This window comes from Chryseobacterium sp. KCF3-3, from assembly GCF_045865955.1.
Classification (GTDB): domain Bacteria; phylum Bacteroidota; class Bacteroidia; order Flavobacteriales; family Weeksellaceae; genus Chryseobacterium.
The window spans coordinates 3,745,452-3,802,890 of the sequence record NZ_AP035792.1 but is presented as its reverse complement, the minus strand read 5'-3'; the positions used below and the strand labels follow the sequence as shown (position 1 = coordinate 3,802,890).

The 57,439-nt window shown below is 36.4% G+C and carries 58 protein-coding genes and 1 tRNA gene (2 of these 59 only partly in view); 28 read left to right on the top strand and 31 right to left on the bottom strand.

What is annotated here, in order from left to right:
• The 6 genes from ACKTTZ_RS17085 to ACKTTZ_RS17060 form a co-directional block, all read right to left on the bottom strand.
• A protein-coding gene (locus tag ACKTTZ_RS17085) for a DUF2723 domain-containing protein (protein WP_407846097.1) crosses the window boundary here: on the bottom strand, positions 1-1,623 show its beginning. 1,863 nt of this gene lie to the left of the window's left edge; the window shows 1,623 of its 3,486 coding nt (coding positions 1-1,623); the start codon lies at positions 1,621-1,623; its stop codon lies beyond the left edge, outside the window.
• A 275-nt stretch (positions 1,624-1,898) separates the two neighbouring features.
• Positions 1,899-2,687, bottom strand: a complete 789-nt coding sequence (locus tag ACKTTZ_RS17080; RefSeq protein ID WP_407846096.1) for an SDR family oxidoreductase — start codon at positions 2,685-2,687, stop codon at positions 1,899-1,901.
• A 95-nt stretch (positions 2,688-2,782) separates the two neighbouring features.
• Entirely contained in the window at positions 2,783-3,172 is a 390-nt protein-coding gene (locus tag ACKTTZ_RS17075) for a RidA family protein (RefSeq protein ID WP_034698794.1), read from the bottom strand.
• Positions 3,173-3,267: 95 nt separating this feature from the next.
• Positions 3,268-3,831 (bottom strand): Crp/Fnr family transcriptional regulator, encoded by a 564-nt coding sequence (locus ACKTTZ_RS17070; protein ID WP_407846095.1) that lies wholly within the window; start codon positions 3,829-3,831, stop codon positions 3,268-3,270.
• A 38-nt stretch (positions 3,832-3,869) separates the two neighbouring features.
• Positions 3,870-4,472, bottom strand: a complete 603-nt coding sequence (locus ACKTTZ_RS17065; RefSeq protein ID WP_407846094.1) for a TlpA family protein disulfide reductase — start codon at positions 4,470-4,472, stop codon at positions 3,870-3,872.
• A 156-nt stretch (positions 4,473-4,628) separates the two neighbouring features.
• Positions 4,629-5,348 (bottom strand): DUF6796 family protein, encoded by a 720-nt coding sequence (locus ACKTTZ_RS17060; RefSeq protein ID WP_253317718.1) that lies wholly within the window; start codon positions 5,346-5,348, stop codon positions 4,629-4,631.
• Positions 5,349-5,549: 201 nt separating this feature from the next.
• Here ACKTTZ_RS17060 and ACKTTZ_RS17055 point away from each other — a divergent pair, with 201 nt between their 5' ends.
• From ACKTTZ_RS17055 to ACKTTZ_RS17045, 3 genes are all read left to right on the top strand, one after another.
• Positions 5,550-6,533, top strand: coding sequence for a helix-turn-helix transcriptional regulator (locus ACKTTZ_RS17055; protein ID WP_407846093.1), 984 nt, complete (start codon positions 5,550-5,552; stop codon positions 6,531-6,533).
• A 322-nt stretch (positions 6,534-6,855) separates the two neighbouring features.
• Entirely contained in the window at positions 6,856-9,186 is a 2,331-nt protein-coding gene (locus ACKTTZ_RS17050) for a TonB-dependent receptor (RefSeq protein WP_034698807.1), read from the top strand.
• Positions 9,187-9,189: 3 nt separating this feature from the next.
• Positions 9,190-10,008 (top strand): DUF4249 domain-containing protein, encoded by an 819-nt coding sequence (locus ACKTTZ_RS17045; RefSeq protein WP_034698809.1) that lies wholly within the window; start codon positions 9,190-9,192, stop codon positions 10,006-10,008.
• A 51-nt stretch (positions 10,009-10,059) separates the two neighbouring features.
• On the opposite strand, the gene ACKTTZ_RS17040 is transcribed toward ACKTTZ_RS17045, so the two are convergent.
• The gene (locus tag ACKTTZ_RS17040) at positions 10,060-10,785 is read right to left on the bottom strand and encodes a YoaK family protein (RefSeq protein ID WP_253317912.1); all 726 of its coding nucleotides are present in this window, start codon (positions 10,783-10,785) and stop codon (positions 10,060-10,062) included.
• Between the two features lie 399 nt (positions 10,786-11,184).
• On the opposite strand from ACKTTZ_RS17040, the gene ACKTTZ_RS17035 reads away from it, so the two are divergent.
• The 3 genes from ACKTTZ_RS17035 (at position 11,185) to ACKTTZ_RS17025 (ending at position 13,689) form a co-directional block, all read left to right on the top strand.
• Positions 11,185-11,871, top strand: coding sequence for a Crp/Fnr family transcriptional regulator (locus ACKTTZ_RS17035; protein ID WP_407846092.1), 687 nt, complete (start codon positions 11,185-11,187; stop codon positions 11,869-11,871).
• A 100-nt stretch (positions 11,872-11,971) separates the two neighbouring features.
• Complete coding sequence (locus tag ACKTTZ_RS17030; protein ID WP_034698817.1) at positions 11,972-12,367, top strand: VOC family protein; 396 nt, start codon at positions 11,972-11,974, stop codon at positions 12,365-12,367.
• A 290-nt stretch (positions 12,368-12,657) separates the two neighbouring features.
• Positions 12,658-13,689 (top strand): IS110 family transposase, encoded by a 1,032-nt coding sequence (locus ACKTTZ_RS17025; protein WP_407846091.1) that lies wholly within the window; start codon positions 12,658-12,660, stop codon positions 13,687-13,689.
• A gap of 248 nt (positions 13,690-13,937) precedes the next feature.
• Here ACKTTZ_RS17025 and ACKTTZ_RS17020 read toward each other — a convergent pair whose 3' ends face one another.
• The 4 genes from ACKTTZ_RS17020 to ACKTTZ_RS17005 all read right to left on the bottom strand — a co-directional run bounded on the left by ACKTTZ_RS17020 (position 13,938) and on the right by ACKTTZ_RS17005 (position 18,284).
• Positions 13,938-14,885 carry an alpha/beta fold hydrolase gene (locus ACKTTZ_RS17020; protein ID WP_407846090.1) on the bottom strand — a complete coding sequence of 316 codons (948 nt, stop codon included), beginning with the start codon at positions 14,883-14,885 and terminating at the stop codon, positions 13,938-13,940.
• Positions 14,886-15,033: 148 nt separating this feature from the next.
• Positions 15,034-15,441: an ACT domain-containing protein gene (locus ACKTTZ_RS17015; protein ID WP_034698821.1), complete on the bottom strand. Its 408-nt coding sequence runs from the start codon at positions 15,439-15,441 to the stop codon at positions 15,034-15,036.
• A 478-nt stretch (positions 15,442-15,919) separates the two neighbouring features.
• Positions 15,920-16,573: a response regulator transcription factor gene (locus ACKTTZ_RS17010; protein WP_185103752.1), complete on the bottom strand. Its 654-nt coding sequence runs from the start codon at positions 16,571-16,573 to the stop codon at positions 15,920-15,922.
• Positions 16,551-18,284 (bottom strand): HAMP domain-containing sensor histidine kinase, encoded by a 1,734-nt coding sequence (locus ACKTTZ_RS17005; RefSeq protein WP_034698823.1) that lies wholly within the window; start codon positions 18,282-18,284, stop codon positions 16,551-16,553. The genes ACKTTZ_RS17010 and ACKTTZ_RS17005 overlap by 23 nt, the downstream gene beginning before the upstream one ends.
• A 686-nt stretch (positions 18,285-18,970) precedes the next feature.
• On the opposite strand from ACKTTZ_RS17005, the gene ACKTTZ_RS17000 reads away from it, so the two are divergent.
• The 7 genes from ACKTTZ_RS17000 (at position 18,971) to ACKTTZ_RS16970 (ending at position 26,873) form a co-directional block, all read left to right on the top strand.
• The gene (locus ACKTTZ_RS17000; protein ID WP_407846089.1) at positions 18,971-20,158 is read left to right on the top strand and encodes an FAD-dependent oxidoreductase; all 1,188 of its coding nucleotides are present in this window, start codon (positions 18,971-18,973) and stop codon (positions 20,156-20,158) included.
• A 13-nt stretch (positions 20,159-20,171) separates the two neighbouring features.
• Entirely contained in the window at positions 20,172-21,947 is a 1,776-nt protein-coding gene (locus ACKTTZ_RS16995; RefSeq protein ID WP_407846088.1) for a flavin monoamine oxidase family protein, read from the top strand.
• A 202-nt stretch (positions 21,948-22,149) separates the two neighbouring features.
• Positions 22,150-23,106, top strand: a complete 957-nt coding sequence (locus tag ACKTTZ_RS16990; protein WP_034698829.1) for a helix-turn-helix domain-containing GNAT family N-acetyltransferase — start codon at positions 22,150-22,152, stop codon at positions 23,104-23,106.
• A 3-nt stretch (positions 23,107-23,109) separates the two neighbouring features.
• On the top strand, positions 23,110-23,520 hold the full coding sequence (locus tag ACKTTZ_RS16985; protein WP_034698832.1) for a DUF2000 domain-containing protein: 411 nt from the start codon (positions 23,110-23,112) through the stop codon (positions 23,518-23,520).
• 12 nt (positions 23,521-23,532) lie between these two features.
• On the top strand, positions 23,533-23,934 hold the full coding sequence (locus ACKTTZ_RS16980; RefSeq protein ID WP_407846087.1) for a PaaI family thioesterase: 402 nt from the start codon (positions 23,533-23,535) through the stop codon (positions 23,932-23,934).
• A gap of 284 nt (positions 23,935-24,218) precedes the next feature.
• Positions 24,219-25,358 carry a vWA domain-containing protein gene (locus ACKTTZ_RS16975; protein ID WP_407846086.1) on the top strand — a complete coding sequence of 380 codons (1,140 nt, stop codon included), beginning with the start codon at positions 24,219-24,221 and terminating at the stop codon, positions 25,356-25,358.
• A 60-nt stretch (positions 25,359-25,418) separates the two neighbouring features.
• Positions 25,419-26,873, top strand: a complete 1,455-nt coding sequence (locus ACKTTZ_RS16970; RefSeq protein ID WP_407846085.1) for a sigma 54-interacting transcriptional regulator — start codon at positions 25,419-25,421, stop codon at positions 26,871-26,873.
• Positions 26,874-26,949: 76 nt separating this feature from the next.
• Here ACKTTZ_RS16970 and ACKTTZ_RS16965 read toward each other — a convergent pair whose 3' ends face one another.
• Positions 26,950-27,357, bottom strand: a complete 408-nt coding sequence (locus ACKTTZ_RS16965) for a YybH family protein (RefSeq protein WP_407846084.1) — start codon at positions 27,355-27,357, stop codon at positions 26,950-26,952.
• Positions 27,357-27,605 carry a hypothetical protein gene (locus ACKTTZ_RS16960; RefSeq protein ID WP_034698843.1) on the bottom strand — a complete coding sequence of 83 codons (249 nt, stop codon included), beginning with the start codon at positions 27,603-27,605 and terminating at the stop codon, positions 27,357-27,359. The genes ACKTTZ_RS16965 and ACKTTZ_RS16960 overlap by 1 nt, the downstream gene beginning before the upstream one ends.
• A gap of 165 nt (positions 27,606-27,770) precedes the next feature.
• Here ACKTTZ_RS16960 and ACKTTZ_RS16955 point away from each other — a divergent pair, with 165 nt between their 5' ends.
• From ACKTTZ_RS16955 to arsB, 7 genes are all read left to right on the top strand, one after another.
• Positions 27,771-28,595, top strand: a complete 825-nt coding sequence (locus ACKTTZ_RS16955) for a GyrI-like domain-containing protein (protein WP_407846083.1) — start codon at positions 27,771-27,773, stop codon at positions 28,593-28,595.
• Positions 28,596-28,664: 69 nt separating this feature from the next.
• Positions 28,665-29,786, top strand: a complete 1,122-nt coding sequence (locus tag ACKTTZ_RS16950; protein ID WP_407846082.1) for an agmatine/peptidylarginine deiminase — start codon at positions 28,665-28,667, stop codon at positions 29,784-29,786.
• A 126-nt stretch (positions 29,787-29,912) separates the two neighbouring features.
• Positions 29,913-30,854, top strand: coding sequence for a 3',5'-cyclic-nucleotide phosphodiesterase (locus tag ACKTTZ_RS16945; RefSeq protein WP_034698848.1), 942 nt, complete (start codon positions 29,913-29,915; stop codon positions 30,852-30,854).
• Positions 30,855-31,036: 182 nt separating this feature from the next.
• Positions 31,037-31,366, top strand: coding sequence for a helix-turn-helix transcriptional regulator (locus ACKTTZ_RS16940; RefSeq protein ID WP_034698850.1), 330 nt, complete (start codon positions 31,037-31,039; stop codon positions 31,364-31,366).
• Between the two features lie 77 nt (positions 31,367-31,443).
• A complete protein-coding gene (locus ACKTTZ_RS16935) occupies positions 31,444-31,917 on the top strand; it encodes a DUF6428 family protein (protein ID WP_034698852.1) in 474 nt (157 codons plus the stop codon).
• A gap of 19 nt (positions 31,918-31,936) precedes the next feature.
• A complete protein-coding gene (locus ACKTTZ_RS16930; protein WP_034698854.1) occupies positions 31,937-32,548 on the top strand; it encodes a low molecular weight phosphatase family protein in 612 nt (203 codons plus the stop codon).
• A 2-nt stretch (positions 32,549-32,550) separates the two neighbouring features.
• Positions 32,551-33,585: an ACR3 family arsenite efflux transporter gene (gene arsB, locus ACKTTZ_RS16925; RefSeq protein ID WP_407846080.1), complete on the top strand. Its 1,035-nt coding sequence runs from the start codon at positions 32,551-32,553 to the stop codon at positions 33,583-33,585.
• A gap of 224 nt (positions 33,586-33,809) precedes the next feature.
• Here the strand turns inward: arsB and ACKTTZ_RS16920 are convergent, their stop codons facing one another.
• Positions 33,810-35,405 carry a tail fiber domain-containing protein gene (locus ACKTTZ_RS16920; RefSeq protein WP_407846079.1) on the bottom strand — a complete coding sequence of 532 codons (1,596 nt, stop codon included), beginning with the start codon at positions 35,403-35,405 and terminating at the stop codon, positions 33,810-33,812.
• A gap of 375 nt (positions 35,406-35,780) precedes the next feature.
• Here ACKTTZ_RS16920 and ACKTTZ_RS16915 point away from each other — a divergent pair, with 375 nt between their 5' ends.
• A complete protein-coding gene (locus ACKTTZ_RS16915) occupies positions 35,781-36,569 on the top strand; it encodes a PhzF family phenazine biosynthesis protein (protein WP_034697567.1) in 789 nt (262 codons plus the stop codon).
• A 52-nt stretch (positions 36,570-36,621) separates the two neighbouring features.
• Here ACKTTZ_RS16915 and ACKTTZ_RS16910 read toward each other — a convergent pair whose 3' ends face one another.
• Entirely contained in the window at positions 36,622-37,074 is a 453-nt protein-coding gene (locus ACKTTZ_RS16910) for an Hsp20/alpha crystallin family protein (RefSeq protein ID WP_034697570.1), read from the bottom strand.
• A gap of 489 nt (positions 37,075-37,563) precedes the next feature.
• On the opposite strand from ACKTTZ_RS16910, the gene ACKTTZ_RS16905 reads away from it, so the two are divergent.
• Both ACKTTZ_RS16905 and ACKTTZ_RS16900 read left to right on the top strand, forming a co-directional pair.
• Positions 37,564-38,211 (top strand): lysoplasmalogenase, encoded by a 648-nt coding sequence (locus ACKTTZ_RS16905; protein WP_407846078.1) that lies wholly within the window; start codon positions 37,564-37,566, stop codon positions 38,209-38,211.
• Positions 38,212-38,225: 14 nt separating this feature from the next.
• Complete coding sequence (locus ACKTTZ_RS16900) at positions 38,226-39,206, top strand: sterol desaturase family protein (RefSeq protein ID WP_407846077.1); 981 nt, start codon at positions 38,226-38,228, stop codon at positions 39,204-39,206.
• Positions 39,207-39,490: 284 nt separating this feature from the next.
• On the opposite strand, the gene ACKTTZ_RS16895 is transcribed toward ACKTTZ_RS16900, so the two are convergent.
• From ACKTTZ_RS16895 to holA, 5 genes are all read right to left on the bottom strand, one after another.
• Positions 39,491-39,575: transfer RNA gene (locus tag ACKTTZ_RS16895), tRNA-Ser, on the bottom strand.
• Between the two features lie 141 nt (positions 39,576-39,716).
• A complete protein-coding gene (locus ACKTTZ_RS16890) occupies positions 39,717-39,929 on the bottom strand; it encodes a hypothetical protein (RefSeq protein ID WP_034697565.1) in 213 nt (70 codons plus the stop codon).
• 453 nt (positions 39,930-40,382) lie between these two features.
• Entirely contained in the window at positions 40,383-40,760 is a 378-nt protein-coding gene (locus ACKTTZ_RS16885) for a VOC family protein (RefSeq protein ID WP_034697564.1), read from the bottom strand.
• 1,347 nt (positions 40,761-42,107) lie between these two features.
• Complete coding sequence (trxB, locus tag ACKTTZ_RS16880) at positions 42,108-43,049, bottom strand: thioredoxin-disulfide reductase (RefSeq protein ID WP_034696214.1); 942 nt, start codon at positions 43,047-43,049, stop codon at positions 42,108-42,110.
• A gap of 322 nt (positions 43,050-43,371) precedes the next feature.
• On the bottom strand, positions 43,372-44,409 hold the full coding sequence (gene holA, locus ACKTTZ_RS16875; protein WP_407846076.1) for a DNA polymerase III subunit delta: 1,038 nt from the start codon (positions 44,407-44,409) through the stop codon (positions 43,372-43,374).
• A gap of 7 nt (positions 44,410-44,416) precedes the next feature.
• On the opposite strand from holA, the gene ACKTTZ_RS16870 reads away from it, so the two are divergent.
• The 3 genes from ACKTTZ_RS16870 (at position 44,417) to ACKTTZ_RS16860 (ending at position 46,300) form a co-directional block, all read left to right on the top strand.
• Positions 44,417-44,848, top strand: coding sequence for a type I restriction enzyme HsdR N-terminal domain-containing protein (locus ACKTTZ_RS16870; protein ID WP_034696216.1), 432 nt, complete (start codon positions 44,417-44,419; stop codon positions 44,846-44,848).
• A 33-nt stretch (positions 44,849-44,881) separates the two neighbouring features.
• Entirely contained in the window at positions 44,882-45,493 is a 612-nt protein-coding gene (locus tag ACKTTZ_RS16865) for an HAD family phosphatase (protein ID WP_253317835.1), read from the top strand.
• 63 nt (positions 45,494-45,556) lie between these two features.
• Entirely contained in the window at positions 45,557-46,300 is a 744-nt protein-coding gene (locus ACKTTZ_RS16860; RefSeq protein ID WP_407846075.1) for a dienelactone hydrolase family protein, read from the top strand.
• A gap of 65 nt (positions 46,301-46,365) precedes the next feature.
• Here ACKTTZ_RS16860 and ACKTTZ_RS16855 read toward each other — a convergent pair whose 3' ends face one another.
• Positions 46,366-46,746 (bottom strand): PEGA domain-containing protein, encoded by a 381-nt coding sequence (locus tag ACKTTZ_RS16855; protein WP_034696218.1) that lies wholly within the window; start codon positions 46,744-46,746, stop codon positions 46,366-46,368.
• A gap of 176 nt (positions 46,747-46,922) precedes the next feature.
• On the bottom strand, positions 46,923-47,804 hold the full coding sequence (locus tag ACKTTZ_RS16850; RefSeq protein WP_407846074.1) for a T9SS type A sorting domain-containing protein: 882 nt from the start codon (positions 47,802-47,804) through the stop codon (positions 46,923-46,925).
• 226 nt (positions 47,805-48,030) lie between these two features.
• On the opposite strand from ACKTTZ_RS16850, the gene ACKTTZ_RS16845 reads away from it, so the two are divergent.
• Together ACKTTZ_RS16845 and ACKTTZ_RS16840 are read left to right on the top strand one after the other, a co-directional pair.
• Positions 48,031-50,910 (top strand): histidine kinase, encoded by a 2,880-nt coding sequence (locus ACKTTZ_RS16845; RefSeq protein WP_407846073.1) that lies wholly within the window; start codon positions 48,031-48,033, stop codon positions 50,908-50,910.
• Complete coding sequence (locus ACKTTZ_RS16840; RefSeq protein ID WP_034696223.1) at positions 50,907-51,662, top strand: LytTR family DNA-binding domain-containing protein; 756 nt, start codon at positions 50,907-50,909, stop codon at positions 51,660-51,662. Before ACKTTZ_RS16845 ends, ACKTTZ_RS16840 begins: the two co-directional genes overlap by 4 nt.
• A 70-nt stretch (positions 51,663-51,732) precedes the next feature.
• Here ACKTTZ_RS16840 and ACKTTZ_RS16835 read toward each other — a convergent pair whose 3' ends face one another.
• The 9 genes from ACKTTZ_RS16835 to ACKTTZ_RS16795 form a co-directional block, all read right to left on the bottom strand.
• Positions 51,733-52,104, bottom strand: coding sequence for a cupin domain-containing protein (locus tag ACKTTZ_RS16835; RefSeq protein ID WP_034696224.1), 372 nt, complete (start codon positions 52,102-52,104; stop codon positions 51,733-51,735).
• Positions 52,101-52,628 (bottom strand): GNAT family N-acetyltransferase, encoded by a 528-nt coding sequence (locus ACKTTZ_RS16830; RefSeq protein WP_034696225.1) that lies wholly within the window; start codon positions 52,626-52,628, stop codon positions 52,101-52,103. The genes ACKTTZ_RS16835 and ACKTTZ_RS16830 overlap by 4 nt, the downstream gene beginning before the upstream one ends.
• A gap of 3 nt (positions 52,629-52,631) precedes the next feature.
• Positions 52,632-53,234 (bottom strand): DUF2911 domain-containing protein, encoded by a 603-nt coding sequence (locus ACKTTZ_RS16825; RefSeq protein ID WP_079241242.1) that lies wholly within the window; start codon positions 53,232-53,234, stop codon positions 52,632-52,634.
• Between the two features lie 128 nt (positions 53,235-53,362).
• Positions 53,363-53,968, bottom strand: a complete 606-nt coding sequence (locus ACKTTZ_RS16820) for a CDP-alcohol phosphatidyltransferase family protein (RefSeq protein WP_407846072.1) — start codon at positions 53,966-53,968, stop codon at positions 53,363-53,365.
• Between the two features lie 61 nt (positions 53,969-54,029).
• Positions 54,030-55,076: a trifunctional transcriptional activator/DNA repair protein Ada/methylated-DNA--[protein]-cysteine S-methyltransferase gene (locus ACKTTZ_RS16815; RefSeq protein ID WP_081906458.1), complete on the bottom strand. Its 1,047-nt coding sequence runs from the start codon at positions 55,074-55,076 to the stop codon at positions 54,030-54,032.
• Complete coding sequence (locus ACKTTZ_RS16810) at positions 55,073-55,840, bottom strand: isocitrate lyase/phosphoenolpyruvate mutase family protein (protein WP_407846071.1); 768 nt, start codon at positions 55,838-55,840, stop codon at positions 55,073-55,075. Before ACKTTZ_RS16810 ends, ACKTTZ_RS16815 begins: the two co-directional genes overlap by 4 nt.
• Before the next feature lie 95 nt (positions 55,841-55,935).
• Positions 55,936-56,448 carry a methylated-DNA--[protein]-cysteine S-methyltransferase gene (locus tag ACKTTZ_RS16805; RefSeq protein ID WP_407846070.1) on the bottom strand — a complete coding sequence of 171 codons (513 nt, stop codon included), beginning with the start codon at positions 56,446-56,448 and terminating at the stop codon, positions 55,936-55,938.
• A 39-nt stretch (positions 56,449-56,487) separates the two neighbouring features.
• Entirely contained in the window at positions 56,488-57,033 is a 546-nt protein-coding gene (locus tag ACKTTZ_RS16800) for a DinB family protein (protein ID WP_407846069.1), read from the bottom strand.
• A gap of 53 nt (positions 57,034-57,086) precedes the next feature.
• Positions 57,087-57,439, bottom strand: the 3' portion of a protein-coding gene (locus tag ACKTTZ_RS16795) for a Crp/Fnr family transcriptional regulator (RefSeq protein ID WP_407846068.1). It continues 166 nt past the right edge of the window; 353 of the gene's 519 nt are visible here — the last part of the coding sequence; the start codon falls outside the window, past its right edge; its stop codon occupies positions 57,087-57,089.

The window sequence follows — 57,439 nt, the reverse complement described above, 5'->3', positions numbered from 1 at the left end:
CATATGATCCTGATTCCCAAGTAAAGCATTATCAATAAAAGAAAATCCCGAAATCCAGTTTCCATTGGTATTTTCCATATGTCCCTGAAGATCATTCTGTCTTCCTACAAAGTTCCACATCAGATATCTTACAAAGTAGTATCCATTCTGAAATGATATAAAATAATCCATATTCTGAGCGAAGGATGGACGTTGCACTTTAATAAGATCATAAGGCTTCACTTTCAGATAATCTTCTGCCGTGATAGAATCTCCTTCATATTTTGCTCTCAATTCTTCAAAAATCCTTTTCGCTTCCGGATTGTCTGCAACGTCTTCATTATCAAAGTTAAAAGTAAAGTCAGGAGCTCCATATAAAGAAATATAGTTTGCCATCACTTCATTATCCTGATTGAACATTCTTGGCATGAAGCTTATATGGGATTTGTTAAACACATAGTTGAATCTCTCCCCTGTTTTTCTGTAGGTTCCGGTTTTTTCATCTTTTTCGTAAATATCTCCGGTGATGTCTCTTTTATAGCTTCCGTCTTCATCTTTTTCCATTCCGTTTTTATCAAGAAATGCAGTGTAATTCTGTCCGTAAATGGTAGGCCAGTCACCGTATTGTTCTCTGTTATAATAATCTCTCATCCCGATAGCAGTATCAGGATCATTAAGATTCATCGGAGGATTGGCATTCGCTCTTATCGGAATTACCAGCCAGCATGAAAATCCGATGATCATATAGACCAGAGATAAAACGACAGTCTGGTATAGTTTTCTTTTTGTTTTTCGGGCATATTTAATCAGAAGATAACTTATGATCGTCATGAGAACAAACGCCACAATGGTCCCTGAATGGAAAGGAAGTCCCAGTCCGTTCACAAAGAAAATTTCAAGCTTTCCAAACAGAGTCATTATCAAAGGGAAAATCATCTTGAATACAAAGGCAAGAATTCCCAGTGTAACCAAATTGGCCATTATAAAATTCTTCCACGAAAAAGTATAATTTCTGGAATAATACACCAGGCATATGGCCGGAATAGCCAGCATACACATCATATGAACCCCTACAGAAAGTCCTATGATAAAGAAAATAAGAATGATCCATCTCTCGCTGTCTGCTGTTTTATATTCATTTTCCCATTTGGTGATAAGCCAAACCAGCAAAGCAATAAACATGGAAGCCATGGAATACACCTCTCCTTCTACTGCTGAAAACCAGAATGTATCTGAAAATGTAAAACATAAAGCTCCAATCATTCCGGCAAACAGGATTGAGATTTCCTGATGCTTTGTAATTTTTTCAACATCTTTATGTAAAAGTCTCCTTAAAAAATGGGTAATCGTCCAGAACAGAAGCAGGATTGTAAATGCACTGAACAATGCTGACATAGCATTGATTACAATAGAATAATGTTCTGCATTCCCCAATGCAAAAATACTTGCTACAGCTCCCATAATCTGGAATAAAGCCGCTCCCGGAGCATGGGTTACCTCCAGTTTCACAGCTGAAGAGATATATTCTCCGCAGTCCCAAAAACTCAGGGAATGTTCTATCGTTGAAAGATAAGTAATAAGCGCAACAGCGAAAAGGAACCATCCCAGTACGGTGTTCCATTTTTTAAAAGACCAGTTTTTCATATCATATTTTCCAATATGTATATGACAATTGAGAGAAAGGGTTTATTACATTTACCTTATTTTATTCTCAAACCACAAAAGCCACAAAAGTCTTAGCGTAGTTTAATAAATTTAAAAACAATGCTGCAAAAAGTTCATATAAGAAGAAGTAAATCAAAGATTTCAAACAACTTACGTGTACTTTAACACTCAAAATAGAAAGATTAGAAACAAATTCAAAAACTTTTGTGGCTTTTGCGGTTTAAAAGAATTTATGTTTCCTAAATGGTAAAGTTTTAATACGTATTATTCAATCCTCCATCCAAAGGAATACTTGTTCCGGTAAGATAATTTGAATATTCCGAAGCCAGAAACGCCACCAGATGTCCATATTCCTCAGGCTGTCCGAATCTTTTCATAGGAATCTTATTTTCCCTCTCCTTTTTTATTTCTTCTTCTTTTGAACCAGTTTGCTGAGCCTCATGAGCTACCAGTTTTTGAATTCTTTCAGTATCGAAATACCCTGTTAACACATTATTTACCGTGATATTATGCTGTGCAATCTCATTAGAAAGGGTTTTTGCCCAAGCAATCACTGCAGAACGGATAGAATTGGACAAGGCCAGATTTCCAATCGGTTCTTTTACTGATAAAGAGGAAACATTAATGATACGCCCTTTTTTCTGTTGAATCATATGCGGTAAAGCCAGTAATGTTGTTTCGCAAACAGTTTTAAAGAGAAGATCAAATGCTTTCTGATAGTCATCGGTATTTTTATCCACTGCCAACCCCGGTTCCGGACCATTGGTATTATTCACCAGAATATCTACTGAATGATTACTAAAGTATCCTGCAATAATTTTTCTATAACTTTCAAAATCTGAAAAGTCTGCTACAAGATAGCTATGTTTCTGATCAGCATTGATGACAGGCAGTGCAGCAACGAAATCTTTAAGTTTTGTTTCATTGCGGGACATAACGGTAACATTGGCTCCGCATTTTGCCAGTTCAGTGGCAATTCCGGCACCGATTCCCTGCGTAGCTCCTCCTACTAAAGCATTTTTTGAAAAAAGTTGAATATTCATAAGATCTTTGGATATCGTAATTGGTATAGGATAAATGTAAGAAAAAACCTCCAAATTATATTTTGAAGTTTTTTTTTTTAAGGCTTATTTCTCATTTATTTTACGACTGTAGCTTCAAGTTCCACCTTTAAAGTTTCAAACAAACCATTCACCTCAAGCATGGTTACAGCCTGCTGAATCTGATGTCTGGCAATCCACTCCTGAAGAATAGGAAAATGAGGCCAGAGTTCTTCAGTAGAAGTTGTGTAGATATTTAATCTTACAATACCATTGCATTCATATCCTGCTGAACGGATTACCTCTTCCAGATTGGCAATAGCCTGTTCCAGTTGTGATTTCATATCCTTATCACTGGATGTTCCATCGGGATCAATAGCTGCCTGCCCTGAGCAGTATAAAGTACTTTCAACATTTTTTACTTCTACAGCCTGAGAATAACTTCTCTCATCCTGCCATTTCCATGGATTAACTGTTCTTTTTTCCATTGTATTGAATTTAGAATTACTATGCAAAATTGCAGAACAGATGCTTCAAATCTATGTGATCCGGCTCACGATTATCCTGTGATCATCATCACATTTTATAGTGGCAATCGGCTCAGTGTCTCCCTCGAAACTCCTAAATAAGCTGCCAGAAGAGATTTTGGAACCCTCTGAACCAACGAAGGATATTTTTTCAAAAGCTGATTATAGCGTTCTTTTATTCCGGTTGTCATCATGGAAACGGTACGTTGTTGAGCGGTAATAAAACCCATATAGGCTTTTTCAAGGAAGAAATGTTCCAGTTTCGGAAGCTGTGCACATAGTTTTTTATAATCATCAAGCTTAATGCATAATACTTCTGTCTCTTCAATGCATTCCAAAGACATAGTAGCTGCAGTTTGCTGGTAATAAGCCGGAAAATCGGTTTCCCACCAGTCTTCCATGGCAAATCCTACAATATGTTCTTTTCCGGTTTCGTCTGTATAAACCAACTTTAACAAACCTTTCAATACAAAATAGTTGTAAGGGACAGCTTCTCCTTCCTGTACTAAAAACTGATGCTTCTTATATTTTTTATAGGTAAAACAGGACGATATGAATTCAAATTCATCATCATTAAGAGGAACTATTTTTTCAATGTGGGTTCTTAGCTGTTGTACCATATTCTATTTCTTATGATATAAAAATACGATTTAAATAGCTAAGGATTTTGTTTCAAAAGCTCGTCAATCTGTTTATAAAATGAATCTTTACTATAATCTGCCAGCCCTTTATGATGCAGACGGATCTCTCCTTTTTTATCTAATACAACAGTCGTTGGCAGTGAACCACTATACAATACATCAGGAATATTTCCAGCTGGTACCAGAAAAGGAACGGTAAAGCCGTTTTCCTTTAAGTAAGATTTTCCAAGAGCAATATTATCATCCAGGTTTACCGTAAGAAATACCATATCCGGATTGTCTTTGTATCGATCATATAGTTTCTGAACAGACGGAAACTCTGCACGACACGGAGGACACCAGGAGGCCCAAAAGTTAATGAAGACCACTTTATTCTGTAATGCAGAAATATCTGTAATCTTTCCATCTTCATTTTTCAGCATAAATCCGGCATAGGAAAATTTAGCTGAACTATTTTTCGTTTCTTTTGGTTCTGATATACTGGCATTGAGAATTCCTGTGGAAGCCACCTGTCTCATCAGCCATGCCTTCGCATCTTTATTTACCAAAATGATAATAAACAATATCATAAGGACTACAGTAGAGCCATTTTTTCTTACCCAGATTTTCAGATTTTCCATATTCTCCCGCTTAATTCCCAGCCAATATAGGATTAATATTTTGATCAAAAGAAAAGCAGGACTGTTTTTAAAATAAAAAAGCCTTCAAATACTAAGATTCAAAGGCCTTTCTCTGTGTTTTATTTCAAGTTATCATCATGGTAAGATTCTTTAAAACTATATTTTATTCAACAGTTTCTTTCTGAAAAGAAAAAGCAGAGAACTGAAAAATGTCAGATACGCAATATTGAATATCGCTCCACCTACCCATCCTGAAAAAGGAAGAGGTAAAAGATTTTTTATAGGAATAATAAACAAAGTAAGCGCAAATGGTGTCAGCAAAGCCATCCATCTCGGCAGCAGGGTTTTATTGAAAAGAATACAAACAGCAAAGGAAATCCATCCTACAGCCAGTACACCAATAGCAGTTCCCCAGGCGATATTCAGCATTTTCATAAAGCCTCTTCCTGTTTCCAGAAGATAAGGATGAGAAGCAGAATCTGTATGATAAACTGCTTTATAAATCTCTCCCACATAGAAGAATCCGGCATGTCCTAAAGGTGATAAAACAGCTCCTGCCAGTAAGATCCAATACACAAATACGGCATACCATTTTTGAGTGTCTTTAAAAAACTGATACACCAGCCACGTGACGGGAAGCAGTAAAGGTCCTGTAAGAGCACCAATCAAAGCACCAAACATCAACCTTGGAGTGGAACCTTCCAGCATCAAAGTTGCAAATTCTACATCTACCTGATCGGCATAAGTCTTTGAAAACAACGGATAATCCGAAGGGTTCGGATCAAATCCGGCAACGTAAATATCACCAATAATCCAACATATTGAGACTGCTATTGCTGCCGCAAAAGACCAGTTTATTTTACCTGAATATTTCATAATTTTTCAACAATTAATTTTATATAAGATGTACATCATTTCATTATTTCTTTCTCTTATTTAAAAGCAAATTTTAATTATTAAGAATCATTCTAAATAATCATTATCTTTGTGCAAACTTACTCTAAACATTCAACAGAAAGGGTCTGTAAAACGGAATAAAAAGTCCGTAAAAAGGAAATTCTAACCAAAGAAAAGGAAATGACAGTACGGCTATATGATGAAAACCTTGGGAACATGCTTATGGAGCGAAATTATCCTTCCTCTTATTTCTTACATGATGGAGACATCCAGGAATGCATTACCCAGCTCATTCCTCCTTATGGAAATGGTTTTTATCACGAAATAAGCTTCACCCATGTCCACATCAGTTTTGGGAATGTTGTATTGAATAAACCGCTTGAAATATATCTTGAAAGTGATTTTGATTCAGTAGAAATGCATTTTACCCTGAAAGGAAAAAGCAAAGCAGTTTCGGGCAACTTCCAGAAAACAGTAGTGTTTGACAGCTATCAGCACAACATTATTTATGCCCATCATATGGAAGGCAGAATGGAATTTAAAGGCCCGGAAATGTATATATTCGAAATCAATCTTGCTCCTGAGTTTTTTAAAAAATTTCTGCCAGAAGATTCAGGATTGTTTGAAATATTCAGAAGTTCGATTGACAAGAAAAATTCATCCCTCATTCAGACTGAGCATAACCGCATTACCCATGAAATGTATCAGATTCTGAACGATATCATTCATTGTAACAGAAAAGGGATATTCAAACGAATTTATCTTGAAGCTAAAGTAAATGAACTTCTGCTGTTACAGCTTGAACAGTTTCTTGACAGTGAATCCTTACCTTCTTCTCTTCAGAAAAAAGATATAGAAAAAATGTACGCTGTGAGAGATTATATTGTAAAGAACCTGAATGCAGACAGCTCTCTAAATGATCTTGCGCATCTGGTGGGAACTAATGAATTTACTTTAAAGAAAGGCTTCAAAGAGCTCTTCGGCACTACCGTTTTCGGATACTGGAACGATCTCAAAATGGAACAAGCCAAAAGAATGCTTCTCGACAGTGATCTTAATATCAGTGAAATTTCTGATCATATCGGCTATAAAAATCCGAGACATTTTTCCTCAGCGTTTAAAAGAAAATTCAATATCCTGCCAAGCCAACTCAGAAAAAGATAACATCATACAGACTTTTAAAAGCTCATTTGTCTATTTTTTATACCGGGCAATAATAAAAACTAGATAACACCCGTTAATAATTTGTTTTTCAACAAAATCAACAGAAAAACAACAATAAATCAATATACAATGCATAATATTATTGTTTGTGTAAACATCTTATTTTATCCTTGCTTTTACTATTTCCGGAAAACTGTTTTTTCACCGGATTTATTTCATAATTAAATTGTTACGTGTAACAAATCCCCTATTCATCTAACTAATCATACATCAATTAAACATTAATTCCTATACAAGAGATCTACTACTTTAAAATAAACTAATGCAAACATCCTTTTTAAAAATCACCGCAGCCACCGCTGCGCTCTGTTTCAGTACCCTGGCAATCGCCCAGCAAACGTATTCCGTAAGTGGAACCGTGAAAGACAAAAAAAACGGTGAATTGCTCATCGGAGTATCTGTAAAAGTAAGTGAAGATCCTGCTATCAATGTTGTTGCCAATGAGTATGGATTTTACTCACTTTCCTTACCTGAGGGAAATTACACCCTGATTATTTCCTACCCGGGATATCAGGATTTTGAACAGCAGATCAAAGTAGATCAGAATATAAAAGTTGACCTTCCCCTAGTTCCTGCAGAAGCTGTAGCAAAAGCAATTGATGAGGTGGTGATAACCGGCATTAAAAAGGATAAAAATCTGACTTCGGCTCAAATGGGAGCAGAAACATTAAGCATTAAAAATATAGAAAAGCTTCCTGTCCTGTTCGGAGAAAAGGATGTGATGAAAACTATTCAACTTTTACCAGGTATTAAAAGCAGTGGTGAAGGAAGCAGCGGGTTCAGTGTACGTGGTGGTGCTACCGACCAGAACCTGATATTACTGGATGAAGCTCCGGTTTATAATGCTTCTCACCTTCTTGGTTTTTTCAGTACATTCAACAGTGATGCTCTGAAAGATGCCAGCATCATTAAAGGAAACAGCCCCGCACAATACGGAGGTCGCCTTTCTTCTGTATTAGATGTTAAAATGAAAGACGGAAACAATAAAGACTATAATATCAATGGAGGAATTGGTCTTATCAGCAGCAGATTAAGTGTGGAAGGCCCTATTCAGAAGGAAAAATCTTCATTCATTGTTTCAGGAAGAAGAACGTATGCCGATTTGTTCCTTAAAACCAATAAAGATTATAAAGACAACAAATTATATTTCTATGATCTGAACCTTAAAGCCAACTATCAGATCAATGAAAACAACCGTATTTACCTGTCCGGATATTTTGGAAGAGATGTTCTGGGATTGGGAGATACTTTCAATACAGACTGGGGAAATACTACGGCAACCTTGAGATGGAACAGCATTATCAGCAGTAAACTATTCTCCAATACGTCATTCATTTACAGTAATTATGATTATAAAATCAGTCTGAAAAATGATGATACCGTATTTGATTTAAATTCAAAAATCCGTGACTGGAATCTTAAGCAGGACTTTACCTGGTTTGCAGGAAACAAACATTCTGTACGCTTCGGTCTTCAGTCTATTTATCATACTCTTACTCCGAGCAGTGCTTCAGGGACTACTGTGAGCAGCTTTACGAGAAATCCGAGATATTCATGGGAGAATGCTGTTTATATCAATGATGATTATAAAGCAACGGAAAAGCTAACGATTAATTATGGGGCAAGGCTCTCCATGTTTAGTGTACTGGGAGGAGACACATTCAATACCTATGAGAATGGTGTGTTAACCGACAGTAAATTCTTAGAAAAAGGAAAATTCGGGAAAACCTATACGAATATTGAGCCACGTATTAGTGCTAACTACCGTATTAACGAAGTCAGCAGTGTAAAAGGAGGTTATTCCAGAAATACCCAGAATCTTCACCTTCTGAGCAACAGCAACAGTGGAAACCCTACCGACCAGTGGATAGGAAGCAGCTATACGGTAAAACCGGAAATTGCAGATCAGATCAGCCTTGGTTACAGCAGAAATTTCAATAACAATAATTATGAATTGAACGCTGAGATTTACTACAAAGACATGAAAAACCAAATCGACTTCAAAAACGGGGCTCAAATTGGTTTTGATACAGGAGCAGATGTAGAAAGTGAATTGCTATTCGGAAAAGGAAGAGCTTACGGATTGGAACTTATTGCCAAAAAGAAAAGCGGAAAACTGACAGGATGGATTTCCTATACTCTTTCCAAAACAGAAAGAAAGATTGACGGAATCAACAATAACGAATGGTACAACGCCAGAATGGATAAAACCCATGACCTTTCTATCGTTGCCACGTATCAGCTTAATCCAAAGTGGAGTTTTTCAGGGCTGTTCGTCTATAGCACAGGAAATGCTGTTACCTTCCCTACCGGAAAATATGAACTCAACGGACAAACCATATTCCAATACAGCAACAGAAATGCAGACAGAATGCCGGCCTATCACAGAATGGATCTGAGTGCAACTTATGAACCAAGTACCAATAAACGATTCCGTGGTTCATGGACATTTGGTATTTACAACCTATATGGTAGAGAAAACGCCTACACCATCAACTTTGAAGACAATCCTGACCGTCCCGGAACAACCCGTGCGATGCAGACCTCTTTATTCCGTTGGGTACCCAACATCACTTATAATTTCAAATTCTAAATCATGAAAAATATATTTTATATCATAGTATCTCTCTTTGCATTAACCTCTTGTGAAAAAGAGATCGACCTGGATCTGAATGATCAAAGCGGAAATATTGTTATTGAAGGAAATGTAACCAATCAATCAGGACCTTATACCGTAAAAATCACAAAGTCAGTAAGTTTTTCATCACCTAATCAATATCCGGCGGTCACTGGCGCTGAGGTTATTTTAAGTGACGATATGGGACAAACAGAGACCCTTCATTATGTAGGAAACGGAATCTATCAAACGACTACGTTCACCGGAGAGCCTGGCAGAACTTATACTTTAAAAGTTCAGGCCGAAGGAAAACAATATACAGCTCAGAGCAGAATGCCTGAAGTAGTTTATTTTGACGGATTACAGCAGAGTTCTTTCAAATTTGGAGATAAAACCACGTATACCCTCTTACCATTATTTACAGATCCATTACCATTAGGAAACCGTTACCTTTTTAGTTTTACCATCAATGATCTTACTAAAAAGTATATGAATACTTTTTCAGATAATGTGAATAACGGATTACCCAATCAACAGCCTTTAATTCTTCCTAATGATGATAATAAAGGCAGAGATCATGAAGTGGTAGTGGGAGATAAAATTCATGTAGAAATGCAATGTATTGATAACAATATATTCACCTATTACAGTTCTTTGCTTCAGATTTCAGGAGGCAATGGCGGAACAGCTACTCCTGCCAATCCACCAAGCAATATAAGCAACGGAGCTTTGGGGTATTTTTCAGCTCATACAACAGATACGGAAACTTTTGTCATTGAACAGATGACTACTCCATAAATTTAAAAAAGGATATTTCAATGATTGGAATATCCTTTTTTATTTTCTGTTTTATCTTAATCTCCTTTTTAAGGCATAATATCTGTACAGAAGCTTATCATACCTGATCACAAAAAACAGTAATCCTGCTGTCACCATCAATGTTTTTAGACGGATTGTACTGTAACCCAAACCACCAATAATGCATCCTGAAAAAAAGCAGGCAATAATCACCAGTTTAAGAGTGATATTCTTTTTAAGCTGTCTCTTTTCATTTTCCCGTTCTTTAAAGAAAAGTTTGGAAAGTTCTATTCCCAGATCAGTAAATAATCCCGTAAGATGAGTCGTTCTCACCACAGACTGGGATACTCTTGTTACTAATGAATTCTGGGCTCCCATTGCAAAAAGCAAAAGGCCGGCAATGGTATAAGGAGATATTGATAGTTTCAGTGTCTCATCATCTGATATTCCCACAAAACCTAATATCAGAATTTCAGTAATCAAAGGAATAAGATGGGGGCGAAACATGCTACGTCCGGAAGAAAATTCAACCATAAAGCTTGAACAGAATGCTCCTCCCAGAAAACACATAATAAAGACGAGATAAGTAAGAGCTTCACTATAATGACTGAGTAGAATTTCTTCGGAAAAGAAAGCAAAGTGCCCCGTTATATTGGTGGTAAGCACTTTAACGGACATTACTCCTACAATATTCACTATTCCGGCAACAAACGAAAGTGCGGATGCAAGCTTAAGATTGTGAAAATAAGTTCTGTATTTCCCTCTATGCCTGAACATTATAAATCTCTATAAGGGTTGTGTATTTTTCTTTTTTAAGATTTTACTCAAAAAAAACAGCTGGATAAAATAAATAAGCAAAAAAAATAAATTAGAAATGTCAGCATAAAGCCGTGAAAAACATGTCCACTTAAATATTTATCCAGTGTTCTTTATAGACTTACTATGTCCCCTAACGTAAAATCCTACTTTTTCCCGTAACAAATGACAGATCGGTATATGAAGTGAAAACACTTTTCAAAAACCTCTCTGAAATGTTCTGTTTCTTATTTCAGCACCAATTTTATTACTTTTGTAAAAGTAATTCGTTCAGAAAAAAAACCTTGTGACATACATGGGTTTAAAATGTGATTTAAGTTAAAAACTGAGTACGGATTCAATAGCCTGTATAGAAAAATTATGATCTCAAAATTTATTTTTAACAATCAATATCTTTTTGATGAACTCCCAGAGTATGATAAAAATCTGCTTACAGGAGCTATGAAAACCAAAAACTACCGTAAAAATGAACCCATATTTACTGACGGAACAAAACCTAATGGCGTTTATTACCTTAATGAGGGTAAAATAAAGAAATACAAAGTTGATAATGATGGAAGGGAGCAGATTATTTACATCTACAGCTCCGGTGAATTTTTCGGGTATTCTGCGATCCTGAGCAACGAATCTTATGGAGATACAACCTCAACACTGGAGAATTCTGCCATTTCCTTTATTTCAAAAGACAGCTTTCTGGAGATTCTAAGCCAGTCATCAGTGCTTTCAAGGCTTCTTCTAAAGTCTTTAAGCCATGAATTCAGTGTGATGGCCAACCTTATTGCTGTTCTATCCCATCGCACCGTAAGAGAAAGAGCTGCTCTCAGCTTGCTGATTCTCCATGATAAATATAAATCAAATGATGCCCCTGATGAAGAAGTATTTATTACTCTTTCCCGTGTGGATCTTGCCAATATGGTAGGAACTGCCAGAGAAACTTTAGCCCGCATCATCAATGATTTCAAACAGGAAAAACTCATCAGATCCGAAGGAAGGAAGATACAGATCATCAACTTTAAGCGGTTAATTCATATTGCTAATTTTTATTAATAAGCCATTCAGATTAAAATCCCACACTTCTACTGACAGTCTGTTGTCATAAGTACCTATTACCTTTGTTTAAAATTAGTTTAAACAAATAAGTATCCTTATGAAACTTACCTCATTAAGAATGATCAGCAAAGACATTAAAGCAGCCGTAGCATTTTATGAACAGATTGTGGGTATAACTGCCACATGGTATACGGAAGATTTTGCAGAACTTGCTACAGATTCTATCACTATCGCTATCGGAAGTACACGAACAATGCAACTATTTTCGGAAGGTCTGACAGACTTCGCAGGAACAAAATCAACCATCATCGAGTTTTTGGTTAAAAATGTAGATGAAGAATATGAAAGAATCAAAAATATTGCTTCCAAAATTATTCAGGAGCCCACAACGATGCCATGGGGAAACAGATCTCTCCTGTTCTGTGATCCGGATGGCAATATGATTAACTTTTTTACTCCTGTGAGTGAAGAGGCTGTGAAAAAATTCAGTTAGATCTTTTCATCCATCAACACAAAAGAGGCTGTCTCCTATGTTTGCAAAGTCAGATGTAGGAGTTTTTAATTTATACATTTGCTAGAATAATAGTGAAGATCAGAAGAGCTAAAGGCTGTCTTAGTAACTTAAAGTATAGTATACTGATTTTGAGAAATAGCCTTCTGTTCTTTCGCTTCCTAAGACAGAACAGAATGTAAGGCGGTGATTTAACCAGCTTCAATATCCATTAGGAGACAAGTCTACGGGAAGCTATACTATATACTTAAATTTTAATAAATACAGTTAGTATGCAAACACTTAAACAAGTAGTAGGTATTGATGTAGGTAGTAAAGAACTCGTAGTATGTTTTGGGAAACTCTTTAGTAATCTTGAAAAACAACTTTATCTTTATGGCAATTTTCGTAATACCTCCCAAGGATTAGCAAAATTATATCAATGGGTTGAAAAACACAAGGATACTGATGTGAGCGTTCATTATATTATGGAAGCTACGGGCGTTTATCACGAAAAATTGGCTTATTTTTTAGAAGGAAAATATTGTAACATCAGCATTATCCTTCCCAATAAAATCAGCAACTACTTTAGAAGTCTGGAGGTAAAAACCATCACTGACAGAACATCCTCAGAGGCTATCACTTTATTTGGTTTAGAGCGTAATACAGAACTATGGAAGAGCCCTGATCCGGTTTATAAAACGCTAAAGCAACTTACCAGAGAAAGAGACCAGTTAGTACAAGAGCGTACAATGATCAAAAGTCAACTTCATGCCGAGCAAACTGAATCAACTCCCAATAGTCACTCTATCAAAAGAATGCAATATCGTATTACCATATTGAATGATCAGGAAGTAGAAATACAAAAAGAAATAAGGGAAGTTATAAAATCTAATTCTAAGCTTATTGATGCCGTAAATACAATAAAATCTATTCCTGGAATAGGTTTACTTACTGCAGCAATAATATTAGCTGAAACCAATGGTTTTGAAACAATTAGAAACAAAAAACAATTAGTAAGTTATGCAGGATTAGACATCAAAGAAAAACAATCAGGTATATCAATCAATGGTAAACCGGTAATCTCCAAACGAGGCAACAGGTATCTGCGTAAAGCCATACATTTACCTGCACTCGCAGCAATAAGACATGAGCAGCATTATAAAAATATTTTCGTTAGGTTGGTCAATAAACATGGAATCAAAATGAAAGCTGCGGTAGCTGTACAAAGAAAATTATTGGAACTGGCATTTATACTCTACAAAACTCAACAACAATACAATCCCAAATACCATCTAAATCTTACTCCAATAAAAGAAAGTTAGGGTAACCCCTGAAGATTACCCTAAGCAGGCTTGTATAAAACAGCCTTAAAGTACAAATTTATAAAAAATATTTTTTTTTCTTGGATATTAACACAGAATCTCAAAATTCAAATAATTGGGTCTATGTCATTCGGAATGAAATGTAGTGAAGAATCTCATGTATTTGGTTATTAATGAAAATCTTCCTTCGTCAGAATGACACCTTTGAAACAGCCTCTTTTTTATAAATATATTGATTTTGTTTTAATTTATTTCCCAAGGAATTCAATGGCTTTTCCAACAAATGTATCATGATATTGATAGAAAGAAGCATGCCCTGAATCCGGGAAAATTACCAGTTCTGCATGGTCTAAATGCTGAGCCATATTTTTCGCATTCTGAACAGATACCGGAAGATCGTTTTCACCATGAACAATCAGTACCGGGTTTTTGATTTTTTGTATTTCCGTAAGCGCATCAGCATTAGGCTGAGCCCAACTCAATACAGCGGTAAACTGCGAGTTTGAAGTGGCATCACTTAAAGGAAGATCCCTATCTGTAGTTCTAAGCTGAACTCTTGCAAAAGAAGCTTTTCCCTCCGCAATGCTTTGAGCAGATTCTGTAAAACCAAATTTCAGGAAGGAAGCTTCCGGGCTTAATCCCGCTGTTCCTGCAATAATATTGGGAAGATTAGATAATCCTATGGCTCCCTGTGGACCAGTACCTGTCAAAATCACTTTATTGATCAGGGATGGATTGGTCAGTACAATTCTCTGTGCAATAAATCCTCCCATAGAAAATCCCATGATATTCACTTTGGTATAATGTAAAGCTTTAATAAAATCTATAGCATCATCTGCCATCGCCTGAACCGTATTGGGCGTTGTTCCTTTTGAAGAAGCGACACCTTTATTGTCAAAGATAATTACCTTATACTTCTTGGCCAGTCCATCAGTCACTGCAGGATCCCAATCATCCATTGAACCTCCTAATCCCGGAAGAAGAACCAAAGGAACTCCGTCTTCTTTTCCTAAAACACGGTATGCAATGGCATTTCCTTTAACGGTTACGAATTGGGTTTTGGCAGTTTGGTGGCTGTTATTTTGTATCTCCTGCGTCGTGGGAGGCTCATTTTCTTCAGTGCAGGATACAGTCACTACCGTAAAAAGAGTTAAACATAATAAGCTTACGGCTGAGATTTTTCTGATTGTTTTCATTGTTGTTTATTTTTGTATGATTATGGTGCAAACATAAAACACAAAAACTCGCAGAACACTCAAAAGCTTTATCAACAGGACATTTTAGCAGCCCAATTAGACATTTTAAAAGGTGAAAATAAAAAAGTAAAAAATTCAAAAACAATTTTTAAAGTTCCTGAGCCAATCTCAATGCATAAAGGGCTTCCATCGCTTTTTCAGCATCTTTTTCGGCTACAAAAATATGATCGTGAAAATAAGCAGCCACTACATTACAGCTTATATTCTCCTTTTTCAAGGCATTGGCAAAAGCTGCAGTAAGTCCTACCGCTTCCAGAGAAGAGTGAATGTTCAAGGTAATCCAGGAAGAAATATAACTATAGTCTAAAGACCATTCGTCTGCAATATTTTTTTCTAGAACAATAGTAACCGCTTCAGTTTCCCGAAAGAAAAACAGAACTCTTTCAATATCCGGTATTCCACTTAAGGTTTCTACAGTACAAAACACATATTTCCCGGTATTCAATACTGGTTCCATATTCTGAATCAATACTGCTAAGTTTTTTTCTCCTGACATCTTTTTTTGATACAAAACTAAGGCATTGATGACAGCATTTGTTTATCATTTGATAAAAAATACAAAAGGAGGCATACAGCCTCCTTTTGTGTTTGTAATGTAACCTATCACTGAACCTCACTATATGTGTTTGTGTTTTTTTTCTGATCATTTGGCTTTTTTAAGAAGTCCGGTTAAGGTTATTCATACACTTCGTTTAATTTCATCAGTGTTTATTAATTTTTCATCATTTGCGTTTCTATAACTACCGTTTATTATTTGTATAGTTATAATCATTTGTTGTTTTGTGTTTGAAACTTCAGAAGTTAAAAAGCATTTCTCAGTTGCTTTTTCATTACTTAAATTTCACAGTACAAAGGAACAACATTCCCAAATAAAATTCCCTATAAACCCCATCGATACATATCGACCGACTTATAGATATTTATCGATGAAATATAATATTCTGACTCTTTGAAGTGATGATTACCATGAAACACTATAGTTTATGATGGGTTTTGACAAGGTCAACAAGCTCAACCATATTTTCGATCTTTAGTTTTTCAAAGATATTTTTTTTGATTGTGCTTACTGTATTTTGTTTGATATTCAGACTGTTTGAAATTTCCAGGTTTCCATATCCATCAGCATAAAGTTCCGCAATCTCCATTTCTCTTTTGGTTAAAATGTTGAGTGGACTTATCAGACCCGGGTTGTATACAAACTGTACCAATAGATTTCGTAAAAGAGCAGAGAAGTATTCTCCCTTCTCGATAAAGGTTGTGATCGCTTCCCTTACCTCTTCCTCTTCACTCAATTTACTCAGATAACCGTCAGCACCTGCTTTGATGAATTTAAGGCCATGAAGTTCTTCTTCAAGTCCTGTAAAAATCAAAATTTTAAGATCAGGATTTACACTTTTCATCTGCGGTAAAATATGAAGACTGTTTCCATCCGGGAAATGGGCATCAATGACGGCCATCTCTATTCCTTTTGATTCTATAAGCTCCAATACCTGATGTAGAGATGAAGTCTGATACACTTTAGCGTTAGGAACAATATCACTGATCACAATTTCCATTCCCTGGCGTACAATGCTGTGATCGTCTGCCAGAAGGAATATAATTTCTTTATTTTGAATTGGTGTTTCCATTATTATTACTATTTAAATTGATCCTGAATGTCACTTTCGTTCCTTTATGCAATTTGCTTTCCACAGATATATCACCATCGAAAAGTTCTACAATTTCTTTTACCAGATTAAGCCCAAGTCCCGCTCCCAGATTATCTACTTCATCAGACACCATTCCCTGATAATAAGGATCAAAAATTTTACCAAGATCCGATTCTGATATTCCTACTCCGGTATCTCCTACCGTTGTAATCAGAGAAATTTTATTGTCTCCCAGAGACTCTGTTGACATTACGAGATCAATCTGTCCGTTTTCTGTGAATTTGTTGGCATTTCCCAGAATATTCATAAAAATCTGATTGATTCTGATATTATCCGAATACACCACTACATTTTCAGGAATTCTGTCTGTCACCACAAACCTGTTATTTCTTGTTTCCAGATAGGGCGTAATCACCTTTACAATAGAACTTATTTCATCTTTAAGATTGAAAACTGACTGTATAAGCTCTTTTTCAGCATTTTCGTTTTTAGTATATTCCAGAATCTGGTTAGACTGCAGAAGCAAAGTGCTGTTGGTAAACTTGATGGATTTAAGATAATCCTTTATCGTTTCATCTTCAGTCGTTCTGTGGATTTTATCAATAAAGATATTGATGATTTTCAAAGGAGATCTCAGATCATGGCTTAACATTCCCAGAATCCTGTTTTTGAAATTAAGGTTCTTTTTTATCTCCTTATTGGCAGCATCCAGTTTTTGTTCATAAACAAAAGCCATTCTTGTAAAATACATAATCAGAATAGAAACAATGAACATCAGAATCATCAGTCCCAATACCAGATACGTTCTGATTTTGTTATTGTTGGAGCTCTGTTCGTTGTATTCTCGTTCCAGTTCAGATTTAAAATCTTTGATGGCATTTTCATACACTTCTATTAAGTTATTACTGTACACCAAAAGCTTACTGAAATTACTGTAAAACTGTAAATTATTTTTCTGACTAAGGGCTGCAAGGAGTTGAACCTTCTTTACTTCAGCTGCATAATGCTTGTCAATAGACTTTATCGTATTGTCCATTTTGGATTTTACCTGGGAAAGATCTATGGTTTTGTTGTTGGTCATCGTAATCACCGTACTCTCCTTCTGAACATCTACTTTCCCTGTTACGGCATCTTTCAAGCGTCCAAAAAAACCTTTCTTTTTAACTGTATCCGCATACGTACGGGTCTGAATCTTGAAATCCTCAAAATCATTTTTATACTTGGCAGGCTCATACTGTTTATCCCCAATTTTTGCCGGTGGATTCAGGGAAGTCTGGTAAACAGAATCTATTAATGTTTTCAGTTTTGCCGTCTTCAAAGTATCCTGGCTGTGAAGTGCCAGATTTTTTTTCAATCTTGGGCTTGTATTTTCGTATTCACCAATTTTATCAAAATTAGTCTTAAGTTTTCTCAACGACTGGAAATATAGCTGCAGATCATTATTATCCTGGGTAGCCATATATTTTTGAAGATGATCCTGTGCATCCATGAAATCTTTCCTGGAATTATCAGTCAATCCTCCCAATGCACGGCTTTCCTCAAGCTGATCTTTAATAAACTTCAGCTTCTTCCCGTTGACAAATTCATTGTAGAAAAATATGGCAATAATGACCTGTATCAATAAAATACAAAGGATCAAAGAGTAATGAACAAGTTTTCTCAATTTAAAATTTAAGAATTTATTTTTCATATTTGTTTATCAGTTAAATTAATTTCCTGATGACATAAGTCCATTAGATATTAGCCATTAACAATATAGCATTATTTTCAATAATTTCATAATATGCATATATCATTCAATTGACAAAGTTAAAGTAATTTTTGTCTTCTTATAATAATGAATATTTGATTAAACTCACAGAATTTATTTTTTTTTACTATTAAAACGCTTTCTAAACACTCAGTTTTATGTATGTAAATCTATTTTTTTAGATCAATTGCAAAAAGTTGAGGCTCAGTAAAATATTATTTTTCTGCTCATTTTATTACAAATAGTAAACAATAAGTCAAAAACAATGATCAGATAATTCATATACCACTTATTCCATACCCTCTTTATAATTGCTGAAACAGCCTTCCGGACATGGATTTCCTGGCATTCCGTATTTCTACTCAATGCAATATTTGGTTATTTACACTCTAAGAACTTATTCCCTCTTCTTTGTTACTTTGAAATGCTTATTAACAGTGACCATATTCAATGGAAAAACCAGAATATTCACATGTACCGGAAGATTCGTCTCTACACTTAATCTATCGTAGCAAATAAGGTTCGGAGAGTATTAATAATCAGTAATGATGGTACATTCCTTCATATTGATGTCTTTACTTTTCTATACCTCTTCTTACGATTATAAAACATAAAACAAATAACCTATGATTACAGAAAACTATGACGTAATTGTCATTGGCGGAGGAGCAATAGGACTTGCTACGGCCTATCATCTCGGCCAGCGTCAGGCTAAGACTTTAGTATTGGAACAATATACTTTTGTGAATCAGTTGGGCAGCTCTGCTGGAGTATCACGTCAGTTCCGGATTCCTTATCCTGATGAATATATGGTACAAATGGCTTTAGATGCACAGCCTTATTGGGATGAACTGCAGAAAAAGACAGATACTCAATTGCTTGATAAGGTAGGAACCCTCTGGTTTGGAGATCCTGAAGTACACTCCACCGAAGGAAATATTGCTGAAGCAGAAAAAGCATTACAAGCTTTAGGAGTTCCTTATACTACTTTAACATCAAAGGAGATTGAAGAGCAGTATCATTTCAAAAACCTGCCGGATAATTATACAGGACTGTTTCAACCCGATGGTGCCAGTATCAATTTTAAAGCAACTATTGAAACACTTTTAGATCTTTGTCAGAAGGAAGAAACCGTAGAACTAAGAGAAGATTCTCCGGTACTTGAGATCAAACAAAACGGTGATCTTTTCGAGCTTACCACTCCTAATGGTATTTATATCGCCAAAAAGCTGGCCATCATTCCCGGGCCTTATATCAACAGTGTGATCAATCTGCTTGATTTCAAAATAGAAGCCACTTACTGGAATATGTCTTCTGCTTATTTTAAAAAGACCGACCCTACTATACAATATCCAACATGGTTTGTATTTCAGAATGCAAGTGGAGAAAACGGGAATCAATTCTACGGATTTCCTTCCGTGGAATGGGATCATCCGGAGTACATCCGTGTAGCACCGGATTTTGTGATCAAACCTTTGGAAGAGCCGAGCGACAGAACATTAATTCCCAACCCCCAGGAACTGGCTTACACTTCCGAATGGATAAAAAACCATATGACTGGCCTCAGCATTGTTCCGGAGTATACTTCAACATGCCTTATCGCTTTGAGCACAATCCCCAATAAAGAACTGCTGATTGATTTTGCTCCATCTTATGTTCCCAACCACAAAAACATTGTGGTGTACGCTACCGGATGGGCAGCCAAATTCACTCCTTTCTTAGGAAAAATCATGTCGGATCTTGCATTGGACGGACATACGGATTTCGATATTACACCCTTCCGATTAGGATATAAATATTTCTTAGCACTTTAAAAATTATAAAACCATGAATCAAGAAAACGTAAATAAAAATACACCGCTGTATCCGGGAATGCAGCCCGATCTGAAAGTAGAAGTAGCCATCATCGGTGCAGGAACTTCAGGATTATATACCGCTTTCCGTTTGGTAACAGATAATAAGTACAAAGCTCATGAAGTACAGATCTTTGATATGAGTGACAAATTAGGAGGAAGACTTGAATCCGTAATTATGCCGGGAATGAATTTCTGGGGTGAGCTCGGAGGAATGCGTTATCTGACTTCTCAGGAAATTGTAACAACACTGATAGAAGGTTATCCATTGAAAGAAACAGATCTGAGCAAAAGAACCCCTGTTCTGAAAGATAAAATGACTCCTATCCCCTTCCATATGGGAGATCCTGAGAAACTGTTGATGTACATCAGAAAAGAACGTTTCAAACAAAATGCATGGACAGAGGAGCAAGCGCATAACAACAAACTGATTACCCGTTATTTTCTGAATGAAAATGATGAAGGTTTCAGTTCTGATCAGCTATTCAACAAAATTATCTATAATGTCTTAATGGCAGATCCATGGGTAGCTGAAACCTATAAAGATCTGATTATTGCTGACCCTAATGGTTATGATTATACATTCAAACTAACCAGCCGCGACTGGGATGCTATAAAACCAAGAATGGTTTACAACTTCCCTGGCTCTCCTTATGACAAACGTCTGGTAAACGATATCGGTTTCTGGAATTTAATCAAAGACCAGGTTTCTCAGGAAGGATATGACTTCTTAGCCAATGCCGGCGGATATTATTCCAATACCATCAACTGGAATTCTGCAGAAGCGTTTCCGTATATGGTAGGAGATTTCTCTGCTGATACTACCTACAAAACCATTGAGGAAGGCTATGACAGTATTGCTTATGCAGTAGCCAACACGTATATGGAATATGAAGGAGCACGCATCTGGTCGGAAAACAAACTGATTACTTTCACCAAAGATCATCATTTGACCGCTACTCATAAATACGAGTTAACTTTCCTGAATATACAAAGCAACGAAACATGGAAAGTCTACGCCAATTCAATCGTATTGGGTATGCCAAGAAAATCACTTGAACTTCTGGATCAGAACAACTTCTTTTTTGACGCCAACAGACACCAGAAACTGAACGAAAATATCCGCTCTATCATTATGGAGCCCGCATTTAAAATCCTTATGGGCTTTGAAGGCCCGTGGTGGCGAGAAGATCTGGGAATCGATTCCGGACATTCTATTACAGACTTACCGATGAGACAGTGCTATTATTTCGGTACCGATACTGAAACCAAAAACTCAATGTTATTGGGAAGCTACGGAGATATGGAAACAGAAACATTCTGGAAAGCTCTTTCGGACGACAAAGTTCTGTTTAAAGTAAGAGCTGCCAGATCTGCCTCCTTAGAAGAATTGCATAAGTTCGATGATGTTCAGGCTACAGAATTCATGGTGAATGAATTGATGAATCAGCTGAAAGAATTACACGGGATAGATATTCCACAACCTTATGTAACGTATTTCAGAGACTGGACAGATGATCCTTACGGTGCAGGATACCATGCATGGAAAGCAGGTTTCTCCGTAAAAGATGTGATGCCTTATATGAGAAAACCGTTAATGGATGAACAGATTCATATTATCGGAGAAGCGTATTCTGATCAGCAAGGCTGGGTGGAAGGTGCTTTCTGTGAAGCAGAAAAGATGCTTCAGACCCATTTTAAATTAGACTGGCCCTACTGGTTAGATCCTGAATATTATTTAGGATGGTAACCATGGATCAATAGTAAGATGATGTATATAGTAAGCTCCGGATAATTCCGGAGCTTTTATTTTTCCCCTGCAAAATAGAGCCTCAACAGATTATTAAAGAAGAATCATTTTTTATAAACTTTGAAGTTTTAATAATGACATCCATTATATTAAAAATTAATTTATTACATTTACATAACTAGTTATATAATTAATTATACTTATGGATTTATTTGAAAAAACAGGAAAGATTGCATTAGGTAGCAGATTACGGTTTATGGCTTCCAATATTACAGAAGAAGCATCAAAGATCTATGAACTGTATGATGTAGACTTTTCTCCAAAATGGTTTCCGGTATTCTTTGTACTTTCCGAAGAAGGTTCAAAAACTATTACCGAAATTGCAGAAGAAATAGGACATTCTCAACCTTCCGTGACCAAAATCATCAAAGAAATGATTTCTGCAGGACTGGTAAAGGATAATCAGAAATCTGATGATAAAAGAAGAAATATTGCAGGACTTACGGAAAAAGGAATAGAACTTTCTGCCAAAATAAAAGTTCAGTGTACAGATATTGATCATGCTATTGATGAGATGATCAGCGAAGCAACACACAATCTTTGGGAAGCTCTTGCAGAATGGGAACATTTGTTTGAACAAAAATCTTTGCTTGCAAGGGTAAAAGATCAGAAAAAAGCCCGTGAAAGTAAAAACGTAAAAGTCGTTGAGTATGAACCGAAATACCAATCAGCATTCAGAGCACTCAATGAAGAATGGATCTCAAAATATTTTGAAATGGAAGAAGCGGATTATAAAGCCCTGGACAATCCTGAAGAATATATTTTAAATAAAGGAGGAAAAATCCTTGTAGCCTTGTACAATGAAGAACCTTTAGGGGTCTGTGCTCTTATCAAAATGGAAGATCCGGATTATGATTTTGAGCTGGCAAAAATGGCTGTTTCTCCAAAAGCACAGGGAAAAAACATAGGCTGGCTGCTGGGACAGGCCATCATCAAAACTGCCAAAGAATCCGGTGCATCGAAAATATATCTCGAAAGCAACACTATGCTGAAGCCCGCCATTAACCTGTATTATAAACTGGGATTCCAAAAAGTATCCGGTCGCTCAACCCCTTATCAGCGCTGTAACATTCAAATGGAATTATCTCTAAAAAATTAAAATATGTACGATAAAAAAGTAGCCATTGTCATTAAAGATGATCTCTTGCCATGGCAAAAACTGAATGTTGTTTCTTTTCTGGCGGGAAGCATTGCTATTGAATTTCCGGAAACTCATGGTGAAAAATTTGTCACTGCTGATCATGAGGAATTTTTAGCTTTTATAAAACATCCTACCCTCATCTATAAAGCAGACAATACAGAAAAACTTCAGCGGGCATTCCGTCGTTCAAGAGACCGTGAGCTGTCCATTGGAGTTTATACTCAAGAGCTTTTTGCCACCCGCTCCGGTGAGGAAAATGTTCTTGAGATTGCAAAACATCCTGCGGATCATCTGGATCTTGTTGGTATTATCGTGTATGGAGAAAACAAAAAAGTAGATAAAGCGCTGGATGGATTAAAATTTCATGAATAAAAACCAATCATTATGTACGATAGAATAAAACAAAGCTTTGACAAACAGGGAATCATGAAAACGATTGGTGCCCAATTAGAAGATGTTCAGCAGGGACAGGTGAAAATTACCTGCAAATTTTCTGAAAACCTGACCCAGCACAACGGCTTTTTTCATGCAGGAGTTCTGACAACTATTGTAGACAGCGCCTGCGGATATGCAGCTCTAACCACAATGCCTGAAAATGCCAATGTATTGACTGTTGAGTTCAAAGTTAATTTTATGAAACCAGCCAATACAGATAAGCTTGTTGCCATTGGAAAAGTTCTCCAGGCAGGAAGAACCCTTACCATCTGTGAAGGTTATGTCTATGATCAAAAAGAGGAAAAACTCATTGCAAAAATGACGGCAACCATGATTGCTATTCATTCATAAAAACAAATTTTCTCCCATAACATTTAAAATGCACAAATAAAGATTTGTGCATTTTTCAGTATAAATAAATGATATAGAATGTTTTTTAACCCTATCAAAACAGCAGGCTATTATATTCTTATTCCATATCACCATCATTAGTATTTTCTATTTTTCTAAGGAAATCTTGCGATGATATTTTCCTAACTTTTCAGTTTGAAACGAAATAAAGAATACTTCAGACAATTCATTACATTTTCTGAAATATTCAATAGCAAATAACTGCAAAACCTCTTTATCATCTTATGACAGATAAAAATTTTAATCCGGGAAAAGGATTTATATTCAGCAAACATGTGCCGGAGGAATTATCACATTTTGACCGCGTCTTTGATGTTTTCAAAGATTTGCTTACCCATACCTCCGGAGATATTGAAGAAGCTTTCGAGTGGCTGGACATGCTTGATCAGGAATATGATATTTTCAGTGATGAATACACCCTTCAGGATTTTGAAGAAGATCTGAAAAAACGAGGCTACATCAGGGAAGAAGATCCTGAAGAAGGCAACACAGGAAGTGGAAAAGGCAAAAATATATTAACTCCGAAGCTTGAAGCTGCGCTTCGTGAATATGCACTGGATCAGATTTTTGGAAAACTGAAGAAAAACGGAGCCGGAAATCACAGGACCAACAAAACAGGAATCGGGGATGAAAGAGATGGAGAAAACCGTTCCTTCCAATACGGAGATGATCTTGCTGCCGTGAATATGACGGAAAGCCTGAAAAATGCGCAGATCAACAACGGAATCTCAGACCTTCGCCTGACAGAAGAAGATCTCATCGTAGAGGAAACCAAACATAAGGCCCAAATGAGTACCGTTCTGATGATCGATATCAGCCACTCGATGATCCTGTACGGTGAAGACCGGATTACGCCAGCTAAAAAAGTAGCCATGGCTCTCGTAGAACTTATTAAAAGAAAATATCCGAAAGATTCCATTGATATCATTGTTTTTGGAAACGAAGCATGGCCCATTAAGATCAAAGACCTTCCCTATCTGAAAGTAGGCCCTTATCATACCAATACGGTAGCCGGACTGGAGTTGGCAATGGATATTCTCCGCAGAAAAAGAAATACCAACAAACAGATTTTTATGATCACCGATGGAAAACCCAGCTGCATTCAGCTTCCTAGTGGTGAATTTTATATGAACAGCTTTGGTTTGGATGAAAAAATTGTTAATCAATGTTTCAACAGAGCAGCACAGGCAAGAAAACTGAAAATTCCTATCACTACCTTTATGATTGCTCAGGATCCTTATCTGCGTCAGTTTGTGGAAGAATTCACAGCTCAAAACAAAGGAAAAGCATTCCTCACCGGACTATCAGGTTTGGGACAGATGATTTTTGAAGATTACGAAAAAAACAGAATAAGAAGAATATAAAGATCAGATTTTAAATCATTTAAAATAGAAATCTGATCAGATAAATAGTATTACAAGACAATGAAAAACGATATTACATTCAAAGAATTAAAAAAATCCGGTTATACTCATAAAACAATTAATGAGGAAATCCAAGCCAATTTAATTGCAAGAATTAAAGCTAAAGAACCTGTATTTGAAGGACTTTGGGGCTATGAAGACACAGTAGTTCCCCAATTGAAAAAAGCCATTCTTGCCGGTCATCACATTAACTTGCTGGGCTTACGTGGTCAGGCAAAAACCAGAATTGCAAGAAGCATGGTTAATCTGCTTGATGAATATATGCCCATCGTAAAAGGATCCGAAATTAACGACAGTCCTTTTCATCCCATTTCAAAGTTTGCCAAAGATCTGCTTGCTGAATTAGGTGATGAAACTCCAATTTCGTGGGTACACCGTTCTCATCGTTTTTATGAAAAACTGGCCACTCCAGACGTGAATGTTGCAGATTTAATTGGTGATATAGACCCTATTAAAGCGGCTACGTTGAAACTACCCTATTCCGATGAACGTGTTTTACATTACGGAATGATTCCCCGTGCCAACCGCTCTATTTTTGTTTTAAATGAATTGCCGGATCTGCAGGCCAGAATCCAGGTTTCCCTGTTTAATATTTTGCAGGAAGGAGATATTCAGATCCGGGGATTCCAGCTGAGAATGCCACTTGATATTCAGTTTGTTTTCACAGCCAATCCGGAAGATTATACCAACAGAGGAAGTATTGTAACCCCGCTGAAAGACAGAATCGGATCTCAGATCTTCACCCATTATCCAAAAACTATTGCTCTGGCAAGACAGATTACAGAACAGGAAGCATTGATTTCTGCTGAAGATAAAGCCCAGATTCAGATTCCTGATCTGGCGAAAGATCTTTTGGAAGAGGTTGCTTTTGCAGCCCGTATCAGCGAATATGTGGATGCGAAAAGTGGTGTCAGTGCCCGTCTTACCATCAGTGCTATGGAAAATTTAATCGCAGCAGCCAAACTGCGTCTGATTGAATCCGGTGCAGAAAGAACAACTGTACGTCTGCTTGACTTCATGTCGATCATCCCATCAATCACAGGAAAAATTGAACTGGTATATGAAGGAGAACAGGAAGGAGCTGATTACGTAGCTAAAATCTTAATTGATAAAGCCGTCATCACCCAATTTGAAAGCCTGTTCCCACGTATTTCAAAACTGGAAAAAGAAGGGATCAAAACACCGTATACTGACCTGATCAGGTGGTTCAATAAAAATCATTTAGAACTTAATTACAATGATACGGATGAAGAATTTTATGCTAAACTTGATAAGATAGAACCTCTGACAACTGTAATGGAAGAAAATGCCTCTGAATTGAGCAAAGAAGATCAGAATTTCTGCAAAGAACTTGTATTATGGGCATTAACCATCAGCAATAAAATTGACAAATCTGAAAATCAGAATGCATTCACTTTTGATTCTCCAGGGATTGGCCAATTCTTACGTAACTAAAAATCAGTAAAATAATATAAAAGTAAAGTAAAACCTTCAGTTCATCTGAAGGTTTTTTATTTGTTTCTGGAAGACTTTATACCAGATTGTCATTTTTAAGCACAGCAGAACCGAAAGGATTGTCCACCAACCATAGCCACTCTCCTTCTTCATTTCTTTTCATGATACAGGAAGTATTGCCTGTCATATGAATAGAGTGTCCATCCGGAGCAGTTCCTGTCATTTCCCACTGATCCTGCCACATCGCCAGATCATTTACAACAGTGATATGCGGAGTTTCACCCTGAATATCCAGTTGTAAGCGGCAGATCTCATTCATTGCCCTTTCTATCTGCTCAAACCCTCTCCATTCTCTTCCATCACGGTCTATGTAGACTGCTTCAGGATGAAAACAGCCTAATACTCCTTTTACATCTCCGCTTCTGATGCAATATCGAAAATAAGCTACCGCACCAGTTTCTGTTTTTCTGTTAAATTCCTGCATTACTTCACATTTCTGGCGTCCATTTCCCTTTTCAAACCTTTCTTCCCTTTATTCCAGCTGTTGGCCACAAAAAAAGCAAGAAGTATAGGTAAGAAAGTAGTAAAACTGATGCCTTTCGTTATGGTACTGTAAATAGCAATTCCAGCCAATACTCCCAGGATAATAGCATTCACAACATTTCGGGCTTCAATAGTTCTTTTTTTCTCAATCAGCTCCTGATCCGTTAATTCTGACAAATCTTTTTCCATATTTAGTATTAGTTTCTTGGTTGTTCCTGTTTTTACAATGATAAAATTATTGTTTTTAAATCTATTTTTACCGAAAGCTAAAATACAATATTGTCAAGATATTTTTTTATTTCTTTTATTTGTAATTTATTTCATACCACCAGTTTCGGAAAAATTTCAATGCTTATGGAAGACAACCTGAATTGTATTTACAGAGTTATCAATTTCATGGAAAAGAATTATGATCAGCCTGTTTCTGTAAAGGAACTGGAAGACATTTCTCATTATTCTTACCGAAATATCCAGCGCATTTTCAAATACAGCTGCGGGGAGACAATAGGTGCTTTCCAACAGAGGCTGAAGGTAGAAAATGCCTATAAACGGATTCTTTATACTCAGGAAAATCTCACCTCCATTGCCATTGAAGTGGGTTTTGCCAATATCGCTTCTTTTTCCAAAGCCTTTAAACAACATTTTGGGATTTCCCCTAAAGCTGCAAGACAAAGTAAAGAACAGCTCCTTTGTGGAGATGCAATCATCCCTGTTACCTCAGAGGTCTTACTGGAACCCGAAATTGTATATCTGAAGCCTGTACAGGTATATTATCAGAGCATTAACACCTATTATAACAATGAAGAAATTGAAGTGCTGTGGAAAAAGTTCATGGAAAATGATTTCCCTGAATCCGGGACAGACTATTTTGGAGTCATCGCAGATGAGCCGTTGATAAAAACTGAAATCAGCTGCCGCTATGACTCATGTTCATCTGTTCAATCCAGGAATAAAAAGCTTCCTTCAAAAATGATATTCGGAGGGAAATACGCCCGCTTTACCCATTCCGGAAGCTACGAAACAATAGACGACACGTATACGAAGATCTATTCACGCTGGATTTTTAATTCAGGTCTGGAATTTTCACACACTCCCATCATTGAAAAGTATGAAAATCATGCTGAAAATGAAGACGACCAGGAAAAACAGCTGACCTATATTTTATTGCCATTGAAGTAAGTTGTCAATTTGGGACAACTTTCAAAACTTTTGCTGATCTAATTTTGCCCTGTTAAAAATAGATCAATTATGCAAAAAAAGAAAATCATGTTCCTGTTATTACCCGCTCTTCTACTTTCCTGTTCTCAAACAGATCCTATAGAGAATCCGGATACAGTGAACCCTGCAACAGCTCTTTATAAAATGCCTGAAGAGTCTGCAACCCATGAAGGAACCTGGCTTCAGTGGCCACACCAGTATCAATACGGAACTACCTACCGAAACCGTCTGGATGCCACCTGGGTAGCCATGACCAAAGAGCTTGTACAAAGTGAAAAAGTTCACATTATTGCTTATGACGGTGCAGAAAAGAGTCGTATTGTAGGGCTACTCAACACTGCAGGAGTTCCTCTTACCAATATCAACTTCAAAATTTATCCTACAGATGATTTCTGGGTAAGAGATAACGGTCCTATTTATGTAAAAGATCAGAACGGACAGTTATTTATTCAGGATTGGGGATTTAACGGTTGGGGAAATAAGGCAGATTACAGCAAATGTAATGCAATTCCTTCTAAAATATCAGCAGATACGAATATTCCAAAAATCAATCTTAATTCCGTCATGATTAATGAAGGAGGAAGCGTGGAAATTGACGGAAACGGAGTGTTGATGGCTTGTAAAAGTTCTATCCTGAATAATAACAGAAATCCGGGAATGACGCAACAACAGGCAGAAGCCATATTTACTAAAAATCTTGGTGTCACCAAATTTATATGGTTGAATGGAAAAGCCGGTCTGGATATTACCGACATGCACATCGATGGTTTTGCCCGATTTACCAATTCATCTACCATTATTACAATGAATCCGGACGATCTTGCCTACTGGCAGGTTCCCAATGGAGATATTGACAAACTGTATGATGCAACCACAAAAACCGGAGCTGCCTATCAGTTTGTAAAAGTGCCTTTAACAAGAAATGATGTGATCACTACTTACGGGAAAAATGTAGGCCGCGCTTCATACATCAATTATTATATTGCCAATAACCGTGTATTGGTTCCTAATTATAATGACCCGAATGATGCAGTTGCCAACAACATCATCCAACAGCTCTATCCTGGCAAACAGGTAGTTGGAATTGATTGTCGTAACTTATTCGCCAACGGAGGAATGGTGCATTGCGTCACCCAGCAACAGCCTCAATAAAATAATAGTCAAAATAAAGCCTGCTCATTTTCAGCAGGCTTTACTGATTCAGAGATTCTGTCATCAAAAAATAGTGTAAATTTGCTCTGTCCATCCCGAAAAAGATGGCTTTCTATTATACGTATTATGAAAAAAACAGCACTTTCTTTATTGGTTCTTCTGAATATTGTTTGCCAGGCACAAAATTTTGATGTAATTCCCTTAGGAATATATGGTGGTGAGCAGGAAGACAATTTATCAGCCTATCTGGTAGGCGCTCCAAAAGACAATGCATATCTCTGCCTTGATGCCGGTACCGTAAATGCCGGAATCCGAAAAGCGATTGAACTGAAAAGTCTTGAAGGATCAGCAGAAACAGTTTTAAAAGATCAGATCAAAGGATATTTTGTATCCCACGGTCATCTCGATCATTTATCCGGCCTTATCATCAATTCTCCGGCTGATTCTAAGAAGGATATTTTCGCTATAGCTCCTGTGATTCAAATCTTGCAGAATCATTACTTTATTACAGATACCTGGATCAATTTTGCAGATCAGGGACAGAAACCTATCCTTGGAAAATACCATTATAATGAGTTGCAGGCAGGAACTGAAATTCCTGCGCCTAAAACACCTTTTTTTATAACAGGCTATGAACTAAGTCACGTAAATCCTTATAAAAGCAGTGCTGCATTGGTAAGAAGAGATGATCACTATCTGCTTTACCTTGGAGATACAGGTGCTGACCGTATAGAAAAATCTGACCGTCTGGATCAACTTTGGAACATGGCAGCTCCTCTTGTTAAAAAAAGACAGCTCAATACGATATTAATTGAAGTTTCTTTCCCCAACAGTCAGCCAGAACATCTTCTGTTTGGACACCTTACTCCTAATCTGCTGAATGAGGAATTGAGCAAACTCAAAGAAAAAACCGGACAAAGCAGCCTTAAGGGTCTCAACATCGTGGTTACTCACAGAAAACCTACAGGCGATAATCCAGAGCTTATTAAAAAGGAATTATTGAAAAACAATCCTTTAAAAGTAAATTACATTTTCCCTGAACAAGGCAAAAAGATTAGTTTACCCTAACAATACATCAAAAGATGAGGCAAAAACAGGCTTCATCTTTTTTATTTTCATACATGATCAACTATCTTATTAAATTTTAAAACAATGACAATCAGCAATTTAAATATCAACAATTAAAATTATGAAATTTTTTCATTGCTTAATTAATTTATCATCGTAATATTGCAATATAAAATACAATAATGGGAGTTACTAAAACAGAAATTTATACTGACGAGCAAAATAAGCTGGCTTCTCTGCTTAAAGTTTTGGGACATCCGGCAAGAATCGCTATTTTACAGTATATCATTAATCAAAAAGCGTGTATCTGTAATGATCTTGTTGAAGAACTTGGATTGGCACAGGCTACCATTTCTCAGCATTTAAAAGAGTTGAAGAATATAGGAATCATCAAAGGTTCTATTGAAGGAAAATCCGTATGCTACTGTATTAATGAAAGCAAATGGAAGCAGTTTCAAAATGAATTCAACCTGTTTTTTAATCAGGATGTTAGTATAAAACAATGCTGTTAAGGCATTTTTTTTGAATCAATATATCGCAATATTGCAATATAACATTAATAAATTATAACACTAAATTTTAATCTACTATGAGACTATCAGAAATTAAAGAAATTCTTCCCACCCTGGAAAATGTTGAATTTCAATTAGAAAACGGAAGTTTTGTCCCTGAACATTTCCATGTAACGGAAGTGGGACAGAGTATTAAAAACTTCATCGATTGCGGCGGGGTAATCAGAAATGAAAAAACAGTCAACTTCCAGTTATGGGATGCCGATGACTATGAACACCGCCTGAAACCAGGAAAACTGCTTCATATCATTCAGCTTTCTGAAGAAAAACTCGGGATAGAAGACAGCGAAATTGAAGTTGAATATCAGGGAGAAACCATTGGAAAATATGACCTTGAATTTAACGGAAAAAACTTTGTCCTGAAAAATAAAACAACAGCCTGCCTTGCACAGGAAGCCTGCGGAATTCCTTCCGAAAAACAAAAGAAAAATCTGTCTGAATTATCTGTAAACCCAACATCAGCCTGCACTCCGGGATCAGGATGCTGCTAATAAATTTTATTAAAATATTATGTATCAAGAATTATTAAATACGGTTCACTCTCTGAAATGGGAAAATATAGATACCGATAGAAAAGAGGTTTTGAAACCATTGATCAGTTTTATCCAGCAAAAAGTGGATGATAGCCAAGAAATCAATCTGAATTTTATCTGCACCCACAATTCCCGACGAAGCCATCTGGCACAGGTTTGGGCACAGGCAGCAGCTTCTTTCTTTACCATTCCGCAAGTCCATTGCTATTCCGGAGGAACGGAAACAACAGCATTATTTCCTAAGATCGCAGAAGTTTTAGCAGAACAGGGCTTTTCAATTTTCAGTATTGCCGATACAACCAATCCTGTATATGCTATAAAATATGATGAGAACAGCCTTCCAATAATTGGCTTTTCAAAAAAATACGAGAGTCCGTACAATCCTGTTTCGGGATTTGCAGCAATTATGACCTGTTCGCAGGCAGATGGCGGATGTCCTTTTATTCCCGGTGCGGAAAAAAGAATTCCGATCACATTTGAAGATCCTAAGATTTCGGATAATACACCGGAACAGGCAGCAGTGTATACTGAAAGAAGCTTACAAATTGCAGAAGAAATGTTTTATGTTTTTTCTAAAATCAAAAGATAATCATGCAACCCAAATTAAAATTTCTTGACCGTTATCTTACCTTATGGATCTTTCTGGCTATGGGGATAGGGATTGCTTTGGGACATTTTTTCCCGGCCATTCCTACTATTATCAATTCACAGTCGGTGGGTACTACCAATATTCCTCTGGCCATCGGACTCATTTTGATGATGTATCCGCCATTGGCTAAGGTTGACTATACTCTTCTGCCATTGGTTTTTAAAGATAAAAAAGTAATCGGCATCTCTTTGTTTCTCAACTGGATTATTGGCCCGGTTCTGATGTTTGGTCTTGCCATCCTTTTTTTAAGACATGAACCTGATTATATGTCAGGCTTAATTCTCATTGGATTGGCCAGATGTATTGCCATGGTTATTGTCTGGAATGATCTCGCCAAAGGAAACAGAGAATATGCAGCATTGTTGGTGGCCTTAAACAGCATCTTTCAGGTGTTCACATACAGTTTTCTGGTATGGCTGTTTATCAATGTACTTCCCAATCAACTTGGTCTGGCAAGCTTTAATGTGAATGTTTCTATGAGGGATATCACAGAAAGCGTATTGATTTATCTGGGAATTCCTTTTCTGGCCGGTTTTCTTACCCGTTATTTTCTGATTAAATCAAAAGGCGCAGACTGGTACAACAGAAAATTCGTGCCTAAGATATCTCCTGTGACATTGTATGCCTTGTTATTTACCATCGTACTGATGTTTAGCTTAAAAGGTTCTAAAATACTGGAATTGCCAATGGATGTCATCAAAGTAGCCGTTCCATTGGTTATTTATTTTGTTTTGATGTTTTTTATAAGTTTTATGATCAACAAAACATTAAAAGTCCCTTATGATAAAAATGCATCTATAACCTTTACGGCTACCGGAAATAATTTTGAACTGGCAATTGCTGTGGCCATCTCGGTCTTTGGTATTCATTCACCGCAGGCATTTGTAGGCGTGATTGGTCCATTGGTAGAGGTTCCCGTGTTGATACTTCTCGTAAAAGCCAGTTTATTTATGAAAAAGAAATGGTATCAAGAATAAGCTGAATATGTTTTAATTTATAAAATACAAAAGCCTGCTATCTGCAGGCTTTTGCGACGTATGGGAAAATAAAAAATTTGGGAATTTTAAACCCTGGATCCTGGAATATTTTAATAAAAACCGAGGGATTGTTTTTATTATAACAGAATAAGGTATTCTTTTTAACGTGTGTTCTTAGAATCGGAAATGCAATACCTTTAAATCCAAAATATTGTACCTGTTTATTACAATCCTAATTTCTTTTTGATGGCTTCCATTTCTGTTTCCATCTTTTTAATCCTGGCTTTCTGCTCTTCTATTTCAGCCTGCTGATCCTGAATGGCTTTTGTAAGGGCAGGAACAAGTGAAGCATAGTCAACAGCCCAGGCTTCTTTGGTATCATCTTTTGGTTTATAGACCGCTTCAGGAATTACTTTATAAAGATCCTGTGCCAGAAATCCTATTTTATGCTGGGTCTTCTGTGTAGGATTCACTGCCGGTTTACCTTCTTTAATCTGGTTATTGGCAGATAGCTCGTATTGTTTCGGCTGCAATGCCATAATGGTAGTAAGACCATACCCTATTTCTTTAACCTGAGTTTTTAAACGCATGTCCGAAGTATTGACAAAACCACCTGCAGCACTTACCAATCCGTTACCGTCAATTGTCACTTTAGTGCTTCCGTTATAACTATATTTGAATCCTTCCGCTCCAAGATAAATCTGGGTTACAGAGCCATTCAGTGTGTTGTATCCGCTTAAATCAAGATGTCCTTTGGTGGCCGCCACTTTATTTCCTCCAATCCCGCTAACTTCCGGTCTGTTCATATTGATATCTCCATTACCATCAATGTCAAGCATACTGTTAACGCTGTTACCATAATAATACCTAAGACCTGTAGTACCAACTGTTACCTGAGCAAATGCAGGATTATTGCTGTTTCCTTTTAAAGTAAGAAGACCATTGAAAGCATTCACAGAATTACCTGCAGCCCCAAAAGCTGTAATATCACCGTCTCCATTGAAGTTAAGCTTTCTGTCTCCATTAAAAAGATAATCTCCTCCATTGGCCTGGCTGAGCTTCAACTGGGCAACATTATTATTTCCCGCTATCGTTAGCGCTCCTCCTATATTGTTTATGATTCCTGCATTAGCTCCACCTTCTGTTGTTTTGGTAGAAGAGTTCAGAAACATATCCATAGAGCTTCCCACATCATTAGTGAGCCTTAAAAGAGCGGAAGCATTGGTACCTGAATTCGTATTGCTGATGGATGTCAGTCCTGCACCATCTACATTGCTTCTGAAATATAATGCTTTGTCCAAATAATCAATCGCTGTATTTTGCAAAAGTGTCCCGCCAAGTCTCACCTCCTGCCCTACAGCTGTAAGCCCGTTGCTTGCCGTTACGTTTGCACTTCCTGAGATATCCCATGTAGAAGCAGCTCCCGTAAGGCCTGTACTGATAAGCTGGAGGCTCTGGTTAGGACCTACTGCCATACTTGCATTACCATTAATTGTTTCTGAAACTGCAGGAGTTATTGTAATGGTAAAAGCCGTATTATTTCTGATCGTATACATACGGCCTTTGAAATTACCTGTACCAGATATTGCTGTCGGTAATGTAAAAACAGCATTGGTAGTTCCGTTATACGAGATATGAAAATCCGCAGAAGTCATTGTATACGCTGCGGAAGTAACAGCACTGTATTTTGCAGCTAAAGATCCGTTAACATCAAGTGTTGATCCAGGCTGAGCTGTATTGACTCCAACACTTTGAGCAGACACAATACCGTAAGAGAGCAAAGCCACTGCTACTGATAATGTAGTAAAGTTTTTAAACATTATTATTTGATTATGAGTTATTAATAAAGTGAAGAAATCTTAGGAAAGCAATTGCAGATTCAGAGCCTTTTCAAGAGATTGAAAACTTCAGCCATGGGTCTTCCCGAAAGACTTGAATGAAGAAAATCATGATTATATTTTTTCATTGTTTCCCGTTTTTATTTAGTACAAAGCTAAATTTTCACAACTCCTTTTTGAAAAAATAGATGTAAAGAAATTTCCATTTTGATGTGGAAAAATTATTACAAAACAGGATCATAAAAAGTCAATATTTATTTGTATAAAAATAGAATCCGAAATAATTTTTTCAGGAATATCAGGGAACTTCATGATGAAAATGAATTATCTTTATACTTCACAAAATTTTTACAACCTATGAAGTTAGAATTATATCAGATAGATGCTTTTACAGAATCTATTTTCCATGGAAATCCGGCTTGTGTTGTTCCATTAAAAAATTGGTTACCCGATGAAATCCTTTTAAAAATAGCCCGTGAAAATGCAGTAGCAGAAACCGCTTTCTTTATTGACAATGGAGATCGTGTTCATCTGAGATGGTTTACCCCGGAAATAGAGATGGATTTATGTGGGCATGCGACTCTTGCTACCGCTCATTGTCTTATGTCCATTTTACACTATCCGGGTGATAGAATTATTTTTGAAACAAAAAGTGATGAATTAACGGTAGATGTTAAAGATGGGATGTATTATATGAATTTTCCATCAAGAATGCCCGAAGCCTCTACTCTTCCGGATATTATATCCAGATCGCTCAATATACAGCCTAAGGAAGTCTTTAAAGCAAGAGACTATGTGCTGGTATATGATTCTGAAGACGATGTAAAAAATATCCACATTGAAAGGTCCATTTTTGATCTTATCAATCTGGATCCGGGCGGAGTTATCGTGACAGCAACAGGCACTGATTGTGATTTTGTTTCAAGATATTTTACCTCACAGTCTTCTATTCTTGAAGATCCGGTAACCGGCTCTGCGCACTGCTCACTCATCCCGTTCTGGGCATCAAGATTAGGAAAAGAGAAGCTTTTTGCCCGCCAGATCTCTGAAAGAGGCGGACAGCTCTATTGTGAGAACAAAAATGAAAGGGTAATTGTGGCAGGGAAAGCCAAGACATACTCTGTGGGATATTTCTGGGTAGAGTAAGAGAATATAAAAAAATTGGCTTCTCTTTTGGTAGCCAATTTTGTAGTTATTTCTATGATATTTCAATCATTCTTGGTGGTTTCTGCTTCGCATCTTCTTTTTTCGGGATGGTTAACATTAAAAGGTCATTTTCATATTCTGCATTAATATTATCCTGATCTACAACATCTTTTGGAAGCTCAAAACTTCTCTTGAAAGATTGGTAACTGAATTCTCTTCGTGTGAAATTTTCATCTTTTGTCTCTTTACGGTCTTCCTTCACTGATGAAATAGTAAGCAGGTTACCATCCAGCCTGATCTGAAAATCATTTTTATCCATACCTGGTGCTGCAACCTGAATTTCATAAGCCTCTCCGTTCTCCTTTATATTTACCGATGGTACGGTTGTACTGGTAGATGAGTAATTGTTATTGCCCCAGTTAAAAAGTTCACGACCAAAAAAATCATCAAAGACATTTGAAAAGCCCAAATTGTTGTTTCCGTTTCTTCTTATTAGATTATTCATTGCAATCATTTTTAATTAAGTTTAACAATCATTAAAAAACACGTCCGCTGGCCAGCTGTACATAAACATTCACAAAAAAAATACCATTGGAGTAAGAGTGAAATTTTTTCCGATCTTCTGTCATTTTTTCAGTATTTATGACACAAAACCTTGATCCTTAGAATATTAAATATTTTTAATAGTAGTCATACAATCCGAAAGTCCAAGGATGAAGAATTTTCCAAAAAATTCGAAAATTACTTTGGAAAAGATGTGATTAAACCGTATAAACTTAAATAATATTTCCAATAATAGTCTATTTCTAAAATATAAAATAAACTAAAGTGTGATGCATTGTATTTTTATATTTCAAAAGTATTTTATCTTAATTTTATTTGTAATTTAACAATCTGAGCTAAGTGTCACATATAGAATGACTTGGTGCAAACCTGAGATATCCATATTGTAACAAGAAAAAAGATAATTAAAAGATTGCAATAAAATAGTACCATGATAAAATCTGTCAATATCAAATTGTTATTAGTCCTTCTTGCCATTGTTTTTGCATTTGATTTAGTATTTATAGCTATGGATCATAGTTCCTGGCGGTTTTTTACCAAGCCACTGTTGTTACCTATTATTATCTGGTTTTATTTTACTTATTCTAAACAAAATGTATTTCGGATAAACCAATGGTTTTTGTCTGGATTAATTTTGAGCTTTTTGGGTGATGTGTTTTTGTTATTTGGATGGGGATTTATGCCTGGTTTGGGAAGCTTTTTGTTGGCTCATATTTGTTACATCGTTTATTTTTTTAAGATTAAAAAGAAAAATGTATGGAGTTGGCTTCCCTTTGTTTTTCTGTATTTAGGTTCATTTATTTACTATATATATCCTTATTTAAACGAAATGAAGATACCCGTGGTGATCTACGGAATTACCATTGCTACGATGCTGTATTTTAGTATCAGTACTTATTCTTCATTGCTAATCCTAGGAGCTATTTTGTTTGTAATATCAGATTCCGTATTGGCCATTAATATGTTTGTACAGCATAGTATTGGGAAAGAACTTGTTGTGATGATTACTTATGTTTTAGCCCAATTGATGTTGGTGTTGGGAGTGGTTGGTATTGAAAAAAAGAACAGAATTATTTGATAAAATCAAGACTTATGAAAAGAAAAGATAACCGATTTTTTCATAGTATTGGGCTATTCTGCCCATTGGATTTTACTGATCCTGTTACTTATTTTATTCCTGTATTTATCTTGTTGATATTAGGGGAAGTATTTTTGTATCAGATTCCTCAAAAAGTATTCACAAAAAGACTCATCAAAGATAATGTATCGAGTATCGGATTGGGGATAGGGGCAGTAATGTTAGACTTTGGGATGAAAGCTATTTCATTATCCTACTTTTTTTGGATTTACAATCATTTTAGACTTACTGATATTTTCAGGATCAAAGATTTCAACAAATTCTTCACTTTAAAATGGCATGCAGATCACTGGTGGCTTTGGTTATTGGTTATGATTGTTCAGGATTTTGGTTTTTATTGGCATCATCGATTGAGTCATAAAATCAGATTATTTTGGACAGGTCATGTCAATCATCATTCGGCTACTCATTTGAGTCTTGCTATTGCATTGCGTCAAGGATGGTTTGAAATCATATATCGAGACATTTGGTATATCCCTTTTATCATTATTGGTTTTCATCCTATTATGATTGCTATGATGCATCAATTTAACTTGATTTTTCAATTTTGGCCGCATACCAATGCTATTGGAAAATTAGGGTGGTTCGACAAAGTATTCAATTCTCCATCCAACCATCGAGTGCATCATTCTCGAAAAATTGAGGATTTAGATAATAACTATGGGGGTATTTTGATGATTTGGGATCATCTTTTCGGCACGTACAAAGCGGAAGAAAAGAAAACGACGGAATACGGAATCTATCATAACATTCACACTTATAATGTTTTTCATATTGTCTTTGATGAGTTTGGAAATATGATAAAGGATGCCCGAAATGCACCTACATGGAAAGCGAAATTGGGGTATATATTCAATGCTCCGGGCTGGCATCATAATGATAAAGATGAGCGGATTTCTACTTTGAAGCGGGAATTAGAAGAAAAAATGAATTGATGGTTGTCTTGCATGCAACAAATACGATTCTCGTCAGGGATGTAATTTTTTCATAGCAAGCAAGAATAATCTAACCTATAACATTTGACCGTCCTGATTTTATAAAACTAAAAGATTTCATAACCAAGCATCATAAAACAGTAAACTATCTGGTTGTAGACCAGCTTGACCGTTTCAGCCGTGTAGCTGATGAAGCCATTACAATGGATCGGTATAGCTGACCGGAAATCAAGCAATTTAGGACATAAAAAAAGGAGACGTTAATAAATAAACGTCTCCCTAAGCGGAGAGTGAGGGATTCGAACCCCCGGACCTGTTACAGTCAACAGTTTTCAAGACTGCCGCAATCGACCACTCTGCCAACTCTCCCTAAACTCCGGCTATACCGTTGTTTTCAGTGGTGCAAATATAGAACGATTTTTAATTTCTGCAAAACTTTTCCCCCACAAATTTTAACAAAACTTAATAATAGACTAGAAATCAAGGGAATTATTTTTCAAAAAACTTCACCTATTCCCGATCAACAATAGCAATAAAGCTATTTTTTAAAAAATCAGACGGGTATACAAACTGATCTCCATCTTCTCCCTTCACTACAATAGCACCTTGTTCATCGTTAAGGCATTTGTCCAATTGGGTTTTCATGTCATTAAGTGCTCCATTGGGAACTTCGATGATATAAGTTCCTGTAACGTGTGTAACCTTTATGATTTTTGTTTCCATTTTGTTTTTGATTTGAGGCTAAATTTAGGGATTTTACTTTAGGTATAAAGCGGTTTCAGGAATAGATATGAATGCATAAGTATAAAATAATACTGGAATACATCAAAACCTGCTGTGTTTTTTGTAGGAGGCTTTATTTATGAAGGCAAAACGATTATCAACTGGTTGGGTAAAAAATTGGGATTCAATCTTAAGGAGAAGAAGATTTATATTTTGGATTAAAAATTACATCAATACAGTAAAACGGTCATTCTGACGAAGGAAGAATCTCACATATCAATAAGATTCTTCCTTCGTCAGAATGACAATGTGGAAAAGTGTGATGAGAAAACCACCCCGTCAAAAATTCTTTGAATTTTCGCCACCCCTCCGGAGGAGGGGAATCATTACGTCTTCAGTTGTGATATAAGTCGTAATGCGGGTTTTCAGCAGTTTTTCTTGGAAATAAGGTGGCTACTCTCCTGCCGGTTCGAATAATTCAATTTTGTTTCCTTCAGGGTCCAGAATGTGTACAAACTTTCCATATTCATACGTTGCAATTTCATCCAGTACCGTTACGCCTTCTTTCTTTAACTCTTCTACTAATGCTTCGATATTTTCTACATGATAATTGATCATAAACTCTTTAGCAGAAGGCTCGAAATATTGGGTAGACTCCTTAAAAGGACTCCACAGCGTATATCCTTTCTTATCGGATTCTTCATCTTTCCAGTCGAATTTGGCGCCGTATGGGCTCGTAGGTAATCCCAGATGGGTTTTATACCATTCATTTACTTGTTCCGGGTCTTTACACTTGAAGAAGATTCCTCCAATCGCGGTTACTCTTTTCATTTTTTATTCGTTTTTATTCAGTTGACAGTTTCTTACGAGCAAATACAGTACGTTTTGCAACTTCACAAATATATCAATGTTTTGGCTAGGTGTTTAAGGATTTCTATAATTTTTGAGAAGGTTTGTTGGAAAAACACAAAGTCGCTAAGAATATGAAAAAATTTACGGCCTTAGGGCGCAAGGATTTTATCTCCGATAAAATTGATGACTGCACATTTTAAGTCTCTCGCTGATTTTGCAAATAAAGCGGATAAATTATTACGAAAAAAATCTGCGCAATCTGCATGATCTGTGAGAACATTGTAACTTAAGCCATACTTGCTGAAAATCTTCTGAAACATTGTATTATATTAAACCATTAAGATGAATTAAATAATTAAGAATATTAAGATGAGACACAACACTTTCTAAAACATCTTGGATGTTTCCTTAACTTTCCTTCACAGCTTCAAAGTTCCTTAATGGTTCAAAATAATTTCAAAAAACTTTGTGCGTTGAGCTAATCTTTGAAAGTTTGGGATAAATTATTGTTGGGAAACGCAAGGGCGCTAAAAATATTAAAAAACATACTGCCTTAGGGCGCAAGGATTTTATCTCCGATAAAATTGATGACTGCACATTTTAAGTCTCTCGCTGATTTTGCTAATAAAGCAGATAAATTATTACGAAAAAAATCTGCATGATCTGTGAGAACATTGTAACTTAAGCCATACTTGCTGAAAATCTTCTGAAACATTGTATAATATTAAACCATTAAGATGAATTAAATAATTAAGAATATTAAGATGAGACACAACACTTTCTAAAACATCTTGGATGTTTCCTTAACTTTCCTTCACAGCTTCAAGTTTCTTAATGGTTCAAAATAATTTCAAAAAACTTTGTGCATTGAGCTAATCTTTGAAAGTTTGGGATAAATTATTGTTGGGAAACGCAAGGGCGCTAAAAATATTAAAAAACATACTGCCTTAGGGCGCAAGGATTTTATCTCCGATAAAATTGATGACTGCACATTTTAAGTCTCTCGCTGATTTTGCTAATAAAGCAGATAAATTATTACGAAAAAAATCTGCATGATCTGTGAGAGCATTGTAACTTAAGCCATACTTGCTGAAAATCTTCAGAAACATTGTATTATATTAAACCATTAAGATGAATTAAATAATTAAGAATATTAAGATGAGACACAACACTTTCTAAAACATCTTGGATGTTTCCTTAACTTTCCTTCACAGCTTCAAGTTTCTTAATGGTTCAAAATAATTTGAAGATCTCTTCTCCTTTGTGTTTTCCAACAAAAAAAGCGCACCCATCGGGTACGCTTTGTATTGTATAAGCTGAATAGGATTAGTGTAATTCAGCTAAATATTTTTCTGCATCCATTGCAGCCATACATCCGCTTCCTGCAGCTGTAATAGCTTGTCTGTAGATATGATCCTGAACATCTCCGGCAGCAAATACACCTGGAAGATTTGTTCTTGAAGAACCTTTTTCAGTCACGATATATCCGTTCTCATCAAGATCTACCTGACCTACAAAGATATCCGTATTCGGCTTGTGACCAATTGCGATAAAGATACCTTCAACATCCACTGTAGATTTCTCCTGAGTTTGGTTATTAATGATTACAGCTCTTTCTACAAGACTGTTTTCTCCTTCAATCCCGATTAATTCATGATGGAATTTCACTTCGATATTCGGAGTACTTTCCACTCTGTGAACCATTGCTTTTGAAGCTCTGAAAACATCTTTTCTCACCAATAACGTTACTTTCTTACATAATTTTGCAAGGTAAGTAGCTTCTTCAGCAGCTGTATCTCCCGCTCCTACTACTACAACGTCTTTTCCTCTGTAGAAGAATCCGTCACACGTAGCACAAGCTGATACACCACCTCCTGCATATTTTTTCTCATCATCAAGACCTAAATACTTTGCTGTAGCTCCTGTAGAGATGATTACTGTTTTAGCAAGGATCTCTTTATTTCCTGCATATAATTTATGAATACCGCCTACTTCCTTAGAGAATTCAGCTTTAGTGATCATTTCGTAATGAACTTTGGTTTCAAATCTTTCTGCCTGTTTTTGCAGATCCATCATCATTTCAGGACCTGTAATCCCGGCTGGATACCCTGGGAAGTTGTCAACTTCTGTAGTGGTTGTTAATTGTCCGCCCGGCTCCAGACCTGTATACAATTCAGGTTTCAAGTCTGCTCTTGCTGCATAGATAGCAGCGGTGAAGCCAGAAGGCCCAGATCCAACGATCACACAATCTAAAATGTTTTGCTCCATAATTTACTTTGTTCGAAAAGATTTAATTTGAATTAAGACTGCTAATTTCGGAATTTTTAATTTCTTTTTAAAGTTATTTTAATGATACTTGTCAATATCTGATATGTTGAATTTCGATGGCAGCTGCTGTGGGGTGAGTTTTGCGGTTCGGGTTCCGGGATTCGGGTTATTTGGATTCGGGATTCGGGTTATTGTGTTACAGGGTTTAGGTTGGTAAGAAAATTTAAAACTTTTTTCTATTAAACCTCAAACCTCGAATCACATATCCCGTTACCTCTCAACACGTATCACGCAGCCGTTACCTCGTATCTCGCAACTCGCCTCACACCTTCATCTTAATCTTATCTACATTGATAATTTTGTACACCAGTTCTCTGATCAACTCCGCTTCTCCCATATTTACCGCTCCGAGTCCTTTACCTTTCATATCGAATTCACGTAAAATAGAAATGACTCTTGTGGCATGCTTCAAAGGGTAAAGTCTGGCACTTTCTGCATAGTCTTTGATAAAATAAGGATTTACTCCCATCTGTGAAGCAATGGTCTGTGGTGGCTGCCCCGCCATCGTCTGATAAATAATAACGTTTGAAAAATAATTGTAAAGGCTTGCCAGCATCATGACAAAAGGATTATTCTTTGGGTTTTTACCCATAAAATGGGCAATTTTAAAAGCTGCATTGGCATTTTTCGTTCCCAAAGCCTTCTGAAGTTCAAAAATATTATATTCTTTACTAATTCCAATATGGTTTTCAACGATGATTCCGTCAAGGATTTCTCCTTCTTTAAGGATCATTTTCAGTTTGTTCAGCTCGTTGGAAATTCTTGAAAGATCATTTCCAAGATATTCTGCCAGAAGATGAGAAATATTAGGAGCTGTATTGATTTTCAGTTTTGCGCATTCATCTGAAATCCATTTTGGCAGATTGCTTTCCTTTACAGATTCACTCAGGAAAAGTGCTTTGGCTTTATCTAAGGCTTTGGCTGCTTTTTTTCTGCTATCCAGTTTCTTATGCTTATGAGCAAAGACCAAAACAGTAGAAGGAACAGGGTTGTCAACGTAAGATTCCAAAATTCTGTTTTCCTCTTCATTGAATCGTAAATCCTGAGCTTCTTTCACAATAATCACCTGCTTATCTCCCATCATCGGAAACTGTCTTGCCAGGGAAAGAACTTCCTGATAAGAAGTATCTTTTCCGTAAGTAACCGTTTGGTTGAAAGCTTTTTCATCTTCTTCCAAAAAGTTATGTTCAAGGGCTTTTACAGCAACATCAATGAAGTAAGCTTCTTCTCCGTGGAAAAAATAAATAGGTAAAACTTCTTTATTTTTAATATTTTTGAGGATTAAATCTAATTCTTTCATCTTATTAATGGAACTTCCAAAACTGAATTTTCAGGAAACTTTTGATTTTAAATTCAAGAAAGACAAAGATAAGTTTTTTATTTATGATTTGGTTCGCAAAACTTATCTTCTGCTCACTCCTGAGGAATGGGTCAGACAGCACTGGATACATTATTATCTCACTGTAAAATCCTATTCAACATCTGCCCTGATTACCGAAAAAAAGATTGTTCTGAATGGTCTTACCAAAAGAATTGACCTTCTGGTTACTGAAAAAACCGAACCCGTAATTCTGATTGAATGTAAAGCTCCGCAGATCAAACTAACAGAAAAAACATTTGAGCAGACTGCCCGATACAATTCTATTATCGGAGCCAGAGAAATTATTCTGACTAACGGGCTTCAGCATATCAATGCTTATTATGAAGACGGACAGTATCAGTTTTACAGACCGGAATAAAAAAAGCAGTAAATCACAACAATATTAATTATTATGAAAATAAAAAACATCATATTTGATTTCGGAGGCGTACTCATGGACTGGAACCCGAGATATTATTTCAAAGATTATTTTAATGATAACGAAAAAATGGAATATTTCCTCGAAAATATTACCCATGATGAATGGAATATTGAACAGGACCGAGGAAGAAGCCTTGCCGAAGGAACAGAAATTCAGGTAAAGAAATTCCCGGAATGGGAAAAAGAAATCCGGGCTTTCTACGACAACTGGACGGTAATGCTGAGAAGTGATATTCCACAAAACGTTGAAGTTCTAAGAAAACTTAAAAATACAGATTATAACCTATTTGGGTTAACCAACTGGTCTGAAGAAACCTTCCCATATGCTTTGGAAAACTATGATTTTTTCCAGATTTTTGAAGGAAAAATAGTCGTTTCAGGAACAGAAAAACTGATCAAACCTGACCCTAAAATCTGGTATGTTCTGTTAGAAAGATATCATATAAAAGCTGAAGAATCGGTTTTTATAGATGATAATACAAGGAATATTGAAATGGCAAAATCTTTGGGTTTTACCACCATTCAGGTTTTTCCGGATACGGATTTAACAAATGAACTGAAGAAATTGGGCGTAGAGGTTTAATTCTTTAAATATTTTCTTACTTTTAATCTGTTTTACAACCTACTAACTCACAAACCATTCATTATGATACGTTCCATCTTATTAACCGCAATGATTATGGCCTCGGGAAACCTTTTCAGCCAGAAACTTAAAACTGTTTCCTATCAGGACGGCTCCCAGAAGCTGAATGGCCTTATTACCTCCAATACAGGAAAAAAACTTCCGGGAGTACTCATTCTTCCAGCCTGGAAAGGTATTGATGAAGAAGCTAAAACAGCCGCTATTGAACTTGAAAAGCAAGGCTATATTGCTTTTATTGCTGACATCTACGGTGAAGGAAAAATTCCGACAGACAATGAATCCGCCGCTAAAACTTCCGGATATTACAAACAGAATTATCAGGAGTACCAGAAAAGAATTTCACTGGCTTTGGAACAACTGAAGAAAAACGGAGCTATTTCTGATAAAGTAGCAGTTATCGGGTACTGTTTCGGAGGTACAGGAGCTTTGGAATCCGCAAGAGGACATCTTCCTGTAGCAGGTGTGGTTTCCATCCACGGAAGTCTGGGCAGAGATCAGAGCAGAAAAAATGAGACTTTGACGGCTAAAATCCTGGTTGAAAATCCGGCAGATGACAAAAGTGTAACTCCTGATGATTACAATAACCTCATCAAAGAAATGAATGAAGGAAATGCCGACTGGCAGATCATCACCTACGCTCATTCTAAACATACATTCACAGATCCGAAATCACCGGATTACAATGCAACAATGGCCAAAAGAGCATGGAATCATATGCTGCTCTTCCTGAAAGAAATTTTAAAATAAACATAAAAAAAGGCAAATTCATAAACTGATGAATTTGCCTTTTTACTTTTATATTATCAGCTTAATTACGGTTTAGCCTGAAGCTCAACATCATATTTTTTGGGAGAATATTTGGTCAGAGAACCTGTTGCAGCATCAATTCCTACTCCTATTGCTCCTCCCAGAATAATATTCAATAAAGTCACGGCATTAAAAGTTTTTGTCAACTTTATTTCCTGCTTCTCAAATCCTTCTTTTTCAAATGTAACCATCTGCTTACCTAAAGCTCTTGGGATTTTAGTAGTACAAGGGGTTGTACACTTTTCTATTCCTTTGTGAAATACTTTTGCTCCTTCAGGGCTTGAAGAAAAAGCGATTGAATCCTGAGTTCCTGTAAAAATGGTTGCACATGAAGTGGTAGAAAGCGCGATTGCCAGCATGAATACAATTGATAATTTGTTTTTCATAGATTTTAGTTCATTTTTTTAAGTCCGCGAACTTACAAAATAATTCAAAAACAAATACTATCAATTGGAGTAAATATTTCTTCAGAAACAGTATTCATAAGGGTTTCAGTATTATAAATCACAAAAGCGCACTAAAGTGCGCTTTTTCATCATTATTAGTTTTTACCAGTACAAATTTATTTCTTGATCAATGGTAATGAACCTGAGTTTCCGTTGCTGGAACTCCAGTTGACGTAATAGGTTCCTTGTAATGAGGTTTGAATATCAATAGGCAGTTTAACAGCTCCAGCTTCAATATCCGTTTTATATCCATATACTGTTCTGCCTGCAATATCAGCAACAATTACAGTAATGGTTTCTCTTCCTGAAGCAGTGTATGAAAGTTCTGATAACCCGTTGCTTGGGTTTGGATAAAGTTTCGCTTTATTCTGCCCGGACGTACTTGATTTACTAGCTGTCAGAGTCGGAGGATTACATGGGGTAGTATCACATATGTAGCACTGAAATTTAGTACATTGAAGAAGATATGCTGTAGAAGTAGTACGGGTAAGAGTTACTCCATATCCATAACTGTCATTTGAGCCAATATCATGAAATAATCCACGATCCATCTCAGGTGTCCAGCATCCTGGAATAATGGTTGTAGCTCCTTCAACTGCCATTGGAATAGGATAATATCTGCTTGTTAATCCAGGATTAGAAAAGTAAACTTTAAAAGTACGTATTACAGGCGGACTTCCTACAGTCGTAAAGACATCTGGAAGTAAAAAATTTTGACTAGTAATCTGACCTGCAGGGAAATCTTTTTTTTCTACTATTGAACCTGTCTTAAACTCCAATGATACAGGAGAAGGAACATATCCAGGAGCATTGGGTAATGGGACTGGGGATTGGTCTTCTCTCTTTACACTTACTGTTGTACCTGAGGGATTAACAGGAACAAATTGTGCGCTTAAAAATGTACTGCAAAATACAGCTACTATAATAAGAAGACTAATTTTTTTTCCTCTTAAAAATGATTCTGATGATTTCAGGATCTCTGTTAAAGTTTTTTTCATAAGATAATATTTTTGTGATGGCGTTCTTTATTGTCACGGGACGCCGTTACCGATAAACAGGTACAAGTTGTCTCTTTTTTAAGGAAATAAAAAGAACTAATGAGCAAGTGAGTAAGATAAAATCCCAAGCGAGTATTTTGATCATTTCAATGAGACAAAGAACTGTAAATAGGAAACATCAAGGTATTTCTCATTCTGGAGATTTTTTTATATTAGCCTGAAAACTATGTATCATTACCTCCTCATATTATTCCTGTTATTTCAAAGTCTGCTGATGTACTGCCAGAAGCCGCAACTTCGTCATTATAGTTTAAGTGACGGTCTGCCAAGCAATACGGTATACTCCGTATATCAGGACAGCAAAGGATTTATCTGGTTTTGTACCAGCTGGGGAATTTCCAGATTTGACGGACATCATTTTGAGACCATTACCAGTAATCATGGACTTCCGGACAATGAAACTTTTCAGGCATGGGAAGACTCCTGGCAGAGATTATGGGTAAGCACCTATAACGGAAGCCCAACCTATATTTATAATGGAAAAGTGTATTCTGCACAGAATGATAAACTATGCCGTCTCCTGGAAAAAAGAAGAATCAGCTTTTATGATATTGTGCCAAGGTGGGATCTTTATTCTAATCAGCATAAAAAATATATAATAGGTAAAAACAACATTTCCAGCCCCAAAGACAGCACAGCACAATCTCCTTACTTACATTTTTCTGATCAGGGGAAAGATTACTATGTGTCATCAAAGAGAATCCTAAGGAATAATTATCCGGGATCAACAATCATTCATACCTTTAAAGAAAAAGCGGTTAGAACATGTTTCTATTTCAAAGGTCACCTTTATACAAGACATCTTAATATCTTATATGATGTTGTATTTAAAGGAAATAAACCGGTGGTCAAAAAAATTGAAATGCCCAGCAATATCCTTGATCTTACGATAGGTAAAAATGGTAAAATATGGAGTTGTACAACAAGCGGAATCCTGGAATATGATCCTGATCAGAGAACAGGTCAAAGCCCCAAATACATTGCAATGAAAGGTATTGTAAGTTACAGCAGCTTTATAGACAATCAGGGTAATAGCTGGTATCCTACCAACGAAGGTGTTTATATGCAGCCTGCCAATAAAACCCTCATTTATACTACTGATGATGGACTTACTGACAATAATGTTCTTACCGTGAAATATCTGCCGGGAGGAAAACTTTTGGCAGGATATAACAACAGTGCCATCATGATAAGAGATAAAAACAGCTTCAAACCATTATATACACTGGGCGATGGACAATGGAACAGACTCAGATATATTGCCCCAATTAATAACAATGCCTTTTTCGCCGGAACAGACAGAGGTTTATATCTGTGCAGTCTTACCGGTAATCAATACACAAAGATTCTGGAATTTTCTCAAAAATCAGCATCTATCAGAAATAACGCCGTACTGATAAGTCAAACCAGCAATGAAAAAAGGAATCAGCTTATTTATGATCTGAAAGAAAAGAAATTCACCAAATTGCCGGAATTGACTACCACCATAGCTGCTCCGGCAACCGCTATTGACGAAAAAGGAATCTACTGGCTAGGGACAGTACAGGGTTTATTCTATTATAATCCATCTTTAAAAAAATTCATTCACGATCCATCTTTAGGCAAAAACCGCATCACCTCTTTGAATTTCCTGAAAGGCAGACTTATCATCAGTACTCATTCTGATGGCGTTTTCATTCGGGATGGCAAAAGGATAATCAAGTTGAATACAACGAATGGACTCATCAGTAATATTTGTGAAAAAGCTTATGTAGACGAGAAAGAAAGATTATGGGTCAATACAGATAAAGGTTTATCAAGAATCACTTTTGATGACCAAATGCACTACTCTATTTATCACTTCTCGGCTGCTGACGGAGTTCCGAGCCATATGATCAATAACATTACATTCGGAGAAGGAAAGGCTTTTCTTGCCACATCGAATGGAATTATTATGATCGATCAGGATCAGGTCAGTAAAAGTCAGCCTTACAAAGTGTATTTTCTGAAAGCTGTTTTTAAAGACAGTCTCGTTTATTACCCTAAAAAGGTCAGTCTCAAATACAATCAGAATAATGCTCAAATCTCCTATACTGCTATTTCGTATCTGGATGAAAAAGATATTAAATACAAATATCTTCTTTCCGGAGCGGAGAATGATACAGTGATTACAGAAGAAAGCACATTAACCCTCGGAGCTTTGAAACCCGGTAACTATCATCTGAATATCTGGGCTTCCGGAAAAAATAATATCTGGAATAAAACTCCCGCCGTGCTTGCCATTGTTGTAAAACCTCCATTCTGGGAAGAACTGTGGTTCATGGGAGGAATATTTCTGTTATTGCTGGTTTTCATTATCATTATATACAGACACCGCATCAGTATTATCCGTAAAAAAGAAGCAGAAAAAACCGAAAGAAAAAAGATAATTGCAGAACTGGAAATGCAGGCGCTCCGTGCACAGATCAACCCTCATTTTATCTTCAATGTACTGAACGCCATTCAGAACTATTATGGAAAAGAAGATGAACTGAATGCCAATTATTATATGGCAGCCTTTTCAGACCTTATACGAAAGACCCTCACCCATTCTAAAGAACACTGGAATACCATAGAAAAAGAAATGGCTATGCTTAAAACGTATATTGAACTGGAGCAGATGCGTTTTAAAAACCATTTCACCTATGAAATTTTTGTAGAACCCGGATTGGAGCAAATAAAAATTCCCACGATGCTTCTCCAAATTTATACTGAAAATTCAATCAGCCATGGATTGAGACATTTGAAAACAGGAGGAACTCTAAGGATATCCTGCAGCAGAAGTGAAGATTCAATCATTTGTATTGTGGAAGATAATGGTGTAGGATTTGAAAAAGCGCGTGAGTTTGACAGCAGACCAGATGATTATAAATCTATGGGATTAAAAATTACCGCCGGAAGAATTTCTGCTATCAATGAACTTTACGGAACATCTATTTCAACAGAAATTACTGATAAAAAAACGACGGATCCTTCAATACAGGGAACCATTGTGAGAATAACTATTAAAAACACCCCATTCCTATGAGTAAAATAAAATCTATCGTTGTAGATGATGAACAGGAATCACGCGAAACTCTTCTTAGATTCTTATCCAAATATTGCCCGGATATTGAAATAATCGGGGAAGCAGATTCTGTGAATGAAGCTGTGGAGGTCATTATAGAAAAGTCTCCGGAATTGGTATTTCTGGATGTCAATATGCCTGTTGAAAATGGGTTTAAATTGTTTGAGAAGATATCGGATATTAATTTTTATACCGTATTTGTTACTGCTTATGATCAGTATGCTGTACAGGCATTTAAACATCATGCAGTAGATTATCTCCTGAAACCCATTGTGATTCACGAATTGATTATTACAGTGAACAGGGTGGCTAAACTTTTAGAGGATAAAAACAAAATCCAACAATTATCTGCCTTGCTTCATCATATTAAAATTCCTGTAGAACAAAGCAAAATTGCATTGCCAACTATGGAAGGTCTTGTCTATGTACATACTATGGATATTGTACGTCTTCAGGCTGATGATAATTATACTTCCATTTTTTTCAAAGGAGGAAAAAGAATGATGATATCCCATACATTGGCCTACTTTGAAGAAACACTGAAGGATCAGGGCTTTGTCCGTATTCATCATCAGCACCTCATCAATCTTCAACATGTTGAAAAATACATCCGTGGCCGTGGCGGTTATATCATCATGAGCGATGAAACTTCTTTACAGGTTTCTCAGAGAAAAAAAGATGAGTTTCTCCGGATTATTAAAAGAATGAAATAATAATGCATGGCATAAAAAAACAAACCCACCTTTCTGCAGATTTGCTTTTTATATATTTTTTAATCGCTTATTAGTCTACACCTTCCTCCTCCCTATGTACCAATTCCATAGAAAATGCAGGAAGACAGATGGCAAGATATTCGCAAGGTTCTGAAAACGGATTGCTGTAACGGATTCTCGCTCCTTTTTCAATAAGAATACTCTGCCCTTTTTCCAGCGTAACAATTTCCCCGTCTATTTCAAATTGCTTTTTCCCTGAAATAATGTAGGTAAATTCATCAAATTCAGGAGTCTGATGAGGTTCACTCCAATCCGGAGGGGCCACCATGTGAGCAATTGAAACAGTAGAATTTCCTGTAGAGTTTCCCCAGTGTTCTTCGATCAGTTTTCCGTCTGTAGTAGGCACTACAAATGGTGACTGCTGGATTTTATATTTTTTCATGCCCAATCTTCTTTTTTAATTTCATACACGAAATTGGTTCTTGTAGGCTCTGCAAAATAAGCTACTTCTTCCTCAGCAATTTTTTGCCCTCCCAATCTTTCCAAAGCTGTCTGCGAACGGAAATTTTCTTTTCCAATGTGGAAATGAACTTTGTCTACAAACTGGAAGATATAATCCAGCATCAGTTTTTTTACCTTAGGATTAATGCCTTTTCCCCATGATTTTGTTCCATAGAAAGTATATCCGATGAAAATATGATTGTCCTCTTCATCAAAATTATAATAACGGCTGCTTCCCAATATATCTCCGGTGGCTTTCTCCATAATTTTGAAAGCACCATTACTCTCCATAGCTCCTTTAAAAAAGTTTTCAAAAACCTCTCTCTTATATCGATCTTTGTTGGGATGTTGTTCCCAGACTTTCGGATCGGAAGCTACTTCATATAAAGATTCAAAATCCCCTTGCTGTAAGGGGATTAATTGAAATTCTTCATTCTCTAAAACAGGCTGAACAGAAAAATTCATTATTTAGCTCTTTTTAGTAGAATCTGATTCTATTTTCTTGATTTCTTTCAGTTTGTCTGAAATCTTGATGACAGTGTCTAGTTTTGATGGCTTCAACGGAACTTCTGCCTGAGCCATATCCCATTTGATGACCAGGTTTCCTGTATTTTCATCAGTAGGATTTAGAGTGATTTCAAACCACTCCTGTTTGTCGGTCAATTTGTTAACTGGTACTGTAACATCTACTACATCCTGTTTTGGATCGTAAGTATAAGCTCCCCATTGCTGGAAATCTTTATTAAGGATAACTTTCCATTCTTTTTCTGTAGGAACGATGAATAATCCGTATGTTCCTGCAGGTACTGTTTTCCCACCGAAGTTAACGGCCTGTCCGAAAGTAATTTTCGTAGAGGAGTTAGCTCCTGCTCTCCAAACCTGGCCATAAGGAACCAATTCTCCAAAAATCTTACGTCCTTTCACTCCTGGTCTTCCATAGTCGATAGAGATCTTAGACATAGAAAACTGCTGCTCAACCTTCTGACGCGGACTTGCTGCCGGCACAGAATAATCCTGAGCAAAACTGAATGCTGAAACTGAAATGCAAACTGCTATTATTAACTTTTTCACGTGTAAATTTTTGCTTAAAATTACAAAAATCAAAACAAAATAGCTTTCCCAAACTTCGTTAAATTTTGTTTTACCGATATTTTTCTATGAAGGTATTTTTTAATCAAATCCTTTTAAAAAGTAAATGATTAACTATTGAACAATTTATTTTTCTTAATCGTTTTCCCTTTTCTCAGTTGTATGGAATGAAAAACGGAAGGAATATCATTCGCCCAGTTTTTCAGTATGAGAAGAATGGCTATAATCTCTGCTCTGGTAAGTAAACCAACCCAAAAACAAAGGTTAAATAAAACAATAGATTGGCATTGTAAAATGACCTGAATCAGTGTTCCAAAAAGTAATAAAGTCCAGATCTTGGCACCAATAGAGTGTGTCGCCACTTCCTTTCGGAATTTTAAAAAGCTTACCAGATAAATAAGGGCTTCAGATCCTGCAAGAATGATTATTTTGGAAGCGTTTGCTTTGAAAAACTCAGGACATTGTATATACGCTGCAATTCCTACCGAGATAAAGAAAATCTGATCAACAGTAGAATCCAGACGTCTGAGTTTCTGAGTTGAAACCTGAAGATGCCTTGCTATAATTCCATCAAAAATATCAGTTAATAACCCGATTGATAACAGAATAACAGTAATAATCTGATAGTTTTCAATTTTAATTACACTTAAAGAAATGATGATAAACCCAATAATCAGTCTGGAAAAAATTAAGATATCCGGAATTTTCGATTTCATAAAAAGAGGAAAAAACTTATTGTAAATGGCGAAAGATAAGGATAAAATTCTTTTTATATTTCTAAAACAAAATAGCCTTTTCCAGTTCCAGTAATTTTTGCTTTCTCCAGATTCCTCCTCCATAGCCTGTTAACTGTCCATTGCTGCCAATTACACGATGACAAGGTATTATAATGGATATCTTATTCAGACCATTGGCATTGGCTACGGCTCTTACGGATTTTGGGTTTCCCAGAATATCGGCCTGTTCCTGATAGCTTCTTGTAGCACCATAAGGAATTTCCTGAAGAATATTCCACACTTCTTTCTGGAAAGCTGTTCCTACAGGAGAAAGAGGAACTGTAAATACGGCTCTTTTCCCCTCGAAATACTCTTTCAATTCTTTTTCCAGCGTAACAAAATGAGGATTTTCTCCTTGTATAATATTTGCTTTAAAATAGTTTGCAATACTCTTCAGTTCTGTGGGAAGCGCTTTTCTGTCGGAAAATTCAAGAAGGCAGATCCCATGTTCATCAGCACAGGCTATCATCGTTCCCAGCATGGTTTCTATTCTCTTCAGATCAATGATTTTTTCCATGGAATTATTCTTAGGTGATACTCCAAAAATATTCTTAAAACTCTCATTAAAACCGCTCAGACTTTCATATCCTGTATCAAATGCTACCTCTGTCACTGATTCTCCCTGTTGAAGCTTTTTAAAGGCAGTATTGAGTTTTGACATTCTCTGGAAAGCATGAAACGTAATTCCATGGTGTTTCAGAAACCATCTGCGGACTGTTGCGGGTTCCAATCCTCTTTTTACAAGATCATAATCTTTAAGCTTTACTGTAGGGTCATCAGCAATTTCTTTCAGTAACTCTTTGATATACGGAGGTGTCGCATTGAGATTTTCCAAAGGCCTGCATACTTTACAAGGACGATACCCTTTGAGCATCGCATCTTTGGTATTGGAAAAAAACTCTACATTTTCAAATTTCGGTTTCCTTGCGGTACAGGTCGGTCTGCAGAATATTCCTGTGGTTTTTACACCCATCCAGAATATCCCTTCGAATGAAACATCTTTGGTATAAGATGCCTCATACATGATTTTTTCTGTAAGTTCCATCATTCAATAAAAAGTGGTGAAAAACTTCTTGTATCTGTAATTTTCTGACTTGCTTTTTCAAGCTCTCTGTAGATGTGTCTGTACATAAAAGCACCTGAAGTAACTCTTTTTACACCTAATGTTTTAAGCATGTCAAAATCCAGTAAATCAGGCAGCGCCATAACATTCACAGGAAGAAAGGTTGCTTCTGTAATCGTCCTGATGTCATTTTCAGCTGTCATCCCCGGAACGAAAACACCATCAGCATCAAGTTCTTCAAATAGTTTAATTCTCTCTAAAGTTTCTTCCAATGCATTTTCAATATTCAGTAAAAAAGGGTCTGTGCGTACATTGATAAATACCTTACCTCTGTTCTCTCCTAATTTGATAAAAATATCTTTTAATCTTTCATAGAAAACATCTCTGTTTAGCCGTTTTCGTGTTCCGTCAATAACATTTGTATCTTCAATATTAATTCCTGATACTCCAATTTCTATAAGTTTCATAATATTGGACACAACGGTATCATTTTCATGACCATATCCGGATTCCAGATCTACCGACAGAGGAATTGAAACGGAGGCCTTGATTCTCTTAATGATATAAAAATATTCTTCAAAGGTCATCTGCTCTCCATCTTCATATCCTAAACTCAGTGCGACTGCCGAACTTGAGGTTGCTAATGCTTTATAGCCCAGCTTTTCGTATGCTTTTGCGCTTTCTACATTCCATACATTACCCAAAAGTAATGGTTCTTCACCATGATGTAACTGTTTAAAACTGATCATAATTTTTTTATTCAAAAATAGAAAGATTACTACCTGCTCTACAACCGAAAAATGAACATCTATTTTTTATAATTCTCTGAATGTAAATTTTGGTTTTAAAATAAGATTGCCTTTTCAAGCTCCAGCAGTTTTTGTTTTCTCCAGATACCTCCGGCATATCCAACCAATTCACCGTTTGAGCCGATCACCCGATGACAGGGAATTAAAATAGCAATTTTATTGATGCCGTTGGCTGTTCCTACGGCACGTATCGCCTTTGGATTTCCTAATATTTCAGACTGCTGCTTGTACGTTCTTATTTCTCCCATCGGAATTTCACGGAGAAGCTGCCAGACTTTTTCCTGAAACTCTGTTCCTGTGGTAAACAATGGAACTTCAAAATGACTTCTTTTTCCTTCAAAATATTCTTTCAGTTCTTCTTCCAGCTGCTTGAAATGAGGATGTTCTTTCTCTACAACTTCAGCTTTCAAAATCTTTGACAAAGCCTTCAGCTGTTTTTCAATATTTTTCCGGTCTGTAAATTCAAGCAGACAGATTCCCTGGTCTATGGCACAGGCAATCATTTCTCCCAATGGGGTTGATATGTTTTTTTGGTGTATAATTTCCATTAGTTTAAAATTAAGCTTTTTGGAAATCATATCTTCTTTTTAATGAAGTAAAATTCTTTTTATCTGCCCAATATGCCTTGCATTATGATAAATCACAAAACGAAAGGTATCTCCCAGCTTTAGTTTGATCAGTTTTGAAATGCTTATATTCGTTTTTGTCTTTTCCAGATCAACTTTTTGTGCATCTTCCAATAATTCAAGCATTTTTTTCTGATGTTTTATGAATGTATCCACTACATTTTTATCAAGATTACTGTGGATAGGATTCATTGTTTTAAGCGTTTTCATCTTATTCATTTTTTCTTTGGGAAGCATGCTTTTAGCAAAATAATTCCCGAGAATCCCTGGTTTAAAGATATCTTTTGTGGAGGTTTTGGAAGCTGTTATTCTATTGGTGATTTCAGAAATATAAAAATCTCCGTAGCGATTGAGATGTTCCAGACATTCCAATGTACTCCAGCTATCCTGTGAAGTTCTGAAGTTCAGCTCTTCTTCTGTTTTTAGGGTGAGGATCCGCGCATATTCTAAATGCTGGCTGGTTCTGTCCTTTAATTCATTTAATAAGGCTGAAGCTGAAATTTTCATGATGTTTTTTATGCAAATATCATCATCAGATTTTTCTTAAATCTTGATTGAGCTCAAGATTTTTTGAGCCTTGACAAAGTTTCCGGTGACATTCTCAGGTAATTGGCAATGTATTTATTGGGAACTTCCTGAAACAGCTTCGGACTCCGTTTTAAAACTCTTTCAAAGCGTTCTCCCGGAGCATTGATGAGTAAATCTTTTTCTCTTTCGAGCTGCTGCAATACCAGATCTTCCAGAATATCCATCCAAAATTTCAGATGTTCTTCACTGGATTGTATAAACTCATAAAAATCCTTTTTTGAAGCTATTCTTACTGTTGTTTTCCTAATCGCCTGAATATAAAGATCTGAAGGTTTTCCGGATAAGAAGGAATCCAGGCTGACAATGATATTCCCTGTGTACCCGA

Bases quoted from the DNA above. Each gene is read 5' to 3' on its own strand.
- ACKTTZ_RS17080 (WP_407846096.1), bottom strand. From the start codon at position 2,687: ATGAATATTCAACTTTTTTCAAAAAATGCTTTAGTAGGAGGAGCTACG.
- ACKTTZ_RS17075 (WP_034698794.1), bottom strand. From the start codon at position 3,172: ATGGAAAAAAGAACAGTTAATCCATGGAAATGGCAGGATGAGAGAAGT.
- ACKTTZ_RS17070 (WP_407846095.1), bottom strand. From the start codon at position 3,831: ATGGTACAACAGCTAAGAACCCACATTGAAAAAATAGTTCCTCTTAAT.
- ACKTTZ_RS17065 (WP_407846094.1), bottom strand. From the start codon at position 4,472: ATGGAAAATCTGAAAATCTGGGTAAGAAAAAATGGCTCTACTGTAGTC.
- ACKTTZ_RS17060 (WP_253317718.1), bottom strand. From the start codon at position 5,348: ATGAAATATTCAGGTAAAATAAACTGGTCTTTTGCGGCAGCAATAGCA.
- ACKTTZ_RS17055 (WP_407846093.1), top strand. From the start codon at position 5,550: ATGACAGTACGGCTATATGATGAAAACCTTGGGAACATGCTTATGGAG.
- ACKTTZ_RS17050 (WP_034698807.1), top strand. From the start codon at position 6,856: ATGCAAACATCCTTTTTAAAAATCACCGCAGCCACCGCTGCGCTCTGT.
- ACKTTZ_RS17045 (WP_034698809.1), top strand. From the start codon at position 9,190: ATGAAAAATATATTTTATATCATAGTATCTCTCTTTGCATTAACCTCT.
- ACKTTZ_RS17040 (WP_253317912.1), bottom strand. From the start codon at position 10,785: ATGTTCAGGCATAGAGGGAAATACAGAACTTATTTTCACAATCTTAAG.
- ACKTTZ_RS17035 (WP_407846092.1), top strand. From the start codon at position 11,185: ATGATCTCAAAATTTATTTTTAACAATCAATATCTTTTTGATGAACTC.
- ACKTTZ_RS17030 (WP_034698817.1), top strand. From the start codon at position 11,972: ATGAAACTTACCTCATTAAGAATGATCAGCAAAGACATTAAAGCAGCC.
- ACKTTZ_RS17025 (WP_407846091.1), top strand. From the start codon at position 12,658: ATGCAAACACTTAAACAAGTAGTAGGTATTGATGTAGGTAGTAAAGAA.
- ACKTTZ_RS17020 (WP_407846090.1), bottom strand. From the start codon at position 14,885: ATGAAAACAATCAGAAAAATCTCAGCCGTAAGCTTATTATGTTTAACT.
- ACKTTZ_RS17015 (WP_034698821.1), bottom strand. From the start codon at position 15,441: ATGTCAGGAGAAAAAAACTTAGCAGTATTGATTCAGAATATGGAACCA.
- ACKTTZ_RS17010 (WP_185103752.1), bottom strand. From the start codon at position 16,573: ATGGAAACACCAATTCAAAATAAAGAAATTATATTCCTTCTGGCAGAC.
- ACKTTZ_RS17005 (WP_034698823.1), bottom strand. From the start codon at position 18,284: ATGAAAAATAAATTCTTAAATTTTAAATTGAGAAAACTTGTTCATTAC.
- ACKTTZ_RS17000 (WP_407846089.1), top strand. From the start codon at position 18,971: ATGATTACAGAAAACTATGACGTAATTGTCATTGGCGGAGGAGCAATA.
- ACKTTZ_RS16995 (WP_407846088.1), top strand. From the start codon at position 20,172: ATGAATCAAGAAAACGTAAATAAAAATACACCGCTGTATCCGGGAATG.
- ACKTTZ_RS16990 (WP_034698829.1), top strand. From the start codon at position 22,150: ATGGATTTATTTGAAAAAACAGGAAAGATTGCATTAGGTAGCAGATTA.
- ACKTTZ_RS16985 (WP_034698832.1), top strand. From the start codon at position 23,110: ATGTACGATAAAAAAGTAGCCATTGTCATTAAAGATGATCTCTTGCCA.
- ACKTTZ_RS16980 (WP_407846087.1), top strand. From the start codon at position 23,533: ATGTACGATAGAATAAAACAAAGCTTTGACAAACAGGGAATCATGAAA.
- ACKTTZ_RS16975 (WP_407846086.1), top strand. From the start codon at position 24,219: ATGACAGATAAAAATTTTAATCCGGGAAAAGGATTTATATTCAGCAAA.
- ACKTTZ_RS16970 (WP_407846085.1), top strand. From the start codon at position 25,419: ATGAAAAACGATATTACATTCAAAGAATTAAAAAAATCCGGTTATACT.
- ACKTTZ_RS16965 (WP_407846084.1), bottom strand. From the start codon at position 27,357: ATGCAGGAATTTAACAGAAAAACAGAAACTGGTGCGGTAGCTTATTTT.
- ACKTTZ_RS16960 (WP_034698843.1), bottom strand. From the start codon at position 27,605: ATGGAAAAAGATTTGTCAGAATTAACGGATCAGGAGCTGATTGAGAAA.
- ACKTTZ_RS16955 (WP_407846083.1), top strand. From the start codon at position 27,771: ATGGAAGACAACCTGAATTGTATTTACAGAGTTATCAATTTCATGGAA.
- ACKTTZ_RS16950 (WP_407846082.1), top strand. From the start codon at position 28,665: ATGCAAAAAAAGAAAATCATGTTCCTGTTATTACCCGCTCTTCTACTT.
- ACKTTZ_RS16945 (WP_034698848.1), top strand. From the start codon at position 29,913: ATGAAAAAAACAGCACTTTCTTTATTGGTTCTTCTGAATATTGTTTGC.
- ACKTTZ_RS16940 (WP_034698850.1), top strand. From the start codon at position 31,037: ATGGGAGTTACTAAAACAGAAATTTATACTGACGAGCAAAATAAGCTG.
- ACKTTZ_RS16935 (WP_034698852.1), top strand. From the start codon at position 31,444: ATGAGACTATCAGAAATTAAAGAAATTCTTCCCACCCTGGAAAATGTT.
- ACKTTZ_RS16930 (WP_034698854.1), top strand. From the start codon at position 31,937: ATGTATCAAGAATTATTAAATACGGTTCACTCTCTGAAATGGGAAAAT.
- arsB (WP_407846080.1), top strand. From the start codon at position 32,551: ATGCAACCCAAATTAAAATTTCTTGACCGTTATCTTACCTTATGGATC.
- ACKTTZ_RS16920 (WP_407846079.1), bottom strand. From the start codon at position 35,405: ATGTTTAAAAACTTTACTACATTATCAGTAGCAGTGGCTTTGCTCTCT.
- ACKTTZ_RS16915 (WP_034697567.1), top strand. From the start codon at position 35,781: ATGAAGTTAGAATTATATCAGATAGATGCTTTTACAGAATCTATTTTC.
- ACKTTZ_RS16910 (WP_034697570.1), bottom strand. From the start codon at position 37,074: ATGAATAATCTAATAAGAAGAAACGGAAACAACAATTTGGGCTTTTCA.
- ACKTTZ_RS16905 (WP_407846078.1), top strand. From the start codon at position 37,564: ATGATAAAATCTGTCAATATCAAATTGTTATTAGTCCTTCTTGCCATT.
- ACKTTZ_RS16900 (WP_407846077.1), top strand. From the start codon at position 38,226: ATGAAAAGAAAAGATAACCGATTTTTTCATAGTATTGGGCTATTCTGC.
- ACKTTZ_RS16890 (WP_034697565.1), bottom strand. From the start codon at position 39,929: ATGGAAACAAAAATCATAAAGGTTACACACGTTACAGGAACTTATATC.
- ACKTTZ_RS16885 (WP_034697564.1), bottom strand. From the start codon at position 40,760: ATGAAAAGAGTAACCGCGATTGGAGGAATCTTCTTCAAGTGTAAAGAC.
- trxB (WP_034696214.1), bottom strand. From the start codon at position 43,049: ATGGAGCAAAACATTTTAGATTGTGTGATCGTTGGATCTGGGCCTTCT.
- holA (WP_407846076.1), bottom strand. From the start codon at position 44,409: ATGAAAGAATTAGATTTAATCCTCAAAAATATTAAAAATAAAGAAGTT.
- ACKTTZ_RS16870 (WP_034696216.1), top strand. From the start codon at position 44,417: ATGGAACTTCCAAAACTGAATTTTCAGGAAACTTTTGATTTTAAATTC.
- ACKTTZ_RS16865 (WP_253317835.1), top strand. From the start codon at position 44,882: ATGAAAATAAAAAACATCATATTTGATTTCGGAGGCGTACTCATGGAC.
- ACKTTZ_RS16860 (WP_407846075.1), top strand. From the start codon at position 45,557: ATGATACGTTCCATCTTATTAACCGCAATGATTATGGCCTCGGGAAAC.
- ACKTTZ_RS16855 (WP_034696218.1), bottom strand. From the start codon at position 46,746: ATGAAAAACAAATTATCAATTGTATTCATGCTGGCAATCGCGCTTTCT.
- ACKTTZ_RS16850 (WP_407846074.1), bottom strand. From the start codon at position 47,804: ATGAAAAAAACTTTAACAGAGATCCTGAAATCATCAGAATCATTTTTA.
- ACKTTZ_RS16845 (WP_407846073.1), top strand. From the start codon at position 48,031: ATGTATCATTACCTCCTCATATTATTCCTGTTATTTCAAAGTCTGCTG.
- ACKTTZ_RS16840 (WP_034696223.1), top strand. From the start codon at position 50,907: ATGAGTAAAATAAAATCTATCGTTGTAGATGATGAACAGGAATCACGC.
- ACKTTZ_RS16835 (WP_034696224.1), bottom strand. From the start codon at position 52,104: ATGAAAAAATATAAAATCCAGCAGTCACCATTTGTAGTGCCTACTACA.
- ACKTTZ_RS16830 (WP_034696225.1), bottom strand. From the start codon at position 52,628: ATGAATTTTTCTGTTCAGCCTGTTTTAGAGAATGAAGAATTTCAATTA.
- ACKTTZ_RS16820 (WP_407846072.1), bottom strand. From the start codon at position 53,968: ATGAAATCGAAAATTCCGGATATCTTAATTTTTTCCAGACTGATTATT.
- ACKTTZ_RS16815 (WP_081906458.1), bottom strand. From the start codon at position 55,076: ATGATGGAACTTACAGAAAAAATCATGTATGAGGCATCTTATACCAAA.
- ACKTTZ_RS16810 (WP_407846071.1), bottom strand. From the start codon at position 55,840: ATGATCAGTTTTAAACAGTTACATCATGGTGAAGAACCATTACTTTTG.
- ACKTTZ_RS16805 (WP_407846070.1), bottom strand. From the start codon at position 56,448: ATGGAAATTATACACCAAAAAAACATATCAACCCCATTGGGAGAAATG.
- ACKTTZ_RS16800 (WP_407846069.1), bottom strand. From the start codon at position 57,033: ATGAAAATTTCAGCTTCAGCCTTATTAAATGAATTAAAGGACAGAACC.